Here is a 56,479-nt window from a genome sequence, read left to right on the forward strand (position 1 = left end):
CCTTTTCTTTGCCTTCTTTCTTTTGGCGACGCAAAAGAAAGAAGGTGCGCCGCCGGGCGCACATCCCGGCCTCCGCCTTCAACCCAAGCATGCAGCCAGCAAAGCCAACGCCAAAGCCCATCCAACAACCACATCATTTCAACGCCCCCAACCACTGCACCAACGCATCCATCTCCCCCTGCGACAACCTCGCATAGGAAGGCATCCGCGCCCCCGGCTTGACCTCATGCACCTGCGCAAGCCACTGCTTCATCTCCACAGGCCCGTTCCTCAAAGTCCCCGAAGCAATGAACAACCGCCCCCCCACATGCGTGAGATCCGGCCCCAACCGAGAACCCTCAGCCACACCCCGCACGGTATGGCAGACAAAACACTTCTGCCCCTCAAACACCGCCCTCCCCGCCTGCAGCGCGGCCGGTGCATCCGCCGGCCGCGCCTGCCCCGCCAGCCAGGCATCGAAATCCGCCTGAGACATCGCCACCGCATGCAAGGCCATCCGCGCATGCGCCTCGCCACAGAACTCCGCACACTGCCCCCGGTACACCCCCGCCCGCGACGCCTGCAGCAGCAAATGGTTCACCCGCCCCGGCACCATGTCCATCTTGCCCCCGAGCTCCGGGATCCACAGGCTGTGGATCACCTCCACGCTCGACAGGCCCAGGTACACCGGCCGCCCCACGGGCAGGCGCAGCTCGTTGGCGGTCACGATGTCGGCGCCGCTCACCGGGTCGCGGTAGCGGATCTCCCACCACCACATGCGCCCCGTGACCGAGACCACCAGCGCATCGGCCGGCGGCACGGCCTTCCAGGGCGGGGCGCGGTGCAGGCTGTAGAAGAACAGCGCCGTGAGCACCAGCACGGGCAGCACCAGGCCGCCACCGGCCAGCCACCACAGGGGGCGTAGCAGCACCTCACCATCACGCCGTCGGCGCACCAACGCCCAGGCCAGCAGCGCCATGGTGCCCACGAAGAGCACCGTGGCCCCGATGACCAGCACCCAGCTGATCTCGGCAATGGCCTGCGCGGCCGGGCCCGCGGGCGACAGCACGGGGACCAGGGTGGGTGACGCGGTCATGCCATGCCTTCCTCAGCGCTGCTCGCCCAACCAGGCCGCCATGTCGCGTGCGTCCTGCTCGGGCACGCCCATGTCGGGCATGGTGGTCGATGGCACCAGGGCCGAGGGCTGCGCGATCCAGCGCGCCAGCAGGTCGGGCCGGTTGGGCACGCGGCCGGCGATGTAGCTGCGCAGGCCATAGGCCGCGAGCGCCGGACCCTCCCTGCCGCGCGCGCTGGCGATGCCGGGGATGGCATGGCAGGCGCCGCACTGGTACTGCGCGATGAGCAGGGCGCCGCGCCGCGCATTGCCCAGGGCCTCGCCGGCGGGCGGCGCATCACCAGCGCCCCAGGCCGCCACGGGCCATGCCATCGCACAGGCCAGGGATCCGATCAAGCGCTTCATGGAGTGCTGCATCCCCGCGTCCTACATCCCGCCGCACGGCAGGCCCACATAATGAACCGATGCCCCACAGAAGGACCGTCTACGCCACCATATTCGCCACCCTGCTCGCCGTGGCCGTGCTGGCGGCAGCGGCCGGCTTCGCCACGGTCTACCTGGGCCTGTACAACGTGGCCGCGAGCGAGCAGCACTTCAAGCCCGTGTACCAGTTGCTCGAAACTGCCATGCACCAGTCGGTGAAGCTGCGCGCGCGCACCGGCGTGGACGAGCCGCCGCCCTTCGACGAGGCCATGGTGCTGCGCGGCGCGGGCTGCTACCGCGACCAGTGTCTGCAATGCCACGGCGGCCCGGGCGTGCCGCAAGGCGACATCGGCAAGAGCATGCAGCCCCTGCCCGGCCCGCTGGTTGATGCGGCGCGGCGATGGAGCGCTAGGGAGATGTACTGGCTGACCCGCCACGGCATCCGCATGAGCGGCATGCCCGCCTGGGAGCACCGGATGGACGAGGAAGAGCTGTGGTCCACCGTGGCCTTTTTGCAGCGCCTGCCCGACCTGGACGTGGCGGCCTTCCAGGCCATCACGCTGGAGCAGGTGGATGGCGCGCGCCGCGCGGGCACCATCGCCACCTGCGGCGCGGCGCGCATGGCCGCTGCAGCGCCCGCCATGGGCAACGCCGTGCTGGGCCGCCAGGCCCTGTACCAGCATGCCTGCAATGCCTGCCACATGATCCCCGGCGTGACGGGGCCCGACGTGCATGTAGGCCCCTCGCTCGCGGGCTTTGCGGCGCGCACCAACATTGCCGGCGTGCTGCCCCACACCACCGAGAACCTGGAGCGCTGGCTGCGCGAGCCTCAGGCCGTGAAGCCCGGCACGGCCATGCCGGCCATGGGCATGAGCCCGGCCGACGCGCGGCACATCGCCGCCTACCTGGCGGAGTTGAAATAGCGCCTGCGCTGTCATGGCGACGGCGCCACGGGCGCTACGCCGAACTTGTGGGCCGATTCGGGGTCGGCCGCCGCCGCGTTGTAGGTGTGGCGGAACTGCGATGCCATGGCATACGCGCGGCGGCGCACACGCATGATGGAGCCCAGGGGCCGGTGTTCGGCCAGGCCGCGCCAGGGGCTGAAGGCGAGCTGGTTGTCCTCGTCGGGCGACGTTGCATCGTCCCACGCGGCCTGGGCCGGCACCGTGATGCGCGCCACGGTGACAAAGGGCGACAGATCCTCGGGCCACTGCACCGAGGCGTCCTCGATGGGCATTGCCTCCAGGTCCGTGCACAGCTGGGCGCGCAATTCCCACACGCCCCCGGCCTGCGCGAAGTGGCCGGACACGGCATCGCGCAGCGCGTGCGGCCTGTCCGCCAGGTCCACGGACGCGCCGTGCAGGGCCACCAGTTCGGGCGACACGGGCACCAGCGATAGCTTGGCCATGTACGGCCCGAACAGCACCGGCACCTGGGTGAAGTAGCTCTCGCCCAGCGGGTTCGTCGCCGGGTGCCCGCCCAGGGCCTTGAGTGTGGCGCTTTCACCGCCGGCTTTCTCCACCACCGCTTCCAACCCACGCAGCGCGGCCGACAGCAGGGCCTTGGCGGCGGGCGCCTTGTCGGTGGTGGCGGCCAAGAGCTTCAGGCTTTTGAGGAACTTGCGCGCCGTGGGCGCGCTGAACACCGGGCCATTGACCATCAGGAAGTCCTGGCTGCGCGCGCCGTCGGCCGGGTCCAGCGGCAAGCCGTCGACCTCCAGCACCTTGAGGGCCAGGCCGCGCGGGGTCGATACCGCATCGTCGAGCAGGTCCCCGGGCGTGCTCGACAGGCGCATCACCACCGGGTGGCTGCCCGGTGTGGCGAACAGGCCCTGGGCCAGCACGGGCGGCAGCGCCGGGATGTCGATGCTGCCGTGCAGGATGCCGTGGCTCTTGGCATGCACGCTGCGAAAAGCGCGGCCTTCGTCGGCCGCCACCTTCTCGCTGATGCCGCGCAGCGTCTCCACCAGCTCGGCGGTGGTCTGCGCTTCGTCCTCCTCCTGGAACTCGCAGTCGGGCGTGTAGGCCAGGGGCGTGGGAAGCGTGGGGGTGGACATGGGTGGGTGCTTTCGTGGGCGGTCGGTCATGTGGGAGCAACGGTGGCCGCTTCGGCCAGCGTGACCCGGATGGGGATGCACTTGCCGGCGGGCACGTGGCTCTTCTTCGCGTGGTGCGACAAGGGCAGCAGCGGGTTGCATTCGGGAAAGTAGCCGGCCACCGAGCCACGCGGCAGGTCGTAGGGCAGCGCGCGCAGGCCCGCCACCTGGCGGGCATGGCCATCGTCCTCGCCCGCGCCCAATGCGGTGGTGGCGAGCACCGGTGCGCCTTCGGCCAGGCCGCGCTCGGCCATGTCCTCGGGGTGCATGAGCAGCACCATGCGGCTGCCCCACACGTTGCGAAAGCGGTCGTCCAGGCTGTAGACGGTGGTGTTGAACTGGTCGTCGCTGCGCACCGTCATCAGGCGCAGCACCGAGGCGTCAGGGCCTGCCGCGGCGATGGGCGGCGGCAGCATGAAGCAGGCCTTTCCGCTTGGGGTCTTCCACACCCGCTCGCGCGCGGGGTTGGGCCGGGGCATGCCGCCGGGGGCGTGCAGGCCACGGTTGAAGCCCGCGAACACCTCGGGCCAGGTGGCCTCTATGGCGTCGCGCACCAGCTCGTAGTCGCCCACCCAGCGCTCCCAGGGCACATGCGGGTTGGGCGCCAGCGTGGCCTGGGCGATGCCGGCAACGATGGCCGCTTCTGACCGCAGGCTGCTGGCCGCGGGGTCGGCCACGCCCTGGGAGGCGTGAAAGCACCCGGTCGAATCCTCCACCGACACGGTCTGCGGGCCCGTGGCCTGCGCGTCCACCTCGATGCGGCCCAGGCAGGGCAGCAGCCAGGCCTCGTGGCCGGGCAGCACATGCGTGTAGTTGAGCCGCGTGGCCACGTGCACCGTGAGCGGCATGCGGCGCCAGGCCTCTTCGAGCCGGCGCGTATCGGGCGCGGCGCGCACGAAGTTGCCGCCCAGGCCGATGAAGGCCCGCACCGAGCCGTCGAGCACGCCCTCGCAGGTGGCCACGGTGTTGCGGCCCTTCTCGCGCGGCGGCTCGAAGTGGTAGAGCTCTGCCAGCTTGTCGAGCGGCGCCAACCCGGGCTTCTCGGTGATGCCCACGGTGCGCTGGCCCTGCACGTTGGAATGCCCGCGCACCGGGCAGATGCCGGCCCCGGGCTTGCCGATGTTGCCGCGCAGCAGCAACAGGTTGCTCACCATCTGCACGTTGGCCACGCCCTCGCGGTGCTGGGTCAGGCCCATGCCGTAGATGCCGATCACGGCGTTGGCAGAGGCGTAGGTGCGGGCCGCCTGTTCCAGCGCGGCACGCGGCAGCCCGCTTTCGCGCTCGATGTCGTCCCACGACAGACTGCGCATGGCCGGGGCGAAGGCCTCCAGGCCCTGGGTGTGGCGGGCGATGAAATCCACGTCCAGCACGCGCGGCGCGCCGGCCATGCGGGCAGCATCGTCGGCTTCGATCAGCCACTTGCACATGCCGCCGATGGCCGCGATGTCGCCGCCGTTGCGCACCTGCAGGTACTGGGTGCTGATCACCGTCTCGGCGGTGCTCAGCATCTCGCGCGGGGACTGGGGGTTGGCGAAATGCACCAGCCCCACCTCCTTCATGGGGTTGAAGGTGACTATGGGCACGCCGCGCTCGCGCACGGCCTGCAGCTGGTGCAGCATGCGCGGGCTGTTCACGCCCACGTTCTGGCCAAAGAAGAAGATCGCGTCGGCCTGCTCGAAGTCGTCGAGACGCACCGTGCCCACGGGCACGCCGATGGTCTCGGGCAGCGCCACCGAGGTGCTCTCGTGGCACATGTTGGAGCTGTCGGGCAGGTTGTTGTTGCCGTACAGCCGCGCCAGCAGCTGGTACATGTAACTCGTCTCCAGCGATGCGCGGCCCGAGGCGTAGAACACCGCCGATTGCGGGTCCTGGGCCCGCAGCGCCTGCAGGCTGCTGCCGATGGCGGCGAAGGCCTCCTCCCAGGTGGTGGGTACGTAGCGGTCGCTGGCGGCGTCGTAGCGCAGCGGGTCCACCAAGCGGCCCTGGCCTTCCAGCGCATGGTCGCTCCAACCGCGCAGTTCGGTCACCGTGTGCGAGGCAAAGAAGTCCGCGCCCGCGCGCTTGTCGGTCAGCTCCCAGGCAGTGGCCTTGGCGCCGTTCTCGCAGAACTCGGCCAGGTGCGGCTTGGCGGGCTTGGCCCAGGCACAGCTCACGCAGGCAAAGCCGCCCGGCTTGTTCTGCTGGCGCAGTGCATTGGCGGTGCGCAGCACGGCGCCCTCGCGCACCAGGCTTACGGTGACGGCCTTGAGCGAACCCCAGCCGCCCGCAGGCTGGCCATAGGGAGGGATGGGCTCAGGAAGGTCGTGGTCTGGCTTGCCGGGCGGGCTGGCGGGAGGGGCGTCCATGCACCCCACTGTCCGTGCCGGGCCCAGGCCACCAGGTCAGCCGCGCACTGACCCGCCTGTAGGAGAAGGCCCGGTTCCCCAGGAGCCTATGCCACCGCCGTGCCGTACGCCACCCCGTCGCGCCCCGGGTCGGCGCCGCCGTGCAGCGCGCCGTCGGCGCCGATCTGCACGCCGTGCACCCAGCCGATGGTGTAGTTGTACGGGTTGCGCAGCACCTCGTAGCCCTGGGCCTGCAGCTCGCGCGCCACGTAGCGCGGGATGCGGTTGCACACGTCGATGGAGTTGCTGGTGGACGAAAAGCGCGGGGCCGACACGGCCTCCTGCATGCCCATGCGGTGGTCGATGAGGTTGAGCAGCACCTGCAGCACACCCATGGCGATCTGCGTGCCGCCGGGCGCGCCGAGCACGATCTCGGGCTTGCCGCCCTTGAACACAATGCTCGGGCACGACGAGGTGAAGCGGCTCTTGCCCGGTTGGATGCTGCCCGCGCGCCCTGGCCGCGGGTCGAACACGCCCATGCAGCCGTTGTAGAAGAAGCCCATGCCCGGCGTGATCACGCCCGAGGGCATGGCCAGCGAATGCGTCATGGAGACGCAGCCACCCTCGCCGTCGACCACGCTGATGTGGGTGGTGTCCTTGGGCACCGGCGCGCCCAGGTTCACGCGCTCCACACTGTGGCGCTTGCCGGCGCGGATGTCGGCGGCCACGCGGGCGGCGTTCTCCCTGGACAGCAGCTGGTCCAGCGGCACCTCGACGAAGGCCGGGTCGCCGATGTGGCGGTCCTTGTCGGTGGTGGCTTTCTTCATCACCTCGCTCAGGGTGCGCAGGTACTCGGGGCCGTTGTGCTCCATGCCGGCCAGGTCGAACTCTTCGAGGATGGTGAGCATCTGCAGCAGCATGGCGCCGCCGCCCGGGGGCTGGTTGGTCGTCACCACGCGGTCGCGGTAGCGGCCCACCAGGGGTTTTGCGCGGCGCACCTGGTAGCTCTTCAGGTCGTCCATGGACAGCAGGCCGCCCAGCGACTGCACATGCTCCACCATGCGCCGGGCCAGCTCGCCTTCGTAGAACGGGGCAACCCCCTCTGCGGCCACCTGGTCCAGCACGCGCGCGAAGTTCTCGTTCACGATGGGCGTGCCGATGGGCTTGGCGCTGCCGTCGGGGCGGCAGTACAGGGCGCGGCCCTCTTCGCTGTAGTGCAGGCGGTCCATGTTGCTGGCGCGGCCGGCCAGGGTCTGGTCGATCCAGAACGAGTACATGCCGGGCCGCACGAAGTAGCCATCGTGCGCCCAGGCGATGGCGGGCGCCACCACCTCCTTCCACGGCAGGCGGCCGTGGGCGGCATGCATGGCGGCCAGGCCCTTGAGCGTGGCCGGCGTGGCGATGGACTGCGCGCCGATGTCGTTGACCCGGCCCTGGAGGATGAAGCCGAAGCCGTCCTTGGTCTCGCCTTCGAGCAGCGCGGCCCACATGTCCTCGCGCGCGGCCTGCGGCGCGGGCGCGTGGAAGTCGAAATACTCGTGTGCCCCTTTGCCGGGCAGGAAGACGGCCGCCGTGCCGAAGCCCGCGATGCCGCACATCAGCGGGTCTACCACGGTCTGCGACAGCGCCACGGCCACGGCCGCGTCCACCGCGTTGCCGCCCGCGCGCAGGACCTCGATGCCGGACTCCGCCGCCTCAGGCTGCGGGCAGGACACCATTGCTTGTTTTTTCATGGAGAAACTCAAAAAGAATGGAAGAGATGCGCCGGCCGCCAGTGCAGCGGGCGCATGCAGGGGATCAGCAGGCCAGCCCCGTCACGTCACTTGGGATTGAGGTTCAGGGCTTCGAGCGTGGGCCCCCAGGCCTTGGTGTCGCGGCGCGTCACCTCCATCAGCTGGCTGGATGGGCCGGGCATGGCGATGGCGTTCATGCCCTTGAGCTTGGCCTGCACCTCGGCACTGGCGTGGAAGGCGCGCGTGCCCTCGTGCAGCTTGGCAATGATGGCCGCAGGCGTGCCGGCCTTGGCGACGATGCCGCTCCAGCCCATGGTGTCGAAGTCCTTCACGCCCAGCTCGTTGGCGGCCGGCACGTCGGGCAGCTCGGCCAGGCGCGAAGGGGCCAGCACCACCAGGGGCACGATCTTGCCGTTCTTGATGTGCGGCAGCGCCGAGCCGCCCACGGGCGCCATCACCTGCGTCTGGCCGCCGATGGTTGCCATGAGCCCGTCGGGCTCGCCCTTGAAGGGCACGTGCACCATGCTGATGTCGAGCTTCTTTTGCAGCAGCTCCACCGCCAGCTGGGTGGAATTGCCCAGGCCCGAGGACGAGAAGTTGAGCTTGCCGGGGTTGGCCTTGGCGTACTTGACCAGGTCGTCGAGCGACTTGAGGCCCGTAGCCGGATTGGCCACCAGGATGAAGGGCACGGTGCTGAGCATGCCCACGCCCACGAAGTCCTTCTCGGGGTCGTAGGGCAGCGGTTTGTAGACGAACTTGTTAAGCACCATCTGCGAGACGCCGCCGAACATCAGCGTGTAGCCGTCGGCCGGCTGGCCCAGCACCTGCTGCGCGGCGATGATGCCGCCGGCGCCGGGCTTGTTCTCCACCGTGATGGTGGCATTGATGGCCTTGCCCGCATGCTCGGCCCACAGGCGCGCCACGGTGTCGGAGCTGCCGCCCGCCTGCTGCGAGACCACCAGGCGGATCGGGCGCATGGGGTAGTTGTTGGCGTCCTGCGCCTGCACGGCGGGCAGCGCGGCCAGCGACGACAGCGCGAGCGCCACGGCCTTGGCGGCCAGGCAGAAAGGTTTCTTCATACGGCAAATCTCCGGGGGGTAGGCGGCGGGAAGATGGCAGCGTTGTGAAAAGTGCTGCCTGCATGCGGGCCATTATTCGGCGCAGCCGCCCCAAGGACCAGTGAATTAGCACGATGGATGCATTAGCATTTGCTCATGAATGCATACGACCAAGTGGCCTGGGCGCGCCGGCTCAAGGTCAAACATCTGGAATCCTTCATGGTGCTGGACGAAGCCGGCACCCTGACCGAGGCCGCCGCCCGCCTGCACATGACGCAGTCGGCCATGTCGCACTGGCTGGCCGACCTGGAGGAGCTGGTGGGCACGCCCCTGGTCACGCGCGGGAGGCGCGTTCAGCTCACGCCGGCCGGCATCATCATGAAGCGCCTGGCCATCAGCGTGCTGGGCGACATCACCCGCACCCAGGCCGAGCTGGGCGCCCTGGCCCAGGGGCGCACGGCGCGCCTGCACATCGGCAGCGTGTGGGCCGGGGTGGCGCGCGGCATACCGCAGGCGCTGGTGGAGTTCCAGGCGCTGTACCCGTACATCTCGGTCACGGTGTCCGAAAGCCCGCTCACCCAGCTGCTCGAAGGCATCGACAACAAGCAGCTCGACCTGGTGGTGTGCTCGCTCGACTCACGCGCCTACAAGGACGGGCTGGAACACCGCGAGCTGTTCGACGACAACGTCTGCCTGGTGGTGGGCCGCGCCAGCCGCCACTGGGACGCCAAGGGCCCCATCCGCCTGATCGACCTGGTGCAGGACAACTGGATCATGCCGCCCCCGGGCACCCTCACCCGCTCACAGCTCGACGCCGCCCTGCTGGACGCCGGCGCCTCGTGGCTGCGCCCCAAGGTGGAAACCCCCGCCATCACCACCCTGCAGGCCCTGGTGCACCAGGGCGACTACATCGGCGTGTGCTCCGAAGCCATGGCCCAGTACCAGGTGGCCCTGGGCAACATGCGCATCCTGCCGCTGGACCGCACCATCCGCTTCGGGCCCGTGGGGGTGATCTGGGCGAAGGACAACACGGCGGAGGCGGTGAAGCTGTTTGTGGAGCATATTGCGGCGGTGGTGGGGCGGTCGGATTGAATCACCGCAGCGAAAGCAGGCCGCAGAACAAGGTGACGAACCTGAAGGAAAACACGAAGCAATCCATACCGTTTTGGCCATCTGGCGGAGCTGAAGATCAAGGGGGTGAGCCCAAGAAGGCTGACCTGTGAGCCGTGAAAGAAGCCGGCCAGGGACCGGCCTTGCCGCAATCGAACGCCCTGCAGCGGGTTTCGGGTGCCACCGGTTTTGACCCACGGCAATCCCGGCACGCGGCTTGCGTGGTCCAATCCAGGCCGCCCAATCACCGCTTCGCTCTTGCCATGACCAGTCCCTCCCCCTTGGCCGCCGAGCCCCCCGCTGCCCCCTCCCCGACCCAGGCCACCGCCGTCCCGCCCGCCCCCCACACCCCCACCGAAGACGCCGTCGCCATCTTCACCGGCGTGCTGCTGATCTCCGTGGGCGTGGCCTTCTTCACCAGTGCCGGGCTGCTCACGGGCGGCACGGCGGGGCTGGCCTTCTTGGCGCACTACGCCACGGGCATCGGCTTCGGCAAGCTGTTCTTCGTGGTCAACCTGCCCTTTTACTGGCTGGCGTTGCGCAAGCTGGGTCGGGCGTTCACGGTGAAGACCTTCATCGCGGTGCTGCTGCTGTCGGCGCTGACGGAGCTGCAGTCGCACTTGCTGCAGTTCGCGCAGCTGCAACCGCTGTATGCGGCGATTGCGGGCGGCACCATCACGGGCACGGGGTTCCTCGTTCTGTTTCGCCACCGCTGCAGCCTGGGCGGCGTGGGCGTTGCCGCGCTGTATTTGCAGGACCGCTATGGCTGGCGCGCGGGCAAGATCCAGATGGCGGTGGACTGCGCCATCGTGCTGCTGGCACTGTTCACGGTGGAACCGCTGCGCGTGCTGTGGTCGATTGCCGGCGCGGTGGCGCTCAACCTGGTACTGGCCATGAACCACCGACCGGGGCGGTACATGGGGACGTGACCCTCAGGGTGGGGCTGCGGGCTTGTTGATCGGCTTTTCGATGACCACGTACTTCACACGCAAATCGCGAGCCTGGGCCAGGCGCTCCAACTCGGCATCCGGCAGCACCACGGTGGTCCTGCCGAACGCCTCCTCCCACCGCGGCGTTCCGCTCACCGCATAGGGCGCGAGCACATCCTCCAGTGCGCGCCGGTAGATGGCATTGCGGGTTGCCAACGCGACGCCCCATTCTTCCGCCGGGGTTTTCAGGAATACGACCGCCCGCGACTGCCCGGCACCGGGCTCGGGCTGGGTCGTGTAGCCCTGCGGGATCACCAGCGGCGCGAGCATGGGCCTGTACCCGGGGGCCTTCAGCGCGATGGCCCAGTTGTTCCAGGCCAGCTCTGCCAGCCCGCGCTCGTTGGTGCGCAGCAGCACGGTGCCATTGCGGGTCACGCCCGAGACGTCGAGCACGGTGATGACACCGCCTGCCGTGCTGGCCGGCAGGCCGGACGAGGTGGGCACGCCCAGGCGCCTGAACAGCAGCATCGCGGCGTCCACCGCCGCGCTGTGCTGCGCGGGCGATTTCAGCACGACAGAACCCTCTCCGGTATGGCGATCGATGTCGAACTCGGCCCCCGGCACGGCGAGCGTTGCTTCCACGTCCACCCCCCCGCTGGCACTGGTCTTCAGCCGGCGGTCCAGTTCGTCGAGGTGGCCATCCGACTGCGGCAGCAGGGTCGAATGGCGCCACTCATTGAAGAAAAGCACGCGCAGGGCAAGGGGGCTGTTGACTACGATCTCCAGGCCCGCCTCCGTCACCCACAGCATGATGCCGCCCCCGCTGTTCACATGCCGGCCACCAGGCAGTGCCTCACTCCCCAATTCGACCAGCAGCCGGTCGATCCGTGCCTGCAATTCAACCGCCCTGGCGTCGGCGTCCGGAATGCTGAAGAGGCGCAGCAGCCACACCGCGACCGGTGCCGACCCGCGCTGCTTGATCCGGTCGCGCAACTGCTCGTATTCGAGAGGATGGATCTCTGCCGCCTGGGCAAAGGGCAGAAACACCCCCGCCGACAACAACGACAAGGCCAGGGTGGCAACAACTCTGCGAAACAGCATGGAACTCCAGTGGCTCGAAATTGACACGGTGGCAATGCCGCCCCTTGGCGCGGCGCGGGTGCCATCACTACAGTCCATCGTGACGCAGGGGCGCCGGTCCGGCAAGGCCTGGATTGCCCGTTGCGGCCCATCTGCCACAGCGCAGCGGCCCGGCGTCAGAAAAACAAAACATTACTTCTGGAGGGATTTCACATGCGTTGGCTTGCGCTCATTGCAGGACTGGTCTTTACCGCTTCGGGCCTCAAGGCCCTGTTGGCCTACGATGCCGCCACCGCCGTGCTGTCACGGCCCGTGCTGCTCGGGATCTCGGTGCTGTGTGCACTGGTCTTCTTCTTTCTCTTTGCGCGGGCCGGCCAGTCTGCGCGCGAGGTCTCGCATTTCGAGCAGTGGCTGCAGGCCAATGCGCCGAAGATCATGGCCGGGGGCGCGACGTACAACGGCCGCAAGGTCACGCCCGACACCGAGGTCAAGCGCTTTTTGCTGACCGTGAGCGTGGTCATCATGACCTTCAAGATCCCCTCGCGCTACTACTTCGCCACGCGGGACAACTTCCAGCTCACGCAGGCGCTGTACACGCTGGCATCGCTGCTGCTGGGCCAGGGCCTGTTAACACCAATTTCGGGGTCGCGTTGCCCGGTCTGGGGACTGGATGCAAGGCGCCAGCGTGCAGCAAGGTAGGCACCTTGCAAGCGCGGGCAACGCCGCAGACGGCCCCCAGGCCGGGCAACCCGAAGGGAAGGCCCTTGCCGGCGCGCCACTCGTCGTTGCGCTCCTTGCGTGTGCAAGAGCACACACCGCGTCGCACGCCTAGACTGGCACGCCGGCAAGGGCCTTCGCGACCCCGAAATTGGTGTTAACAGGCCCTAGTGCGGCATTCCATGGGGGCCGATCTACACCGTTCAGGCGATTGCCAAAAACCTCTCGGGCGGCTACCGCATCACCGTGGGCGAGTACCTGGCCACGCCCGCCGCGCAGCGCGCCGGCTGACGGCCAACGGCCAAGGCGCGGCCACCCGGGCCGCGCCCCGGGATCGGCGTGCTACCCGTGGTCCGCGTACCGCTGCGCCATCAGTTGCTCGAAGTTCTCCAGCGGCACCGGCCGGCTGAACAAATAGCCCTGCCACAGGTTGCAGCCGTGCAGCGCCAGGAACTCGCGCTGCGCCGTGGTCTCCACGCCCTCGGCGATCACGTCGATGCCCAGGCTCTGCGCCATGCCGATGATGGTCTGCACGATGAGCGCATCGGCCTCCTGGATGCCGATGTTGCGCACGAAACTCTGGTCGATCTTGAGCTGGTCCAGCGGCAGCCGCGTGAGGTAGGACAACGAGGACTGCCCGGTGCCGAAGTCGTCCATCGAGAAGCCCACGCCCAACGCCCGCAGCGCGTTCATCCGGGCGATGGTGTGCTGCACGTTGTCCAGCGCCATGCTTTCGGTCAGCTCCAGCTTGAGGCGGTCGGCGCGGGCGCCGGTTTCGCTGAGCACGGCAAACACCTGGTCGACGAAGTCGCCCTGGCGGAACTGGCGCGCGCTCACATTCACGGCCAGTTGCAGGTGGCTGCGCGCGGGGTCGTCCTCCCAGTGGCGCAGCTGCAGGCAGGCGGTGCGCAGCACCCACAGGCCGATGGCGAGGATCTGGCCGGTCTCTTCGGCCAGGGGGATGAACTCGCCGGGCATGACCAGGCCGCGCTCGGGGTGCTGCCAGCGGATCAGCACCTCGGCACCGATGGCCCGCCCGCCCTGCCCCACCTGCACCTGGTAGTACAGGCGGAACTGGTCCTCGGCCAGGGCGGTGCGCAGGTCGTTCTCCATCGCGGCGCGGGCCGTCACGGCGGCCTGCATGCGCGGATCGAAAAAGCGCACGGCGTTGCGCCCGGCCGTCTTGGCGGCGTACATGGCCAGGTCGGCACGCTTCATGAGCTCGTCCACCGACTGGCTCTGGCCGCTGAACAGCACGGCGCCGATGCTGGGCGTGCTGTGCACATGGTGCAGGGCCAGCTGGTAGGGCTGGTTGAGCGCGGCCAGCACCTTGGTGCCCACCGTCTGGGTGTGCTCGGCCGCCTCGGTGGGTTCGCTGCTCATGCCCTTGAGCAGCAGCAGGAACTCATCGCCGCCCAGGCGCGCCACGGTGTCGCCGTCGCGCACGCAGGCTTTCAGACGCTGGGCCACCTGCTGCAGCAGCACGTCGCCCATGTCGTGGCCCAGGGTGTCGTTGAGGTTCTTGAAGTGGTCCAGGTCCAGGCACAGCAGCGCGCCGTACTGGCCCGAGCGGGCGCTGCTGGCAAAGGCCTGCTGCAGCCGGTCCATCATCAGCCGGCGGTTGGGCAGCAGGGTGAGCGGGTCGTAGAAGGCCAGGTGCTCGATCTCCCTGGCGGCGGCGGCCTTCTGCGTGATGTCGCTCAGCGAGGCCACGTAGTGCGTGAGCCGCCCCTGGGTGTCCTTGACCGCGGTGATGCCCATCTGGTGCAGGCTCACCTGCCCATCCTTGCAGCGGTTCCAGATCTCGCCGCTCCACTCGCCCCCGCTGTCCAGGGTCCGGCGCAGGCCGGTGAAGAAGGCCGTGTCGTGCTGCCCCGACGCGAGAAAACTGGCGCGCCGGCCCACGGCGTCGGCACTCTCGTAGCCGGTGATCTTGGTGAAGGCGCGGTTGGTGCGCAGGATCACGGTGTCGGCATCGGTGACCAGCATGCCCTCCTGCGACTCGAAGGCAATGGCGGCGATGCGCAGCTCCCGCTCGGCGTTCTTGCGCGCGGTGATGTTGTTGCCGATGCCCCGGTAGCCCAGGAAGGCGCCGTCCGCATCGAACATCGGTGACCCGCTGACGGAAACCCACTCCACCGCGCCGGTCGTGGACAGGCGGGGGTACTCGAAGTCGCGGAACTCGCGGTGCTCGCGCAGGGTGTGCTCGTGCAGGTCCCAGTCCACCGCTTCACCGCCGGGCACCGCCACCACCTCGCCCCCGTCTGCGGTCGCCACCTCGCGGCGGGTCTTGCCGACATGCCATTGCGGGCCCGGCAGCGTGCGCTTGGCGGCCTCGCCCTCCAGCATCACGAAGCGCAGCTGCGCGTCCTGCTCCCAGTACCAGTCCGAGGACAGCATGGTGAGCGTGCGAAAGCGCGCCTCGTTGTCCTCCAGCTGGCGGCGCACGCGGTACGACTCGGTGACATCGCTGAACACCAGCACCACCCCGGTGATCCCGCCTGCGGGATTGCGGATCGGGGCGGCGCTGTCGGCAATCTGGTATTCGGCGCCGCCGCGGGCGATCAGCGTGGTGTGGTTGGAGAGTTCCACCACCCGGCCGCTGGCCATGACCAGTTGCACCGGGTCCTTCGATGGCTCGCGGGTGCGCGCGTTGACGATGCGAAACACATCCGTCAGCGGGCGGTCCTGCGCCTCGCGCAGCGGCCAGCCGGTCATCTGCTCGGCCACGCCGTTCATGCGCACCACATGCCCTCGGGCATCGGTGACCACCACCGCATCGCCGATGGAATGCAGGGTGATGGCCAGGTTCTCCTCGCTCTGGCGCAGCTCGCTCTCGGCCTGCTGGCGCGCCTGGGCCATGTGGTTGAAGCGCTGCGCCAGCTGGGCCAGCTCGCGGAACCCCGTCTCGGGCACCGGGGCCACCTGCTGGCCCCGGGCGAGCTGGTCGGTGGCGCGCAGCAGCCGGGCCAGCGGCTTGCCCACCCCGCGGCGCACCCCTTCGTGCGCCAGCACGAACGAGGCCAGCAGCCCCAGCAGCAAAAAGCCGATGTCGCGCCACATCTGCCGCGCAATGCGGGCATACAGCGCATCGAGCGGCACCGACAGGCGCATGCTGGCCACCGGCCGGCCCTGGGATTCGAGCAGGGGCCGCGCCACCTCGATGTAGCGGGCGCCATCCTCGGTCTCCAGCAGGTGGGCGCCGCCCTGCAGGGCCTGGGCGCCGGCCCCGGGCTGGGGCAGCTCGGACAGGGTGCCCAACTCCCGCGCATCGGGTGGAAAGCGCGCGATCACCCGTCCGTCGGGGCCGAGCACACGGGCCACGGCCCCGTCGGGCAGGCCCAGCTCGTGCAGGCGGCGGCTCCACCAGTCAAGCGACACCACGGCCACCGCCGCGCCCAGCACTGCGCGGGTCTCGGGGTCGACCAGCGGCTGCGCAAAACTCACGCTGGCCAGGCCGACCGCCGGGTCCACCTGGAAGCTGCCCACCGAGAACTCGCGCGCCACGATGGCCCGCAGGAAGTGGGGCCGGTCGGTCATGTTCACCGGCGCACTGGGCGGCACGGCGCTGCAGCGCAAATCGCCATCGGCCCGGGGCAGGCCGATGTTGATGTAGGTGGCGTTGAGCGCCAGCACCTCGGCCAGGTACTGCGAGCAATCGGGGGCATCGAGCTGCTGCGCCCGGCGGGTCGAGGCCAGCTGCTGCAGAAAGGCCCGGGTGGAGTCGATCAGGCGTTGCTGGCTGTAGGCCATGCTGCGGGTGAGCAGCAGCGCATTCTCGCGCGCTGCGGCCACCGACTCCTCGCGGTTGGCCTGCGCCTGGTAGGCCACCAGCGCCAAGGCAGGCAGCGTGGCCACCAGGATCAGCAGGCGGATCCTGGCGGACAGGGAGCCCGTAGCCAACTGCGGCAAAGCACGCATGGGGCCTTTCGCGAAGAGGAGGGACGGGTTTCTGAACCGGCGTGGCCCTGCGGTCCCGGCGCCGGTCCGCCAGCGCCCGCCAAGCCCAGGCAGCCCCAAAAACATCTGGATACATCGTACCCCCGGATCGGGTGCCCGCGGCGGGTTTGCGGGTAAACCATGCGACAAGCCGGCGCTTGCGCGACGCCTGGCCCAAAAGTCTTATCATTGCGCCCATGCGTCGCGGCCCCCTGTTCTATCTGCTGATGGTGGTGCTGGTCCTTCGGGGCCTGGTAGGCAGCGCCATGGCCGCGGGCATGGTGCCCATGCAGCACCCTGCGCCGGCGGCCGTGGCACAGGCCGCTGCTGCGGACCACCACGGCCAGCACGACCATGCCGCCGCGGGCGAGGCGGCCCACGCGGGGGACCATGGCAGCAGCATGCAGGGTGGCCACCACGCGGCCACCGAAGCCGCCCCCCTGGCCTGCGATGGCAGCACTCCCGGCAGCACCGGCTGCGCCACGCACCACCAGCACGCCAACTGCACCGCCTGCGAGATCTGCCACACGGCCCTGATGGAGCCACCGGCCATGCCGGCCGCGCCCCTGCCGCTGGTCGCCGGTGCCGCCCCTGCGGCAGCCACCCCGTTCGACAGCGCCACCGCCGCGCTGGCCATCAAGCCCCCCATCGCCTGAGGCTCGAGCATCCCCAGGGCCTGTTCGGGCCTGTGCGGGAGCGCCTGGCAATCCCCTGCCGCCCAGACCGGCGCCGCTGGCGCGCCGTTGCCCTGGCGCATGGGCTTGCACTTCGCCCCCCGCGCACCTGAACCGCGCCCGCCCCGAGCCCGCCCACCCCTGCCAGCGCCAGCTGAGCGCACACCGCAGGCCACGGCGCCGTTCCATTCCCGTTTTTCTGGAGACCGCACCATGCGCGACCTCTTCTTGTTTGTTCTTCACCGGCCCGTGCTGCGCCCCCTGGCGTGGCTGGCCTTGCTCCTGCCCGCCGTGGCAGGGGCACAGCCGCAAGCCGCCGCCGGCCCGGCCCCGGCGGCCGTGCCCCCGGCAACCCACAGCCCACCGGCCTACACCCCCATGCAGCCGCAAGCATTGCCGCAAGGCGCCGAAGTACCGCTGGCCGACTGGCGCGCCGCCCACCAGGCCGTGGCTGCCTTCCCGCGTGGCCATGCCGACATCGTGCGCTGGGAGGCCAGCCAGGGCAGTGCACCGGCAGCGCCTGCCGCCCCCCACCAGCACGGGGAGCACAAGCCATGAGCCGCAGCATTCCCCATCTGACAGGTCTCGCCCTGGCCGCCCTGCTTGCAGGCTGCGCCAGCGTTTCGCCCGACGGCCTGCGCGGTGACGTGCAGGCCCTGGCACAGCCACGCACCGGCGTGGCCGGTACCGCCCTGCCCGCCGCCGACCCGGCCGCGCGCGACCAGGCGCGCCAGGCCACCGCCGGCTGGCTGGCCCAGCCGCTCACGCAGGACGCGGCCGTGCGCATCGCCCTGCTCAACCACCCCGGCCTGCAGGCCCGCCTGGCTGCGCTGGGCGTGGCCGATGCCGAGCGCGTGCAGGCCATCACCCTGCCCAACCCACAGTTCTCGATCGCGCGGCTGACCAACAGCCATGAGCGCGAGATCGAGCGCACGCTGGCCTTCAGCCTGCTGGACCTGGTGACCCTGCCCTGGCGCATGGAGCGCCAGGCCGAGCGCATGCAGGTGGCCACGCTGCAGGCCGCGCAGGAGGTGGTGGCCCAGGCCGCCGACACACGCCGCGCCTGGCTGCGCGCCGTGGCCGCCGAGCAGGTGGCCGCCACGCACGAGCGCATGGTCGAGGCCGCCGAGGCCGGTGCCGAGCTGGCCCGGCGCATGGCCCGCGTGGGCAATTTCAGCCGCCTGCAGCATGCGCGCGAACAGGCCGTGCTGCAGGAGGCGAATGCCCAGCGCGCCCGCGCCCGCCTGGCCGCCGCCACGGCGCGCGAGCAGCTCAGCCGCAGCATGGGCCTGTGGGGCGTGCAGACGGGCTACACCCTGGCCGACCAATTGCCGGCCCTGCCCGCGACTGTACTGCCTGCCGATGGCATCGAGGCCACCGCGCTGCGCGAGCGCCTGGACGTGCAGGCCGCGCGCCGCCAGCTCGACACCGAGGCGCGCCAGCAGGGCTGGGCGCGTGCGGGCGCGGTGTTCGGCGACCTGGGCTTGGCCTACAGCCGCAACACCGCCACCGAGCGCGACAGCGGCCACCGCGAGACCACGCGCGGCTGGGAGCTCGATGTACCGCTGCCCCTGTTCGACTGGGGCGGCGCCGCGCGCACCCGCGCCCAGTTGCGGGTGGAGCAAAGCGCCGCCACGCTGCAGGACACCGCCGTGCGCGCCCGCAGCGAGGTGCGCAGCGCCTGGCTCACCTACCGCACCGCGCTCGACCTGGCGCGCCAGCAGCGCGATGAGGTGGTGCCGCTGCGCCAGCTCATCAGCGACGAGACCACGCTGCGCTACAACGGCATGCTCGCCAGCATGTGGGAACTGCTGGCCGAGGCACGCGCCAGCACGCAATCGGTGGCCAGTGCCATCGAGGCGCAGCGCGACTTCTGGCTGGCCGAGACCGACCTGCAACTGGCCCTCACCGGCACCTCGCCGGGCGCCCTGCAAGGCCTTGCCTCCGGCGCCGCCACCCCCTCCATCCCACAAGGCCACTGACCTACCATGCAAAGACGCCATTTCTTCACGGCAGGCGCGGCCACGGCCGTGGCTGCCACCACCGTCAGCCGCGTGGCCCTGGCCGCGCTACCCGAGCCCGTGCTGCAGCCCAGCGCCGACACCGCCCCCCCGCTGCACCCGCCCACCGGGCGGCCCTACCACCCCGTGGTCACCCTCAACGGCTGGACCGCGCCCTGGCGCATGAACGCCGGGGTCAAGGAGTTCCACCTGGTGGCCGAGCCCGTGGTGCGCGAGGTCGCGCCGGGCTTTCTGGTCAACATGTGGGGCTACAACGGGCAGAGCCCCGGCCCCACCATCGAGGTGGTGGAGGGCGACCGCGTGCGCATCTTCGTCACCAACCGGCTGCCCGAGCACACGTCGGTGCACTGGCATGGCCAGCGCCTGCCCAACGGCATGGACGGCATTGCGGGGCTGAACCAGCCGGCCATACCGCCGGGCAAGACCTTCGTCTATGAGTTCGTGGCGCGCCGGCCGGGCACCTTCATGTACCACCCGCATGCCGACGAGATGGTGCAGATGGCCATGGGCATGATGGGCCTGTGGATCACCCACCCGAAGGCCGCGCACCCGCACATCGCAACGGTGCAGCGCGACTACGCCTTTCTGCTCAACGCTTTCGACGTGGAGCCCGGGGCGCGCACGCCCAAGGTCAACACCATGCTGGACCACAACATCTGGTGCTGGAACAGCCGCGTGTTCCCGGCCATCAGCCCGCTGGTGGCACGCCTGGGCGAACGCGTGCGCATTCGCGTGGGCAACCTCACCATGACCAACCACCCCATCCACATCCATGGCCACGAGTTCGAGGTGACCGGCACCGATGGCGGGCCCGTGCCCAAAAGCGCGCGCTGGCCCGAGGTGACCGCTGACGTGGCCGTGGGCCAGATGCGCCAGGTGGAGCTGGTCGCCGACGAGCCCGGGGACTGGGCCTTCCACTGCCACAAGAGCCACCACACCATGGGCGCCATGGGGCACGACGTGCCCACCATGATCGGCGTGGACCACAAGGGCCTGGTCGGCAAGATCCAGAAGATCGTGCCCGATTACATGGTGATGGGCGAGCGCGGCATGTCCGACATGGGCGCCATGGAGATGCCGCTGCCCGACAACACCTTCCCCATGATGACCGGCACCGGCCCCTACGGCCCGCTGGAGATGGGCGGCATGTTCACCACCTTCAAGGTGCGCGCCCACCAGGCCGCGGGCGACTACCGCGACCCAGGCCACTACGCCCAGCCGCCCGGCACCCAGGCCTATGAATGGCAGGGTGCGCCGGCCGCCATGCCCGCCCCGCCACGGGCCACCACGCCGGGCACCGCGCCCAGTGCCGCCCGCGCACGCAAGCCCGCCGCCCACAGCGGCGGCCACCAGCATTGATCCCCATCCAAGGACACACCATGAACCACCTCCGACCACTGAACCGCCTGGCCCTGCACCTTGCAACCGCCACTGCCCTGCTGGCCAGCACCGGCGCCTCCTGGGCCCATGGCGATGCCCCCCACGCCACAGCACCCAAGGCCGCCCTGCCCGCCCAGCAGCAGGACTGGGGCATTGCCGGCAGCGCCCAGGCCGTGCAACGCACCATCACCCTGCGCATGGGCGACGACATGCGCTTTGCCCCCGCCCACATCGAGGTGCGCGAGGGCGAGACCGTGCGCCTGGTGGTGCACAACCAGGGCCAGCTGCTGCACGAGATCGTGCTCGGCACCCAGGCCACGCTGGCCCAGCACGCCGAGATGATGGCCAAACACCCCGGCATGGAGCACGACGAGCCCTACATGGCCCACGTGGCCGCCGGCAAGCGCGGCCAGATCGTCTGGCAGTTCAACCGCGCGGGCCGCTTCGACTTTGCCTGCCTGATCCCCGGCCACTACCAGGCCGGCATGGTGGGCACCATCCACGTCGTCCCCCGCAAGGGCTGACCCCCCGCCAGAAAGGAAATCCGATGACCGATCTAACCCCCACCACCCGCCGTGACTGGCTGGCCATGCTCGCCGCAACCGCGCTGCCGATGGCAGCAGGTGCAGCGGCCCCCACGCCGGTCGAGGTCTGGAAAGACCCCCACTGCGGCTGCTGCCAGGACTGGGTGGACCACATGCAGGCCAACGGCTTTGCCGTGAAGGTCCACGACACCGGCAACAACGCCGTGCGCGCCCGCCTGGGCCTGCCGCGAAAGCTGGGCTCGTGCCACACCGCCCTGGTGGGCGGCTACCTGGTCGAAGGCCATGTGCCCGCCAGCGACGTGCACGCCCTGCTGCGGCAAAAGCCCGACGCCCTGGGCCTGGCCGTGCCCGGCATGCCCATTGGGTCGCCCGGCATGGATGGCCCCGCCTACGGCGGCCGCAGGGACAGCTACGCCGTGCTGCTGGTCGCACGCAACGGCAGCACCCGCGTTTTCACGAACTACCCTGGCAACAAGAAGGAATCGACATGACCCGCTCCACCCCCTCCCGCCATCTGCGCACCGCCCTGCTTGCCCTGGCTGCCGGCCTCTGCACCGTGCCCGCCCTGGCGGGCGACGACCATGACCATGGCGAGGACCACGGCAGCCATGCCGCCCCTGCCGCTGCCACTTCGGACCTGAGCGAGGGCGAGGTCGTGCGCTGGGATGCCGCCAGCGCCAAGGTCACGCTGCGCCACGGCCCCATCCGCAACCTGGACATGCCAGCCATGACCATGGTGTTCCGCGTCACCGACCCGGCCCAGGCCGCGCAGGTCAGGCCCGGTGCCAAGGTGCGTTTTCGCGCCGAGCAGCAGGCCGGCGCCTATGTGGTGACACGCATCGAGCCGGCCACGCCCTGAGCAGGTTCGACCGCTTGCACCGCCGTGCCTACAATCCCGGCGTCGCAAACTCCCGTGGTCCGCCCCATGCCAGAGCCCCTCGTCCCGCCCCCTGCAGCCGCCGCAGGCATCCACCCCTGCCTGCAGGTGGGCGACCGCGTGGCAGCCGAGGTGGTGGTGGATGGCAGGGTCGTCGCGCAACTCGACCATGAGGCCACGCGGCCCGGGCTGCAAAGGCAGCCCGTGGTGCTTGTCCCCATGCGGCCCGGGCTGCAGCAACTGCAGCTGCGGGGCACGGTGTCCCTCGCCGGCAAGGCCCCCGCGGCCCTGGACAGGACCTGGATGGTGCGCGACATGGCCCCCGCCTCCGCCCCGCTGTACGACCCATGCCTGCCCTGGGCCGAGCGCATCCATGCGCTGGCACGGCAGACCCCGCGCATCCAGATCGAACCGGCACTGCCGCAGCCAGGCCAGGCGGCGCTGCAGGCCCTGGAACAGCGCCTGGGCACCCCCGTGCCCGCCCTGCTGCAACTGCTCGCGGACTGGGACATCGGCATCAGCGACTCGTACTTCGTGGGCGCCCGCGGCCTGGGCACCGTGGCCGAGATGCTGGTGAACCAGTGGGACTACGCGCGCACCGGCGAAGATGGGCTGCAGGAACTGATCTCCCCCGACGTACTCGCCCGCTACGACCGCAGCCTGGCCGTGTACGTGGACGTGGGTGACGGCCTGGGTGCCCTGGCCTGGGACCCCGAGGGTGCGCCTGGAGAAGAAGGCCTGTGGTACTGGCTGCACCAGGACTCGCTGGACGAACCCGCCTTGCTGCAGGACCACGCCACCGGCCAGCCGCACACCGCCGAGGCCGCCTTCACGCAGGTCTTCCAGCGTTTCGCGTTGTCTCGCCTGGCCTCGGCGCAGGCCGACGATGAACTCGTCGTGGACACGGCCCTGCCGCGCCCCAACCTGCTGCAACTGCAGTTCGACAAGCGGAGGCACCCCAGGCTATGGCTGTGCAGCTACGGGCATCCCTACGGGTTGTATTGACCCGTGCGAATTTTCCTTGAGTGCAGCCCCGGCTGAGGCACATCGCGCCGGCCATCTGTCGAGCGCCCGCCGCCGCCTGCCTACAATCGCGCCCCATCTGCAAAACATAAGAGGGATTCGATGACAGGGACCACACGGCGCAACACGCTGGCCACGCTGGGCGCCTTGCCCGTGGCGCTGCTGGCGCAAACACCTGCGGCGGCCGGCATGCAGGTCGGCCTGCACCCCTGGCTGGAAGCCCGGGACAGCGTGGCGGCCGAACTGCTGGCCGATGGCCAGGTGGTGGGGCAGCTGGACCACCGCTCCACCAAGGCCGGCAAGCCCCGGCTGCCGGCTGCCACCGTGGCTTTGCCTGCGGGCGTGAAGCGCCTGCAGCTGCGCGGCACGGTGACCGTGGCGGGCAAGGCCAGCCACTTCACGCGGACCTGGGCGGTGCGCGACCTGGCCAGCATGTCGACACCGCTGTACGACCAGGGCCGGCCCTGGCCCGAACGCGTGCGCGCACTGGTGCAGGCGATCCCGGTCCACGAGGGCGAAGACGCTCCACTCACCGTAGCCCCCGCGAGGCCGGTGGCTGGTGCCGCCCTGGAGGCCCAGGAAAAGCGCCTGGGCACCCCGCTGCCGCCAGCAGTGGCGCAGTTGCTGTCGGCCTGCGACATCCGCCTGGGCCGTTCGCACTTTGTGCGCCCGGCCTCCGTGACCACCCTGCTCGACCTGATGCACGGCGATTTCGGCTACCCACGCAGCGGCAAGGATGCCCCGGGCAACTTTCTCTCGCCCGGCGTGCACGAGCGCTATGCCCGCAGCCTGGCGGTGTTCGTCACGGTCGGCGACGGCATGGGCGCCCTGGCCTGGGACCCCCAAGGCCTCACGCCCGAGGACCACGCCCGGCTGGGCAGCGGCCCCAGCCCTGCCATGGGCGGCGATGGCCTGTGGTACTGGATGCACCAGGAGATGGCCGTCAAGCCCTCGCTGCTGCTGGACAAGGACGGCCGCCCCCTCAGCGCCGACCTGGCCCTGGCCAGCGTGTTCGAGCGCCATGCGCTGGCGGACCAGTACCAGCCCATGACCGACGATGAACTGGTGCTGGACAGCGCCACCCCGCTGGGCAACCTGCTGCTGTTGCACTTCAACGGGGCGCGTGCCCCGCAGCTGCTTTTGAACAGCTACAACGGCCACTACGGGCACCACACCCAGTATTGATCCGCGCCCGGCATCGCCTCTCTACAATCCCGCCTCCGACACGGCGGACCATTCTGGCCACCCTGGGGACGCTGCCCTGCAGCCTGCTGCAGGCACAACCCCAAGGTTCCGTACAAGGCCCCCGGGCCGGCATCCACCCCTGGCTGGAGGTGGGCGACTCCGTCGTGGCCGATGTGCTGGCCAATGGCAAGGTGGTGGCCCAGCTCAACAACTAGTCCGCTGAAACCGAGAAATCGGCTGTGCGCCGGGGTGGCAGTGGGATGCAGCGCAAGGCGCGGGCTGCGGCCAAGGCTGGCCGCCTTGGCAAGGCCCGCAACGCTGCGAAGCGCCCGCTGCCACCCCGGCCCAAAGGGTGAGGGTCTGGCAGGGCCGCACTCGTCGTTGCCGTGCTCGCCGGGTGTGCAACCCGGCTGCGCCCGCCGTCTAGATTGCGGCCCTGCCAGACCCTCACGCACAGCCGATTTCTCGGTTTCAGTGGACTGGGCCACGCAGCCCGGCCTGCACCGGCGGCCAGCGCTGGTGTGGGCCCTGCCCCAGGGCCTGCAGCGCGTGCAGCTGCGCGGCACGGTGACCCTGGCAGGCAAGGCCACGCCCTTCAACGGGACCTGGACGGTGCGCGACATGTCCCGCGTATCAGCCCCACTCTACGACCAGGGCAAGCCCTGGATCGAAAGTGTGCGCGGCCTGTCCAAGCGCCTGGAGGAAGGCACGGTCACGGTCGAACGGGCCAAGCCCCCCACCGGCAAGAAGCCTGCCGCCGCTGCATTGCAGGACCTGGAAAAGCGCCTGGGCGCCCCGCTGCCCGCCATGGTCAGGCTGCTGGCCGATTGGCGCGTCGAGGTGGGCGACTCATCCTTTGTCCACCCGTCTTCCATGACCACGGTGACCGACATGCTGCTGCGCCAATGGGACTACCCGTCCGGCGGCAAGGACGGGCTCGACACGATTCTGCCCGCCCCCGTCCGCGCACGCTACGACCGCAGCCTGGCGGTGTTCGTGCATGTGGGCGACGGCCTTGGCGCGCTGGCCTGGGACCCTGCCGGGGTGACCGCGGGCGAGCCCACCCACACCTGGGGCGACCAGGGCAACCCCGGCGCTCAGCCAGGCACGACCAGCGAGGGCGTGTGGTACTGGCTGCACCAGGAATACCTGCGCAAGCCCTCGCTGCTGCTCGACGAGGACTACCGCCCGCGCAATGCCGAGGCCGCCTTCACCCATGTGCTGCAGCGCCTGGCCTTCAGCGAGGTGGAGGAAGCCGCCAACGACAAAGAGCTGGTGGTCGACAGCGCCCTGCCGCGCGCCAACCTGCTGCAGCTCCATTTCGACCAAGAATCGCGGCAACCCAAGCTCTGGCTGCGCAGCTACGACAGCTACTACACGCTGTTCTGACAGGCGCAGCCGGCGCCCGCGCACCAGGCCGGCTCAGTTCAATCCCCCAATCGCCTGCGCCTCGGCCACGTCCTCGGGCGCCAGCTCCAGCACCTCGCGCCAGCGCCGCGCGGCCCGCATTTCCTGCACGTCGCGCCCGTAGCCCAGGTACAGGCGCATGCCCGCCGGCGCGGGGCCGTCTTCGCCGCGCAGCAGGCGCAGGTGCACGGACTGGCGCTCGCCCGGCGGCGCCCCTTGCCCGTCGGCAGAGGGCACGGGCCAGCGGTATTCCTCCCCGGGGCCCCAGCGGCCCTCGCCGTCCAGCGCCACCCAGGTGCCCTGCTGTGCCGGGTCGCCCGGCCCCGGCGCGGTGCCGCTGGCCAGCATGGCATACAGCCGGCATGGGCGGCCGCAGGCGGGCCCAGCCCCGGGCGTGCTGCCGAAAACCCGCACCCCGAGTGAAACGGCGCGCGGGTTGCCGTGCAACGAAGCCTGCATCCGGAACGGCGGGCGCACAGGCACGCGTGCATTGGCGCCCTGGGGTTGCAGGTCCAACTCGCCCGTGCCGGCCTCATTGGCCACCGGGGTGGGCACCGGGCTGCTGGCGTAGCCGCCATTGCCCAGTTGGCCCTGGCGGCCGCGCCCCCAGGCCCATACCGTGCCATCGGCCAGCCGAAAGTGCACGGTGCCGAAATGCTCCACGCCGCGCTGGTCCATGTACTCGGGGTCGTCCATGCCATCCACGCCGAAGGACAGCTCGCGGATCGGCGCGTGCAGCGCAAAGCGCACGCCCTCGTGCTCCTTGAAGATCTTGCCCAGGCACTGGGCCGACCCGTCCTGCAGGATGGCGCACAGGCTGTAGTCGTTGGCATGGATGGAGACGGCCTTGCCCGGCAGGGACAGCACGGTGGGCTCCTTGATGGGACCGCCCCAGAAGCCCTGGGGCCGGGGGCCCGTGGTGCCATAGCGCTGCCGCATGCCCCAGTACCAGACGGTGCCCTGCGCGTCGAGCGCGTAGGTGGCGCGCGCGCTGCCGTCACCCATGGCGGCAATCTGCTGCACTGGCCCGGGCAGGCCCTGCACCTTGACCGGCACGCCCGGCTCGCCGCTGAGATCCCAGACCGACCCATTCACCGCCAGCAGTGCCGCATGGTCGTGCCCGCCCATGGCCACGTCGCGCATGGCGGGCATGCCGCCATGGCTGTAGACCAGCGCCGGGCGGCCGGACTCGGTGCGCGGGCGCGCTGCGGCGCCCCAGCCATCCGATGTCCAGACCCGACCCTCGTCGTCCACCGCCAGCCAGCGGTGGTGCGAGGTGGCCAGCCGCAGCAGCCGGGCCGGCACGGCCTCGTGTACCGGGTCCTGCGGAAACACGCCGCCTTCGAAATGGGCGTAAGGGTCCGAGGTCCACGCCCCCAGCCCCCAGCGGAACAGGCGCCCGTCGCGCAGCAGTGCATAGCTGCCGTAGGGCCGGGTGTGCACGCTGGCCGCGGGCCCCGGCAGGGGCACGGTGCGCGGGCTGGGGGACGAGTCGAGCTCCCCGTCCCCGCTGGCCAGGTGCAGGCTGGTGTTCGCGCCCTGGCCGTAGAGCCGGCCATCGCGCGTGGCGTACAGCAGCCCTGCGCGGCGCGGGTTGCCCTGGCTGGCATAGGCGCTGGCGTCGGCCACGCCACTGGCCACTTGGCGCAGCGTGGTGCGCCCGTCACGCGGGTGGCCCTCGATCAGATGGCTCCACTGCCACAGCCCACCCTCGGCCGTGAGACCCAGGTAGGGCATAGCGCCATCCAGCATGCGCGTGATCTGCACGCCCTGCGCCGCCATGTCGGGGTGGCGGTAATCCAGCAGGCGCAGGACGCTGTAGGTGCCGTCCATGCGCCCGGGCGGGCAGTGGCGCACGCGGTCCCCGGGCATGCGGCGCCGGCTGGGGTCCACGGGCGATTCGCCCCACTGCCAATGCGCGCCATCGCGGTCCACGGCCTGCACCAGGGAGGCCGGCCCATACTGGCGCGGCGGCGGCTGGGGGTCATGCAGCGGCTTGTCACGCGAAGGGGCGTAGCCCTGCATCACCAGGTCTGCGATGGGCGGCAGGCCGGCCACGGCTTCAGGCCCGCGCGGGCCGGCGTCCGCAGCACAGGCCACGCCCTCGCCCCAGGACCAGACCGTGCCCTGGTCGTCGAGCGCCACCGTGGTGCTGGCAGCCTGCTGGACGCGGGTGAGCCGTGCGGGCAACCGGGCGGCGCGCTCGGGCAGCAGCGCCAGGGAGCCCGAGGGCAATGGCCCCCACCACCAGGGCTGGCCTTCGGCATCGATGGCGAACGAGGGCCCGCGCTCGTCGCCGTTGACGATGGCCGTCGCCCCACGAAAAACGGTGCGCGGCGTGCCCCGGTCCGCGCGCGTGCCGTCGCCCAGTTGCCCCTGGCGGTTGGTGCCCCAGCTCCACACGCTGCCCTGTTCGTCCAGCGCCAGCACGCTGTGCAGGCCGGCGCGCACGGCCACCATGCGGGCGGGCATGGCGATCTCGCGCGCGCTGGCGGCATAGGCCGTCTTGCCCTGGCCCAGCTGTGCCAGCCGGTTGTCGCCCCAGGCCAGCACGCGCCCGTCGTGCGTGAGGGCCAGCGCATGGCGCGCGCCGCTGGCCAGGGTCTGGGCCTGGGCCTGGGCATTGGCAACGCACAAGCCAAGCAGCAGCGCCGTGCCGGTGGCGCCCAGTGCAAAACGGTGGATCGGCAAGCACATGGCCTGGGCTCCCGGCGGGAAAGGTGGAGGCGGTCAATCCTCTCGGAAACGCCTGGCAAGGAGCATCTCCTGTGCCCCCCGCCCTTGTCCAACAAAAATTGGCACGACGACCCGGTCAATAGTCCGACGTCAGGACCATGCCGGTCGCGTCGGGCCCCAGCTCCAGCACCTCGCGAAAGCGCCGGGCGGCCAGCATCTCGTCGACATCACGCCCGTAGCCGATGTACAGGCGCAGGCCCGTGAGACCGGAGCCTTGTTGCAGTTGCTGCGGCCGCAGATCCAGCGGCACGGCCTGGGCATCGCTGCCCAGCTGGACGTTGCTGGCAACTGCCGGCACCGGCCAGCGCAGCGGGCTCCAGGCGCCCTGGGCATCGAGCTGCATCCAGACACCCTGGCCCAGGGGCCCGGCGGAGGCCAGGGCATACACATGGGCGCCTGGCGGCGTGCCGGCGCTGCCGAACACATCGCCCGTGAACGACAGGCTGCGCAGGTTGCCCGCCAGCACCGTCTTCACCCGGAACGGTGGGCGGTTGGCAGCCGTCGCCACATTTGGCGCCGCGGGGTCCAGGTCCAGGTCACCGGTGCCGGCTTCATTGGACACGGGGATGGGCTCTGCCGCACTGGCGTAGGCACCGGACCCCAGTTGCCCCTGGCGGCCCTGGCCCAGGGCCCATACCGTTCCGTCCGCCAGGCGCAGATGGACCGTGCCGCCCCGCCGGGCGGTCACCACGGTGTCGGCGCGGTCCTCGTCCACCCCCATGGATATTTCTCGGATGGGTGCATGCAACTGCAGGCGCCGCCCCCGGTGCTCGTTGAACAGCTTGCCGTAGCACTGCGCAGACCCATCCTGCAGCACGGCACAGACATTGAAATCGCCGGCGTGGATGGAAACCGCCTTGTGCGGCAGCGGCAGCACGATCGGGGTCCGCACGAGCCACTGTCCCCGGTTGAGGCCCGCACTGTCCTGCCCGGAAATCCCGTACAGGTGCTGCGCACCCCAGAACCATACGGTGCCGGACGCGTCCAGCGCGTACGCTGCACCATAGCTGCCATCGGCCGTCGCCACCTGGGTGATGGAACTGGGCAGCCCCTCCACCTTGCGAGGTACCGACGACGCGACCAGGGACGCATGGACATCGGAGCCCTGGAAGGGAGGGAAGATTTCGCGGCTGCCGCCAATGGTCCATACCGACCCGTCCACACCGAGGATGGCGCCATGTCCGTTGCCCCCCACGGACACGCTGCGCGCTAGCGGCAGGCCCGTGGAGCCCCCCACCACCGCAGGGCGGCTGTGCGGCACCGGATCGATACCCCAGCCCCCGGAACTCCAGACCTTGCCATCGGCATCCACCGCCAGCCACTGGCCCTGCGCCGCCGCGATCTGGGTGACCGGCGCCCCCAGCGGAATGTGCGTGGGCGTCTGCACAAAGCTGCGCCCCAGCAAGCTGGCCTGCCCGTCGTACTGCACGGCGCCCAGGCCCCAGCGGAAGATCCGGCCGTCCGCCAGCAGCGCGTGGCTGCCCGCCTCGCTCGCGTGCACGCTGAGCGCAGCAGACGGCAGGGCGACCTTGCGCGGGCTGGCGATCGATTCGGACCCTCCGGCCGCATCGGCGGCAACCGCCAGGTGCAGGCTGGTGTTGGAACCCATGGCATGGAGCTTGCCGTCGCGCGTGATGTACATCAGCACCGGCAGCACGCCCCTCAAAGAGGTGTTGTGGCCGCTGGCATCGACCACGCCAGAGGCGACGCGCTCCACCGCCATGAGCGGGCCCCCGGGAATCTCGCCCGTGGGGACATACCGCCAGCGCCACAGGTCGCCCTCGGCCGTCCACCCCAGGGAGCCACCGCCGCCATGCAGCACCTTTTGCAGCTTCACACCGGCCGTCTCCATGTCCGGGTGGATGCGGTCGCGGCCCACGAAGGGATCGTAGGCCAGTGCCCAGCGCTCGGCCGGGCAATGGGTGAGCCCCTGGGATGGCAGCCCGTCCGGAATGCGGTGGGGATCGGTGCCCCACACCCACAGCCGGCCACCGGCATCCTTGGCGGTCACGCGCGAGACCGGGCCCAGGGCGGGCCAGCCGGGGCCCAGGTTGGTGATCGGCCCCTGGGCCTCGAAGATGAAATCCACGATGGGCGGCACGCCGCGCATGGCCACCGGCGCCGAGGCCGCAGTGCCACTGCCAGAGCAGGCCGCGCCCTCGCCCCAGGACCAGACCACGCCCTGCTCGTCGAGCGCCACGGTGGCGCGCAACTGGTGCTCGATGCGCACCAGCCGCGCGGGCAGTTGCGCGGCGCGCTCGGGCACGGCTGCGTCCACGCCAGACGGCAGCGGCCCCCACCACCAGGGCTGGCCGTCCTTGTCGATCAGGGAGGAGGGAGCGGCGTCGCCGCCGTTGGCGATGTACACCGCGCCCCGAAAGACCACCTGGGGCGTGGCCCGGTCGGCCCGCGTTCCGTCGCCCAGCTGCCCCCTGGCATTGGTCCCCCAGCTCCACACATGGCCCTCTTCGTCGAGCACCAGGGCGGTGGTCCTGCTGGTGCGCACGGCCGTCGCCTTGGCCGGCAGGGGAATCTCGCGCGCCGTGCTCGCATAGATCGTCTTGCCCTGGCCCAGCTGGGCCAGGCGGTTGTCGCCCCAGGCGAGCACACTGCCGTCGGCCTGCAGCGCCAGGCCATGGCGCGCGCCGGTGGCAATGGTCTGGGCCCCTGCGGTACACGGCAGGCCCAGGCCCGCCAGCAGCGCGGACAACAGCAGGCAGCGCGAAGCCCGACGCCATGGTGGTGGAGTCTTCATGGTGATCTTCCCTTCCTCTCTTTTGGTCGGTCGCAAGGCGCGTCAGCGACAAGTGCCACGCGCCACGGTGCCGCCACGGTGTGTGACGGCACCGTGGCGGCATGCGCGGAAAGAAATCATCCTAGGCCGCCAAGCCCGGCAGCGCCCCACCCTACCGGGATGGGGCATGCACCGCATGTCAGTCCTCGGGTGCCAGCTCGAGCACCTCGCGAAAGCGCCGCGCGGCCAGCATCTCGTCCACATCGCGGCCGTAGCCGACATAGACGCGCAGGCCCGCCAGGCCCGAGCCCGGGAACTGCTGCAGGATGTGGTCGAGCGGCACCGACTGGGTTTCGCTGGCCAACTGCACACCGCTGGCCACGGCCGGCACCGGCCAGCCCAGCGGGCCCCACCGGCCCTGCGCATCGCGCTGCAGCCAGGTACTGCCCCCGGCGAGCAGGTAGACATTGCTGCCCGCTGGCGTACCCGCGCTGCCAAACACGTCCCCGCCGAACGACAGGCTGCGCAGGTTGCCCTCGAGCCGCGTCTTCACACGGAACGGCGGGCGCTTTGGCGTTGCCACATTGGGCGTCGCAGGGGCCAGATCCAGGTCGGCCGTGCCGGCCTCATCGACCACCGGCACGGGCTCGGCAGCATTGGTGTAGGTGCCCGAGCCCAGTTGTCCGCCCAGCCCCTTGCCCCAGGCCCAGACCGTGCCGTCGACCAACCGCAAGTGCACCGTGCCTTCGCGCTCGCCATCGACGCTGATGGACACTTCGCGCACGGGCGCATGCAGGCGGAACAGCTGGCCCAGGTGCCCGTTGAACATCCGGCCGCGACAGAAGGCGGCACCATCGTCCAGCACGGCGCAGAAGTTGTAGTCACTGGTATGGATGGAGACCGCCTTGTCCGGCAGGGGCAGCACGAAGGGCGCCTTCACCGCGGGACTGAGCAAATGCTCCTGGGCGGTGTCGCGCCCTCCCAGCCCGAAGCCGTGAGAGCCCCAGTACCAGACGGAGCCCGAGGCATCGAGCGCAAAGAAACCGCCGACCCGGGTGACCGCTACCTGGGCGATGGTCGATGGCAGGCCGCTGACCTGGGTGGGAACGAATGCCTTGGGAACACCGGCCGAGGCGCTGGTCCATATGCCCCGCGTCCACACCGTTCCATCCACGCCCACCAGCAGGCCGCCCCGCGCGGCGATATCCCGCACGGCGGGCAGCCCCGTGGAGCGCGGGACCATGGCCGGGCGCAGGTCCTGCGCCGTGGCGCCCTGCTCCACCGGGGTCGTGCTCCAGACGTTGCCGCTGGCATCCAGCCCCATCCACAACTCGTTGTCCACGGCCAGCTTCACGAAGGCAACGGGCGCATCCACCAGCGAGGGCAGCGGCAGCATCGCGGGCCACCGAACCCTGTCCTGGCTGCCGTAGCGCGGGTCCCCCGAGCCCCAGCGGAACACCCTGCCGTCCTTGAGCAGCGTATAGCTGCCGTTGGATTGCGTATGGACGCTGGCCGCCGGGCCGGGCAGCGCCACCTTGTGCGGGCTGGAGGACGAGTCCAGATCGCCATCGGCCACGCCGTGGTGCAGCCGGGCATTGGTGCCGCGCACATGGAGCCGGCCATCGCGGGTGATGTACATCAGCCCGGGCAGGTAGGCATCGGGCCCGGAAGAATAGGCGCCCGCCTCGACCACGCCGGAGGCCACCTGCGCCACGGTGTAGGTGGTATGGCTGCTGTCCCGGTAAGTCCACAGCCAAAGGTCCCCGCCTTGCGTCCATCCGTAGTAGAACGCCTGCTTGCTCACATCGATGGTCTTGGACCGTGCCTGGTCCACATAGCTGAGCACGACGCCCAGGTTGCGTAGTTCGTCGGGCCCGGTGTAGGCGGCATCCATCACGCGCTGCGCGTCGGCGGACTGGGCCGGGGGGCAGAAATCCTTCCACATCGGCCAAAGTCCTTCGAAGCCGCCCGTGATGAACTCCGAACCCCATGCCCAGTACCGGCCATCGCGATCCTGCGCGTAGACCAGGGAATGGGGAGGGTTGCGGCCGTACATGTTGCCGTAGGTCTGGTCCGTGAGACTGAAGCGGCGGATCGGCGGCACGCCACGCATCGCCACCGGCCCGCTCAGCGCTGGCGAGCCGGTGCAGGGCACGCCCTCGCCCCAGGCCCACACCACTCCCTGGTCATCCAGCCCGGCCGAGGTGGAGCCCTCCTGCATCAGCGCGGTGAGCCGCGCGGGAATGGCGGCAGACTGCACGGGCTGCGCCTGCACCGCACCGGACGGCAATGGCCCCCACCACCAGGGCTGACCGTTGCGGTCGATCAGGGTCGACGGGTACAGATCACCGCCGTTGTAGGTGATCTGCGCTGCATTGCGGAAAATGACCTGCGGCGTGGCGCGGTCGGTCAGCGAGCCATCGCCCAGTTGCCCCTTGCGATTGGTGCCCCAGCTCCAGACATTGCTCTCGTCATCCAGCACCAGGGCATGGGTAGCGCTGGTCTTGAGGGACACTGCCTTGGCGGGCAGCGGGATCACCCGATCCGCATCGCTGTACGCGGTACGCCCCTGCCCCAGCTGCCCCTGGCGGTTGTCCCCCCAGGCCAGCACGCTGCCGTCGGCCGTGAGGGCTAAGCTGTGGCGTGCGCCGGTGGCGATGGTCTGGGCCGGTGCGGAGCTGGCGGCCAGGGCCAACAGCAGGCCGGCGATGGATGGCAGGATACGGAGTTGCATGCGGTGGTCCTGGCGAAGGGCGGGTAGCGGTTGTGGCGTATGCGTGCGTGCGCTGCGTTCAGTCTTCGGGCGCCAGCTCCAGCACCTCGCGAAAGCGCCGGGCGGACAGCATTTCCTGCGCATCACGCCCCTGGCCCACGAACACCCGCACGCCGGCCAGGCCCGTGCCTGAGAACTGCGGCAGGATGGCCAGGGGAGTCGACTGGGCTTCGCTGCCCAGCGGCACGTTGCTGGCTGCGGCGGGCACCGTTGCGCGCAACGGGCCCCACTGGCCCTGCCCATCGAGCTGCACCCAGGTGCGCAGGTCTGCGGTAGCGAAGGCGTAGAGGTTGCCGGCACCCAGGCCCGCGCTGCCGAACACATCGGCGTCGAAAGACAGCGTGCGCAGGTTGCCCGCCAGGCGGGTCTTCATGCGGAACGGCGGGCGGCTGGCCGTGGGCACATTGGGCGTGGCAGGGGCCAGGTCCAGGTCGCCGGTGCCCGCCTCGTTGTTCACGGGCGTGGGCTCTGCGGCATTGGCAAAGGTGCCGTTGCCCAACTGCCCGTAGCGCCCCCGACCCCAGGCCCAGACGGTGCCGTCCGCCAGGCGGAAATGCACGCTTCCCTCCCGCTCGTCGGCGATGAGCCCCTGGCCCCTTTCCGCCAAGCCGATCGACAGCTCCTGGATGGGGGCATGCAGGCGAAAGGCCCTTCCCACATGCTCGTTGAACATCCGGCCATAGCACTGGGCCGAGCCGTCCACCAGGACTGCGCAGAACCCCTCGTCATTGGCGTTGGTGTGGATGGACACCGCCTTGTGCGGCAGCGGTAGCAGGTAGGGCTCGTTCACGACCAGGTCAATGCCCAGCTGCGCTGCCGAGCGCCCGCCAAGGCCGTAGGCATGCTGTCCCCAGAACCAGACGCCTCCCGAGGCATCGAGCGCATACGACGACCGGCCCACCGAGGCCACCTGCACAATGGAGAGCGGTAAGCCCAGAACCTTTCTGGGCACGCGCATCTGGGAGAAATATTCGTCCAGACCAGGCCGGGGCGCAGGCGGCGGCGGGAACACGCCGGCCGAGGAGCCCATGGTCCAGACCGATCCATCCACGCCCAGGATGCTGGCCAGGCTCCCGCCGTTGGCGGTCCCGCCCAAGGATATGGCCCGTGCAACGGGCAGGCCATTGGCGCGGCTGACCATGGTCGGTCGCAGCACACCGGAGGCTTGCGGGCCGGAGCCCCATTCATCTGAACTCCAGACACCGCCATCGGTGTCCAAAGCCAGCCACCGGCCTTGCGCCACTGCGATCCTGGCGATGGCAAAGGGCAGCGCCACCGGCGATGGCCGCTCGGGAACGGCATACCAGCCGATGTCGCTGAACCGGTCCAGTTGCCCGGCACCGGCGCCCCAGGCGAGCAGGGTCCCGTCCTTGAGCAGGGCATAGCTGCCGGTTCCATTGGCATGCACGCTCACTGCTGCGAAAGGAAGTTGGACTTTCTGCGGGCTGGAGACCGCATCCGCCCCGTCTGCCTCCGCACGGGCAATACCCAGGTGCAGGTTGTAGTTGGTGCCCTTGGCGTAGACCTTTCCGTCCCGGGTGACGTAGATCAGGCCCAGCGCGCCTTCGCGCTCCCGGGTCGAATAGCGGCTGGCGTCCGCCACGTTGGAGGCCTCGCGGCGCAGCGTCATGCCCGGCGGGGCGTTGTACTCGTCACGCCACTGCCACAGCTCGCCATCCGCCGTGATGCCCAGCGTGGTCCAGGCGTGGGACGCTTGCGCCTGCGCAGAGTCCGAGGTGATGAAACGCTCAATGACCGTGCCCGCGCGCACCAGTTCGGAATGGGCCTTCGGTGTGTAGGGCTCCCTGGGATCGTCCTGCGGGCTCCGGACAGGGGGACACAGGGTGTTGAGGTACCAAGGCATTCCGATGCCGAAGGTGGGCCCCGGTCCAGGCCCGAAGCCGGCTTCTCCGCCCCACTTCCACGCACGGCCGCTGGTGTCGACCGCCTCCGCGCGCGAAAAGAGTGTCCGCACTCCTTCCGGCCATACGGCGCTCAGCTGGATGTAAAAGCGCTCGATGGGCGGCAAGCCCGCCATGGCGACCGGCCCGCTGGGCCCTGTCGAGGCGGCGCACGGCACGTATTCCCCCCAGGCCCAGATCACGCCCTTGTCGTCGAGGCCCGCGGTGGTGGGCCCGTACTGCCCCACCGAGACCAGGCGCGCTGGCACCTGCGCGGCCCGGGTGGGCACCAGCACCTCGCCCCCTGCGTACATCGGCCCCCACCACCAGGGCTGCCCGTCCTTGTCGATCACGAAGCTGGGGGAGGACGACCCGCCGTTGATGGTGATCCTGGCCGCATTGCGGAACACGATGCGCGGCGTGGGCCGGTCGGTGCGCGTGCCGTCGCCCAGCTCGCCGCGGCGGTTGGTGCCCCAGCTCCAGACGTTGCCCTGGTCGTCCAGCACCAGGGCGCTGGTGGAACTGGCCTGCACGGCCACGGCCTTGGCGGGCAAGGCGATCTCGCGCGCGGTGGGCACATACAGGGTTGTGCCGGCCCCGCGCTGCGCCAGCCGGTTGTCGCCCCAGGCCAGCACGCTGCCGTCGGCCTGGAGTGCCAGGCCGTGGCGCGCGCCGGTGGCGATGGTCTGCGCGTGCACCGCGCTGGTGGATGAGGCCCAGCCCGCCAGCAGTGCAGGCAGCAGACAGGCCAAACCCCGACGCCAGGGTGGTGTCGCCATGGTGATCCTTCCTCTCTCTTGTGTTATCGGGCCATTGTGGTGCGGCGGCCCCGGGGCACAGGTGATACCCGTCACGTTCAAAAGCCCATAAAACACACCGTTACAACGCGGCCGGAAACAGGTCGATCCCTTGCCGCAGCAGTGCCTCCCGCATGCCACCGCCCATAATCACAGGCCATGACGACCACAACGACAACGACCACCTCCCCCTCCCCTGTCCCCCACAGCGCATCACACGACGCCGGCAGCATCACCCGCGTGCCCGGTATCGAGGTCGGCCACTTCACCGACCCGCGCCGGCCCACGGGCTGCACCATGGTCATGGCGCGCGAAGGCGCGGTGGGCGGCGTGGATGTGCGCGGCGCTGCGCCCGGCACGCGCGAGACGGACCTGCTGGACCCCTCGAACCTGGTGGAAAAGGTGCACGGCATCATGCTGGCGGGCGGCAGCTCGTGGGGGCTGGACGCGGCCAGCGGCGCGGTGCGCTGGCTGGAGGAGCGCGGCATCGGCTTCGACGTGGTGGTGGGCCGCCTGCCCCTGGTGCCCAGCGCCGTGCTGTTCGACCTGCTGGTGGGCGACATGCGCATCCGCCCCGATGCAGCGGCGGGCTACGCCGCGTGCGAGGCCGCCTCGCGCGCCGACCCGGCCGAGGGCAATGTGGGCGCGGGCACGGGCGCGGCCGTGGGCAAGATCTTCGGCATCCAGAACGCGATGAAGGGCGGCATCGGCACGGCATCGGTCACCGTGGATGGTGTCACCGTGGGCGCGCTGATCGCCTGCAACGCCCTGGGCGATGTGATCGACCCCGACACCGCCCAGGTGATCGCCGGCGCCCGCACCGACGATGGCCGCCAGCTGCGCGACACGCGCCGCGCCCTGCTGCGCGGGGAGCCGCCCAGGCCGCTGCTGGCCGGCACCAACACCACCATCGGCGTCATCGCTACCGATGCCACCATCACCAAGGCCCAGGCCCACCGCCTGGCCGTGGCCGCGCACGACGGCCTGGCGCGTAGCATCAACCCGGTGCACACCATGTCCGACGGCGACACGCTGTTCACCCTGGGCACAGGCGTGGCGGGCAAGAACCCGGGGATGATGGTGCTCTCGACCATGGCAGCCGAGGCGACGGCGATCGCCACGGCGCGGGCCGTGCGCGCGGCGCGCTCGGTCACGACGGCGGAGGGGTTGCACCTGCCCTGTGCGGCCGATCTGGTCTGAACAGCCGGTTACGCTGGGGTCAGCGGGCAGAAGCCCGGAATGCCTTGCGGTAGCGCCGCAGGTTTCTGGCCTTAGGCCCTGTTGGATACTGGCTCAACGCTATGGAGCAGCCCACCTTGGCCACGGCTGCAATCAGCTCAGCGGGAAACGTGTCAGACTGGACAATGACACTGCGCATTGCAATGCCGAAGTCCACGCGAGCCGACTCCACGCCTTCGACCCGGCGCATGGCCTGCAACGCCTGGCAATGGTCGTTGAGAAACTGGATTGCGTCCGCCTGCTGCGCCTCCAGCTCCTCGAACTCCGCATCGCTGATCCGCAGCGTGACGCCGGAAGTGGTTGCCAATCGGCTGCTCGGCCGCGAGCTCAAAGGCTCTCCACGCCGCCAGGCACTGACAGGCTCCACCGGGCACAGCGCAAGCAACTGCTCGACATTCGCGTCAGGTCCGATGAAAGCAAGCATGCAGCCCATGTGTCTTAAGTCCGATCACTCTGGCAGACCACACTGCCACTGTCGCTACCGCTGGGCTCCTTCACGTCTGACCTGCCCATGGTCTTTTGCTCCCTGTCGATTCCTCGCACGGGCTCAGCTTACCGCGACCGGGCGGCTGTGCACGGTCGCAATTGCATTCCAGTACCAGTAGAAAAAGCCGCCCTTCGTCTGCAGCAGCGTGTGCGTGGTAATGCTGTTCTGGTGGATATCACCCCAGCAAGCGCGCGCCGAGTTGCGGTTGTTGTGCAGGTCAACCACGGCCGCCGGGTCGCTGCTGGCCGGCTTGGGCGGCACATACAGCGCGCTGCCGCGCGGCACCCACAGGTCGGCCAGGCGTATCTTGCCCAGCGCAGGCCAGTAGCGGCCCACCGAGATCACCAGCGGCTGGGTGGGGTCGGTGGAGGCGAACACATGCGGAAAATCATGGTGCTCCAGGTCGGTGCAGACCACGCTGAGCAAGGCGTCGCTCGTGCCCTGGTAGGGCGACCAGTGGCCGGCGAACACACCGTATTCGTACTCCACCTGCTGCAGTTCGGTGACCGGGCTTTCGATCCGCACGGCCTGCCCGGGCTCCACCAGGGTGATGCCAAAGGCCGCCGCGATGCTGCGCGTGGCCCACAGGGGTGCAAACACCACCTCCTCGGCCGCAAAGCCCAGCTGCGTCTCCACCCCATAGGGCGGATTGGATGCCACGCCCAGCACGTCGGCCACCAGGTACTCGTTGCCCACGGCCAGGGCCGGGTCGGTGGCGGCCGGCACGAGCGGCGTGACATCCGCAGGCGCCTCGCTCAGGTAGACCGGCATGCCGCCATCGTTGAAGAAGAACGGGGTCTTGGCGGTATCGACCTGGGTTTCGTAGATGTCCTTGATGAACAGCGGGGCGTCGAGGTGGGATCCGGGCATCGGTGGGACGTTCCTTCTGGGCGGGGCTTGGGTGTAGGGTCGTTTTGGCTGCAAAAACCATGCCCCTCTCCAGGCATGGCCCTACTCCTTGCACTATAGCGGCCCCGGATGACGGCCCTGGGGCATCGGGCCCCTGTGTTGGCCATCAGTGCGGGTCGCGCCAGTACCAGAACAGGGCCACCTCCCGGGTCTCAGGCGCAAGCGCCCGGTACAGGCCGCCGTCGAAGCCCTCCAGCCGGAACCCGCAGGCCGCGTACAAGCGGCACGCCGCCACGTTGTTGTTCTGCGTTTCCAGCGTGACACCCACCAACTGCTGCGCACGCGACCAGGCGATCGCATGCTCCACCAAGGCCCGGGCCACGCCCTTGCGGCGAAAGGCCTGGCCGACCACCAGGTCGTCGATGCTGGCGTAGCCGTTCCAGTGGCGCGACAGGACGATCTCGCCTGCCGGCTGCCCGCCCCAGTACGCAACGACGCAGTGGCAGGCCTCGCCCTCGCCCTGCCCTGCGGCGCCCTCCTCGTTCGCATAGGTCTTCACATACGGCGCGACGCGGGCCGCGTCGTAGCCGATCCGGCCGTCCGCGAGGCGCAGCACCAACTCACCTTCGACCACAAAGCTACGGTCGCGTGCAGTCCATGCGGGTGCCTGGCCTGGCGGGCACTGTGCAATGTGCAGCCCGTCGACGCGGCCCCCAAGGGGGCTCTCTTCCTTCGCGACCATGGTTTTCCTTCAACAACGCAAACGCAACATACTTGCATTAAAAATACAGACGCGACAGAATATCCGACGCGAATGTGCCAACCTTCAAATCCCTTTCGGGCCCAGGCATTCGCTCCACGGAACACAGGCACCGTCATGCTCTTCGACCCTCTCACCTACGCCACCTTTGTCGCCGCCAGCGCGGCGCTGATTCTGGTGCCGGGCCCGGCCCAGGCGCTGGTGCTGGCCAACACCCTGACGGGCGGGCGCCGCGCGGGCGCACTCACGGCGGTGGGCCTCAATGTGGGCACACTGGCCCATGCGGCCGCTGCGGCACTGGGCCTATCGGCGCTGCTGGCCACCTCGGCGCTGGCGTTCGCGGTGGTGAAGTACGTCGGTGCGGCCTACCTGATCTACCTGGGCATCCAGGCGCTGCGCTCGCGATCTCGCAAGGAGCCATCCACAGCGAAAGCAACCTCCAGCCCCGCCAACAAGGCGCCGCTCACGCAGGCCATCCTGGCCGGCACGCTCAACCCCAAGGTGGCGCTGTTCTTCCTGGCGTTCCTGCCCCAGTTCGTGGATCCGGCACGCGGCCCGGTGGTGGTGCAGATGCTGGTCCTGGGTGCCACCATGGCGGTGATGGACACGCTGTACGAGCTGGCTCTTGTCTCGGTGCTCTACCGCATGCGCGACCGACTGGTGGGCAACCGGGGCTTCATGGCCTGGCAGTCGCGCATCTCGGGCGTGATTCTGATCGGGCTGGGGTTGCGGTTGGCGGCGCAGCAGCGATAGCCACGGCCGCAGTCACGGCTCCGTGCCTTCACTCACCCGGCGGTAGGTAACCTCGCGGCCCTCGCGGTTGTCCTTGCCGGTGAAATCGGTGCGGGTCAGCGATGTGAGTTGGTAGGTGGCGTAGCGGATGCCCCCGCCCGAGAACTGGCGGCCGCCCTGCTGCAGATAGCGGCGCTTGAAATTGGTGCCGTCGTAGCTCCATTCCCCACCGAAATGCTCGCTTTCCGTACGACCGCCCGGTGCCACGAATTTCGCACGTTCGGTGAATTTCCCGTCCTGGCCCAGCGCAACGACCACGCGCACCCTGGCCCCCTCGGACTCGACTTCGCGCAGCCAGGTGCCGACCAGCCGGCCCCGGGTGTCCTCGATGCGGGCACTCTGCGCGTCGTCGCAAGCGCACAGGGGCAACAAGGAGACCAAGGCCAGGGCGAGCACAGGTGTCTTCATAGGCTCGGCATCATAGACAGGTGGGCACTGTCGGCCGAACGCAGGCAGCGCCGGCCCAGGTTGGCACCTAGTGGGGGTGCTCCGCGAACTGCCGGGCCTCGTCACAGATGCCCACCCAGTGCGGCTTTTCTTTGACGAATTCATGGAACTGGTTGGCCAGCTCCAATTCGCTGTCGAAGCAATTGGCAGCGACAGGGAAGGCATTGCCGGCCGACGTGACCTCGCCCAGCGAGGTGCCGCAACGCGTGCAGAAGCAGCGCTTGTACTGGTAGGGTGCCGGCGGCTCGTAGGTGGTGATGCAATCGGCCCCCGAGACCAGCGTGAACGCCTCGCGCTCGACGAACACGAAGGTGCTGGCGCCGAGCTTGCGGCAGCGCGTGCAATGGCAGGTGCCCATCATGGTGGGCGGACGGGACAGCGTGAACCGGACGGACCCGCAGCAGCAGCTACCTTGGAGCATGGTTGGCCTTTCGTTGAAAACCAATACTGTATTTAAATACAGTATTGATGGCAAGAGGCCTGCTACTGCGCCGTGCCCCGGCTCAACGCCCGAGTTTCGCCCGGAGCCTGTCCAGCCCCTGGCGCGCCAAGGCGCCCGTGCGCTGCGCGCCCTGCTGGACTTGTTCGGCGGTGGGCAGCGCGTCCTGCGCTGCACGGGTGGCGCTGCGCAAGGTCTCGGCCGCCTGGCCCGTCAGCTCGCCGCCGCGCTTCTTCAATTCGTCCACCTGCTGGGCAGTAGGCATCTGGTCCTTGGTCCAGCTGGCAGCCTTGCCTACAACGCCCGCAATCTGCCCTGGCAATTCGGTACCACGCATTCTGAGTTCCTCCATCTGCTGCACGGTTGGCAGCTGTTCCTTGGTCCATGTGGCGGCCTTGCCGGCCGCGCCAGCCACCTGGCCGCCATAGTGGCCCGCATGCTCCCGGGCCCGGGTCCAGGCCTTGGCCACCTCGCCCGGCGGCGGGGTCTGCAGGGTCTGCTGCACCTGGGCCAGCAACTGCTGCTCGGGCTCGGCCAGCGCCGCCCCGCCGGCCTGCAGCATCTGCGCCAGAAAGGTCCCCATCTCGGCCGCAATGACCTGGTGGTTGCAGTCCGGGTTGGCATGCAGAAAGGCGGCCAGTTCACGCGCCAGCTCCTGGGGCGAGGCATCGGCCAGGCCGGGCTCGATCGCGGCCATGGCCTGCGCGACAAAACGATCATCCAGCCCCCACTCGTCCACCAGGTGTGCGGCCAGGAAGGCGTGCCGCGGCGGCGGCACCACGCCATCGGCCGCCGCAGCCAGCCGCAGCGATAGCGGCGCGATCAGGTCGAACAGCGCCAGACCCAGGGTGTCCAGCGGCGTGTTGAGACAGCGCGGAATCTCGATGACCCGGCTGCCCTTGGAATGGCCGAGCCAGCGGTACATACCATAGCAGGCGCCGCCCGAGGCCAGCGCCGCCAGCGCCACCCAGCCCACCGGCGTGGCCGCCGCGCCCACGCCCAGCGCCCCCACCAAGCCCGATGGCGCAAAGAATGCCGATGCCACCAGGCTGGACTTGGCGACGGCCGCCCCGGCGCCGGCTGCGCCCAGCACGTCCCAGAGCTCGCGGCCCCGGTTCACCATGCGCAGCGAGGCATACGCGTTCTCGCCGATGGCCAGCTTGGCCTTGAAGCGCAGCGGCTCGGCTACGACGCACTCGACACCGTCCAGGCCCGAAGCGGCCTGCGGCACGGCCTGGGGTTCCACCTTGGCGATCTCGCTCACTCTGCAACTCCTGTTGTGGTCATCGCCTGGAATGATCGCATGGGCCTGCCCAAAGAGCCAAGCCAGGTTCCACGGAAAGCCGCAGGGACACTGCCGCTTCGCTCAGCTGCCGGTGGAGGCGTAGTGCCGCACGCCCACCCGCCAGGCGCCGAAGGCCGCCGCCAGGAACACGAAGCCCGCCAGTGGCGACACCAGCCCCACCCACGCGGGTGCACCCAGCGGGTCGGCCTTGCCCAGGATGGCCAGCACCGGGTAGTAGGCGACGCAGGCCAGCGGCACGGCAAACGTCAGCACGCGGCGGAACCACTGCGCGTACAGGGCCAGCGGGTACTGCGCCGCCTGCACGCCGCCGTAGGTCAGCACATTGGCGATCTCCAGGCTCTCCACCGTCCAGAACGAGAGCGTGCCCTGCAGCACCAGGATGCCCAGGAACAGCGCCACACCGCCCGCCAGCGCCCACAGCGCAATGGCCACGGTGGCAGGCGTCCAGGCGATGCCGGCCTGCACCGTGGCAAAGCCCAGCACCAGCAGCCCCTGCGCCAGCCGGCCCAGGCGGCTGATGCGACAGTCGTGCCCCATCAGCTGCAGCGCCAGGGGCCGGGGGCGCAGCAGCAGGCGGTCGAAGTTGCCGGTGCGCAAAAACTCCGTGCCCAGTACGTCGAAGCCGCGCCCCAGCGCATCGGCCACGGCGAACATGCAGTTCACCAACCCATAGAACAGCGCCACCTCGCCAATGCCCCAGCCCTGCACCTCGCCGAAGCGGTGGAACAGCGCCCACACCCCGACCACCTCGATGCCCGTGGCCAGGAACTGGCCCAGCGTGAGCATCAGCGCCGAGGCCGGGTAGCGCGCCTGCCCGGCCAGCGAGGAGCGCACAAGGCGGGCGAATAGTGCCAGCGATCCCATGTCAGCTTCCCTGGACTTCGAGGCGGCGCATGGTGAGCCCCATGGCAGCGCGGCCCAGCACCACCAGCAGCACGATCCAGGCGCCCTGCAGCGCCAGGCCGCCCAGCGCCTGCATACCCGCGAACTGCCCGAAGTAGATGCGCGCCGGGATGTCCATCACCCCCGCCAGCGGCTGCAGCAGCAGCGCCGTCTGCCAGGCATCGGGCAGCAGCACCAGCGGCAGCAGGTTGCCCGAGAACACGATGACCACCGGGCCTGCCAGCGCGTTGATACCGCGTTCGTTGAGCGCTGCCACGGCGGCGATGTTGAGCAGCGTGACCAGCGCGGTGGACAGCAGCAGCGCGAGCAGTGCCGACGCGGCAAACGCCAGGCTGGCCGCCACGCCGGCCGGCGGTTGCCAGGCCCAGGCGCCCAGCCCCAGCAGGGGCAGCGCCACGCCGGCAAAGGCCAGCATCAGCGCCAGGCGCGGCAGCACGCGCGCGGCGATCCACCCGGCCGAGCGCACGAACCACAGCGTGTACGCATCCACCGGCCGCATGCGGTCGTAGGCGATGGAGCCGCTGCGCACGGCCTGCGCCACCTCGGGGTCGCCCAGCCAGGGCAGCAGCGCCAGCAGCCCCTGGGCCAGCCAGGTGTAGGTGATGGCCTGGGCCAGCGACATGGGTGCCCCGGCCGCGCCCCCGGCACTGCCGGCATAGAAGGCGGCCAGCACCATCACCTTGATGCCGCCCCACCAGCACTGCGTGGCAAAGCCCGCGTACGCCGCCGTGCGGTACTGCAGCATCTGCAGAAAGCGCGAAGCGAACGCAGCCCTATACGGACGCAGCCGTTCGTGCAGGGGCATGGCGGCATCCATCTTCTGCATGCGGATCACGCTTCGGTGGCGCTGTGCATCGCGTAAAAGCGCGCGATGACGGCCTCGATGGCCATGTCCTCGGCATCCGCATCGGCGTCGATGTCCTGGGCCAGGCCCTCGGCCACACGGCGCGCGGCCATGACCTGGGCGCGCAGCGCGTCCACCGGCCCGTCGGCCAGCACGCGCCCGTGGCCGATCACGATCACGCGCTGGGCCAGCGCCTCGATGTCGTGCATGTCGTGCGTGGTGAGCAGCACCGTGGTGCCGCGCTCGCGGTTGGCGCGCAGCACGAAATCGCGCACGGCCAGTTTGGAGGGTGCATCGAGCCCGATGGTGGGCTCGTCCAGGAACAGGATGTCCGGCTCGTGCAGCAGCGCTGCCGCGATCTCGGCGCGCATGCGCTGGCCCAGTGAGAGCTGGCGCACGGGCTGGTCGAGCAGGCGCTCCAGGTGCAGCAGCGCCACCAGCTCGTCGCGCGTGCGCGCCAGGCGCACCGGGTCCACCCGGTAGATATCGCCCAGCAGACGGAAACCGTCGCCCACCGGCAGGTCCCACCACAGCTGGGTGCGCTGGCCGAACACCACGCCGATGTGCGCCACGTGGCGCTCGCGGTCGGCAAACGGGTCGCGGCCATTGACCTCCACCCGCCCGCCATCGGGCCGAAGGATGCCCGCCAGGATCTTGATGGTGGTGGACTTGCCCGCCCCGTTGGGCCCGATGAAGCCCAGCAGCTCGCCGCGCTCCAGCGCGAAGGACACGCCCGCCAGCGCCTCCACCGTGCGATGGCGCGGCCGCACCAGCGCGCGCAAGGCCCCGCGCACGCCCGGGTCGCGCTCGTGGATGCGGTAGGTCTTGCGCAACTGGTCGACGAGGATCTGCGGCATGGCGGGTGGGGGCTGCGCGGTGGAAGGGGGGCGGATTCTACGGGATGCCGGCGCGGCCCCCGCCCCGTCACCCCCCGAAATCGAGCTGCAGGTACTTTGGCGCCAGCGCCTGCAAAAATGACCGCGCATCGCCCAACTGGCCCGCCGACAGGGCCCCGGTCAGCCCCCCACCCGCGGCCAGGATGCGCCCCACCGCCTGCGCGGCCAAGGGCCCAGTGATGGCGTAGATGTCCTGCCCGCTGGCGCTGGCGCGGCGCGCTTCGCCGCCGCGGCGCGCCACCACCTCGACCAGGAAGCGCTGGGCCGAGCGGCCCGATGCGTCCACCGCCACGGGTGGAGGCGTATCGGCGGCGCGCAGCTCGGTAAGCGGGGTCTCGTTCATCCAGGCCGGCACGTCGGGCACGCGGATGTGGTGGGCGATGGTGACGGCATCGGCGCTGGAAAAGCCCACCACGCCCTGCTCGCCGAACGGCGCGGCAAAGGCCCAGGTCTTGCGCGGTGCCACGGCGGGCGGCGCCTGGAACTGGCCATGGGCATACACCAAGTGCCGGCCCGCATTGCGCACGCCGGTCTTGCGCGTGCCCTCGGTGGGGTGCCAGCTGTCCAGGGCGATGTGCACCTCGATGGCATCGGCATCGGGCCAGTCACCGAGGACGCTGGTGGCCAGCAGGTCGCCCACGGCGCCGTAGAAGGCCACGGCCGGTGCAGCGCACAGACCGGAGGCGCTGAAGCGCTCGCCCCACTGCCCGAAGACCTCGCGCGCCGTGGGCTGCTCGGCCGACACGTCCACATAGTGCACGCCAGCCTGCAGCGCGGCCTGCAGCAGCTGGGGCGCACTGTCGGCAAAGGGGCCGGCGCAATTCACCACCAGCGCACTTTCGGCCAGCAGGGCCGCGAGGGCAGCGGCATCGCCGTCGAGCCCCTGCACGCGCAGCTGGTCCGCCGGCGCATCGGGGAAGGCGGCCTGCAGCTTGCCCAGATCGCGCCCGGCCAGCAGCGCGGCATGGCCTTGTTCGCGCAGCGCCTGCACCACGAAGCGCCCGGTGTGCCCGGCGGCGCCGTAGACCAGCACAGGGCGGGCAGACGCGTGTGAAGAAGAAGAGGAAGGGAGGGAGGTGTTTGCAGCCACGATACAGACCTGTACGTTTTGTTGAAGGTAGCGCGATGCTACATACAGGTCTGTATCGTGTCAACACGGAATATGGGACAATGCCGGCATGAGCCCTACCGCCGCCCGCAAGACCACCGCAGCCAGTACGCCAGCCGCCGCCCCCGCCGCGGCACCGCCAGCGCCGGCGGGCGACGTGCAGCAGCGCATCCTCGACACGGCCTGCCAGCTGTTCTATGCCGAGGGCGTGCGCGCCGTGGGGATCGACCTGATCATCGAGCGCGCACAGATCGCCAAGACCAGCCTGTACCGCTACTACCGCACCAAGGACGACCTCGTAGCCGCCTTCCTGGAACGCGAGGACAGGGAGTTCTGGCAGCAATGGGACGAGGCCGCCAATACGCATGCCCCGGATGCGGCGGCCGAGCTCGACGCCCTGCTCGCCTGGGTGGGCGAGCGTGTGGCCCGCCCCGGCTACCGCGGCTGCCCGCAGCTCAACGTGGCGGCGGAGTTTGCCGACCCGGCCCACCCGGCGCGCGCCATATCGGCCGCGCACCGGCTGGAGCAAAAGCGGCGCCTGGCCGCCCTGTGCAAGCGCATGGGGCTGAAGAAGCCCGAGGTCACGGCCTCGCAGCTCTCCCTGCTGGTCGATGGCGCGTTCAGCAGCGGCTCGCTGCTGCTGGGCGATAGTGCGGGCAAGGTGCTGCGGGCTGCAGGGCGCGCGCTGGTCGAAGCGGCAGGCTGAGTCCCCATTGCACCATATCGGGCACGCCGCATGGAGCGCGGCAGGGCCAGCGCACCGGCTGCCTGGGGTCGCTGCATGGGAGTTTTGCCACAGTGGCAATCGCCCGCTTGTTGCCAGCCCGCCGATGGACAAGAATGGACTGGCGACAGCCTCGGCCCCGGTTGCCGCTCCCAGGCACTTGGCCGCCACAGGACACACCCATGCTCAAGCGCATCAGCATCCAGCACCTTACCTTGGGCATGTATGTGCATGATTTCTGCGGCTCCTGGATGGACCACCCATTCTGGCGGGCGAAGTTCGTCTTGAAAGAGCCCAAGGACCTTGCGCGCATCAAGGCCGCGTCCATCAAAGAGGTCTGGATCGATACCACCAAGGGCCTGGACGTGGCGGCCGGTGTGCGCTCCGTATCGCGCGAGGAGGCCGACTTCCAGGTGGAGACCGACTTCGGCATGCTTGACAAGCTGCCGCCCCTGCAGGTGGATCCCCCCTCTCCGCCCTCGCCTCCCCCTGCTCCACGGCGCGCGCGTGGCCGGGTTGCCGCCAGCATGCACAGCGAACTGCAGGCAGCCGCCTCGATCTGCGGCGAGGCCAAGCAGGCCATGGTCTCCATGTTCAGCGAGGCGCGCATGGGCAAGGCGGTCAACGCGGAGAGCGCCCGCAGCCTGGTCGAAGAAATTTCGGATTCGGTCACCCGCAACCCGGGCGCCCTGATCAGCCTGGCCCGCCTGAAGACAGCGGACGACTACACCTACATGCACTCGGTGGCGGTTTGCGCGTTGATGGTGGCACTGGCCAGGCAGATCAACCTCAACGAGGAGCACAGGCGCGTGGCCGGCATGGCCGGGCTGCTGCACGACCTGGGCAAGGCGGCCATACCGCTGACCGTGCTCAACAAGCCGGGCAAGCTCACGGATGAGGAGTTTGCCGTGGTGCAGAGCCACCCCGTGCGGGGCTACCTCATGCTGCAGGAAGGCGGCAGCGTGGAAGATGCGGTGCTTGATGCCTGCCGCCACCACCACGAGAAGGTGGATGGCTCGGGCTACCCCGATAAACTCAAGGGCGAGCAGATCACCCTGATCGCGCGCATGACGGCCATCTGCGATGTGTACGACGCCATCACTTCCGACCGCCCCTACAAGCGCGGCTGGGACCCGGCGGAGTCGCTGCGCCGCATGGCCGAGTGGACCAAGGGGCATTTTGACCCACGCCTCTTCCAGGCGTTCGTCAAGAGCATCGGCATCTACCCTGTGGGCTCGCTGGTGCGGCTGACCTCCGGGCGCATCGGCGTGGTAACCGAGCAGGGCCAGCAGTCGCTGACTTCGCCCAAGGTGAAGGTCTTCTTTTCGACCAAGTCGGACATGCGCATTCCGCCAGCGGTCATCGATCTGGCCGACCCGCAATGCACAGAGAAGATCGTGGCCCGCGAGGACCCGGACCAATGGAAGTTTCCGGACCTCCATGAGCTCTGGTCGGGCCTCCCCTTGCCCGCTCGCTGAAACGGACGAAGACCGTGGCCCGCCGCGCCGCCCATCCAGCACCCAGAGGATCTGAAATATTGGCATGCCCGTGGGGCTGCATCCGATCTTGACCAGTCAAAGCTCGAACGACTGCCGGTACTCGGGTACGGTGCAATTCCAGCCGTAGGTCTCCTCGATGGCCAAGCGCATCGCATCAGCAGCCACAGGCTCTCCGTGGGTCACAAAGACGCGGCGCGGTGAATGCTGCACACCAAGCCAGTCGAGCAGTTGGCGGCGGTCCGCGTGCGCAGAAAACTGTTGCAGGTTGGCCACCCCCGCCCGTACCTTCACGTACGCACCATGGATCTTGATGGCGTCTGCGCCGTCTACCAGGGCCTGGCCCCGGGTCCCCGCGGCCTGGAAACCCGCAAAAAGGATCGAGTTCTTTCGGTCTGGTGCATAGGCTTTCAGGTGGTGCAGCACCCTGCCGCCGGTGGCCATGCCGCTGGCGGAAACGATGATGGAGGGATAGCTCAGGCTGTTGAGCCGGCGTGACTCCTCTACCGTGTTGACGATGGTCGTCTGCACGCTCATCGCCTCGCACTCGATTGCCCCCAACCGATGTTCGTCCGAATGGTTCTTGTACAGGCCGGTGACGTCCGCTGCCATCGGGCTGTTGAGGTAGACCGGAAGGTCCGGAATGCGCCGCGCTGCCTTGAGCAACTGGATGGCATGGATCAAGGTCTGCGCCCGACCCACGGCAAATGCGGGTGCGACAACGATGCCGCCCCGGGCTGCCGTGCGGTTGATGACGCAGGCGAGCTCGACGAGCCCATCCTCGTCGGGATGCTGGCGGTTGCCGTAGGTGGACTCGACCACCAAGTAGTCTGCCTTTTCGACGGTTTGCGGCGGCCGCATGAGGAGGTCATCGCTTCGCCCCACATCGCCCGAAAACAGCAGACTCCCTCCTTCCCAGGCGATGCGCGCGCTGGCGGCCCCGAGGATGTGACCCGCACGCTGCAGCCGCCAAGACCAGCCGTTCCAGGGCGAGCATTCGTTACCGAAGGGGATCTCCTCAAACGCCTCGAGTGCAGCACGGGCGTCCTCCTGGGTATACAGCGGCAGCGAAGGCTTGTGTCTGGAGTGACCATGGCGATTGGCATACTCTGCGTCCTCTTCCTGCAGCCAACCCGAATCGGGCAGCAGCAATCGGCAAAGCTCGCGCGTGGCCGCTGTGCAATACACCTTTCCGCGAAATCCTGATTTCACCAACCGCGGCACATAGCCACTGTGGTCCAGGTGCGCATGGGTGAGCAAAACGGCATCGATGCTGGCAGCGTCCACCGGCAACGGATCCCAGTTGTGAAGCCTCAGTTGCTTGAGCCCCTGGAAAAGGCCGCAGTCGACCAACAGCCGGCGCCCATGGTGGGTCAGCAGGTATTTCGAACCGGTGACGGTTCCGGTTCCGCCCAGAAAGTCGATGCGCATGCTTGTCTCCGCTCTGCGTGGTGGTCCGCGGCTTTGGACGACGCACGCCCAAGCCCTGCCGTGCCCACACCTTAGGCCCGTTGGCCCTCGACACCATTGACCTGGGTCAATGGAAGACGGGCCCTGGATTGCTCCCGTGATTGATCTGCCTCAATGGGAACGGGGCCAGGACGCGCACCATGGGCCATGTCCATCAAGGAGTTGCCATGCCATTTCTTCAAAGCAATGTCGGGGTTTGGGACCGGGCCACGAGGCTGGCTGCGGGTGTGCTGCTGATCAGCCTGGCGGCCATGGGAGCCATTGGCCCCTGGGGTTACATCGGTTTCGTGCTGCTTGTCACAGGCGTCATGGGAACCTGCCCGATCTACTCCCTGATCGACTTCAGCACCTTCAAGCGCCAAAAGCCATAATGGGCCACACCATGACTCCCCGTCTATGGATCATTGGCGCACTGGGCCTGGTGTGCGCGGCGGCCGCACTATGGCTGGTGGTACGGATGTTCGTGGCGTGGATCACCTTCGATTGACCAGGCGCCATCGAGGGACTGGCAGGTTGAACATTGAATCACCCCAACACGGTCCACCACGCCGTGAGCGATGCGAGGGCCAGGCTGCACGCCAGGGCCCCCGCGATGCGTGCGGCGAACCATTTGCCACCCGCTACGGCGGCCACCACGCAACGCGTCAACGTGTTGGCAGCGATGGCCACCAGCACGCCTGCGATCCAGTGATCGGCTGACACACGGCCGGCGGCATGCAGCGCGGCCAGCGCGGCGATGGAGGCGTGGGGATCGAGCAGCGCCGCCAGCGCCACGCCGATGCTGCCGGCCGTGTCGCCCAGATGGCGCTGGGCGTTTCCCACCAGCAAGGTCACCCCGGCAAGTACCAGCGCGACCAGAATGGCCTCGCGGGGGCGCAAGGCCGAGCCCTTGCGGTCCGGCAGCGCCTCGGGAGGGGTCACCGCGGCATGGCGGACAAGCGCTGCGCCGAAGGCAGCCGCCCCCACCGCCCCGGCAAACGCGCTGGGCAGCAGCGCCCACGCGGCACCGGGCGAGAGCGCCGCCGACAGCATCAACGCCTGCAGCCAGGTGGCGGACGCCGAGACCGCGCCGCTCCCTGCCAGGACCGACAACTGCTGTGGCTGGGTACGGGCCCGGCTGCCCAGCGACGCAATGCACGCCGTGCTGGAGACAAAGCCCGACACGAGGCCTGCCAGCAGCGGCCCGCCGCGCGGCCCCAGCCTGCGCAGCGCGACCTGGCCGCCAGCCTGCATCGCCAGGATCAGCAGCACCATTGCGGCCAGCGGGCGGGGATTGATGCCGCCCAGGATGTCCATCGGACGAGTTGGAACCAGCGGCAAGAGGATCAGCGCCAGGGCAACCAGGAGCAATCCGTCATGCAACTCCTGCTCGCTGAGCAGCTCGGTCGCGAACCGGTGCAGGTGGCTGCGCGCCGCCAGCAGCGCAGCCAGACCCGCCCCACAGGCGGCGCCCAGCGCCGGCGCGATGGCAGCTTGCACACCGATAAGATAGGTCGCGAACAGGGCCATCTCCGTGGTCACACCCGGGTCTTTGGTACGGCTTTTGAAGTAGGCAATCGCCACCAACACGGCGACAAGCAGCGCGCCCACCACCACCAGGCCCGGCACCGGCAGGCTTTGCGCCAACGCCCCGCAGACCGCCGCAACGGCAAAGCTGCGCACACCCGCCACGTCGCGGTCGTCGCCTTGCCCCTTGCGCCGTTCGCGCTCGGTGCCGATGAGCAGGCCGACACCCAGCGCCACGGCCAGACCAAGGGCCGGGAGCACCGCTGCCTGGCTGCTGGCACTGGAATCCATCGGACACCTTTCTTGATTGCCATGAAACGCGCAACAGCACACATCCTTCAAGGCCAGGGGCCGCGCGTGCAGGATATCAATCATCTTCGCGAGCCACGCGCCGGAGGAACTTGATAAGGATCAAGAAACAGCGCATCGCCGCCGCGCGGCTCCCCTGCCCCAGCGACACCGAGCACCCCGATGGAAAAACAACCAGCTGTATCCCCCAAGGATGACCGAGGTCAATGGATGCGCGCACTGGTCCATCCATGATGGGGCTCTCACCCCAAGGAGGACCCCATGTTCAAGCGCATACTCGTTCCCGTCGATGGAAGCCAGACCTCCAACAAGGCACTCGTCACCGCACTTGGGTTGGCGCGGGAATGCGGTGCTGTAGTGCGACTCATGCACGCAATCGATGACCTCGCATTGATATCCGGCTATGACTACAGCATCGACCTGATTCCGATTGCGCGGGCCCACGCGCACAAGCTACTGGCGGATGCGATGGCCATCGCCGGTTCTGCCGGGATAGACGCAGACTCCATCTTGGCCGAGATTCCCGGGGTCCGGCTCGGCGAGACAGTAGCCATCCAGGCCCGTGAATGGAGGGCAGACCTGATTGTTTTGGGGACCCACGGCCGCAAGGGCCTGGGAAGGGTTCTGCTGGGAAGCGGTGCCGAGCAGATTATGCGGACGGCCCCGGTCCCTGTCCTCGTCGTTCGCGGCGACGAATAGAGCGTCCGCACCAGGCGATTCTCCTCATGCGGCAGACGCCCGCTGACAAGCAGGCCATTGCGCATGCGGCCCTTCAACCATCAATGAAAGAGCTGTGAGCCGGCAGGCTGACACGGTCCAAGCAAATTCGCTTCTTGGGGCACTCCATCGCTTGGAAGGCCGGCGACCCAACTGTGGTGCCGACAAGGTATCAGTGGGCCATCAATACGGGCAATGTCATCGCGTTCAATACGGATCTGGTGGCGCCCCCCATGATCCATTCGCGAGATCGACTATGTCCATAACACCCCATGACGAGAAGGTCTGCACCCACGTCAGCACACGAAGAGAGAATGCTTTCACCAACTTCGCCATCGCCACCTTGGATGTCACGGTAATTCGCTTTGATGCCATGGGCTTGAAGATAGCCGGCCAAGAACGGATTCCTGGTTTGCTCCGATGCGCTGCCGGTAACGACCAGCACGTGCTTGGCGTGCTGTAACCAAGGCAGGGAGGCGGCAAGTGCGCGAGAGGCTTGCGGCGTTTCCTTCCAGGCAACCACCACGGAATCTCCCACAGAGTCGACGCGTCCCACCCGAGGCAAGATCAATGCAGGCCGTCCCGACTCAACCAGGACACTTGGCAGAAAATCCGAGGGCAGCAGGCCAGCCGCAGGATCATCTTCTTCACGCTGCCCCATGACCAAAAGGTCGACATAGAGTGCCCTCCTGGCAAAACCCCATGGTCCTTCGGGCAAAGGTTCCGCCCAGCGCATTCTGGCTGAATTTTGACCAAACTCATCGAATAGCCTGCGCGCTTTACGCAAGCAGTCATCGTCGGATTCATGTGCATGCTTGAGGACTGCAGTAGCGCCCCCGAGAGCGTACGGATACAGCATCACGGCGGAAAGCATGCATGGCTGTGCGATCACAGATGCATCGAACTTTTCGGCCAGATGTCTCGCCACTCCGATGCGCTCGCCGGCCTTTGCGGAGCTATCAACGTGCAGCAGAATTGACTTCATGTTTTGCATGGCTACCCTTCAGGAATTGACCAGGTACAGCCACGGTATACGGCCTCGCTCAATCACCCTTGATCTGCATCAGCTCCGGATCATGCCCCGCATTCCAAACAAGGCTGGCGGCCGCCCTTTTCCGAGGGCACGATACTGGAGGCCATCCCATCAAAGCCGGCTGCAGCATCGGCATCTCGATCTACAAGGCATTGAGCGGTATGCGCAGGTAAGCCACGCCGTTGTCGTCCTTGGGCGGCAGGTCGCCAGCGCGGATGTTGACCTGCACCGAGGGCAGGATCAGCACCGGCATCTCCAGCGTGGCGTCGCGGCGCATGCGCATGGCGGCGAATTCATCCTCGCCCACGCCGTCGTGCACGTGGATGTTGTGCGCGCGCTGCGCGGCCACCGTGGTCTGCCAGGCGGGCTCGCGGCCGGCGGGCGGGTAGTCGTGGCACATGAACAGGCGCGTCTCGGGCGGCAGGGCCAGCAGCCGGCGGATGGACTGGTACAGCGTGTGCGCGTTGCCGCCCGGAAAGTCGCAACGCGCCGTGCCCACATCGGGCATGAACAGGGTGTCGCCCACGAACACGGCGTCGCCCACCTGGTAGGCCATGCAGGCCGGGGTGTGGCCCGGCACCGCCAGGGCCTGCGCGTGCAGGCTGCCGATGCGGAACGCCTCGCCATCGGCGAACAGGTGGTCGAACTGCGCACCGTCGGCATGAAAGCCCGGCTCCAGGTGGAAGATGCCCTTGAACACCTCCTGCACCTGGGTGATGGCGGCGCCAATGGCGATCTGCCCGCCCAGCACCTCGCGCAGGTGGTGCGCGGCCGTGAGGTGGTCGGCATGGGCATGGGTTTCCAGAATCCACTGCACCGTGAGGCGCTGCGCGCGCACGAAGTCGACCACCTTGCCGGCCGATGCGGTGCGGGTGCGGCCGGCCTTGGGGTCGTAGTCGAGCACCGGGTCGACGATGGCGCAATGCCCGCCCGGGTGGTCGAAGACCACGTAGGTCACGGTCCAGGTGGCGGGGTCGAAGAAGGCCTGAACCTGGGGTTGTGCGGGGTCTTGCGGTTGCATGGGGGTATCCTTGCGCCATCAATTAAGATATTTATAGTTTATTGACAGATATTTTGTTTGTCAATAAACTATCGGCCAGGACATTGATCCAATGACCCGCAACCCGCAACCAATGGAGCCCCCATGCAGGCCCAAACCATCCCCCCCATGGACCTGGAAAGCCTGCGCCGCTCGGCCGACAGCGCTTGCCGGCTGATGAAGGCGCTGTCCAACCCCGACCGGCTGCTGCTGCTATGCCAGCTCACAGAGGGAGAAAAGCGCGTGGGCGAGCTGGAGGCGTTGGTAGGCATCGCCCAGCCCACGCTGTCGCAGCAACTGGGTGTGCTGCGCGACGAAGGTCTGGTGACCACCCGCCGCGACGGCAAGCACATCCATTACCAGATCGCCAGCCCCCAGGCGCTGGCCGTCATGCAGACCCTGTTCGAACAATTCTGCGCACCCAAGGAGGCACCCCATGCAGATTGACTGGAACCATTTCACCCCCTGGGCGGCCCTTGCGGGCGGCCTGGTCCTGGGCCTGGCGGCTGCGGCCTTCGTGCTGCTGCATGGCCGCATCCTGGGCATCAGCGGCATCCTGGGCGGGCTGCTGCACCCACGCAGCAAGGATGCTGCGTGGCGCGTGGCCTTTGTGCTGGGCCTGCTGGCCGCGCCCCTGCTCTACCGGCTGGCAGTGGGCATGACGGAGGTGCGCATCGACGCCAGCTGGGGCATGGTGGTGCTGGCCGGGCTGCTGGTGGGCGTGGGCACGCGCTATGGCTCGGGCTGCACCAGCGGCCACGGCGTGTGCGGCATCTCGCGCCTGTCGCCGCGCTCACTGGTGGCCACGCTGGCCTTCATGGGCGCGGGCTTTGCCACCGTCTACCTCATCCGCCACGCACTGGCCTGATCACAGAAGGACCGATCCATGAAGCTCCAACGCATTTCCGAATTCGGCATCGGCCTGGTCTTTGGACTGGGCCTCATCATCTCGGGCATGACCGACCCGGGCAAGGTACTCGGCTTTCTCGACCTGGCCGGCCTGTGGGACCCTTCGCTCGCCTTCGTGATGGGTGGCGCCATCATGGTGGGCCTGCTGGCTTTCGCCGTGGCCCGCAGGCGCAGCACCAGCGTGCTGGGCGGCGCCATGCAGTTGCCCACCGCACGGCACATCGACCGGCGCCTGGTGCTGGGCAGCCTGCTGTTCGGTGCGGGTTGGGGCATCGCGGGCTTTTGCCCCGGGCCGGCCATCGTGTCGCTGGGCGCAGGCGAGCCCAAGGCCGTGGTGTTCGTGCTGGCCATGTTGGCGGGCATGGGCGTCTTCGAATGGCTGGAGGGGCGCAAACGGGCGCGCAACGCACCCCAGGCGGCTTGAGCGGGCGTGAACGCCATGACCACCAGCCCCTGGCTTGCCGCCATCGCCACCCTGGGCACCATTGCAGCGTACGAGGCCTGGCTGGCCGTGGCGCAGCGGCGCACCCCCGGGCGGCTGGCACGCACGGCCCATGCCTCGTTGCGCGAAGACTGGTTTGCCGCCATTTCGGCGCAGCCAGGCTCCGAGATCCTGGCCGTGCAGACGCTGCGCAACTCGCTGATGTCGGCCACCATGACAGCGTCCTCCGCGGTGCTGGGCCTCATGGGC

Annotated in this window: 51 protein-coding genes (1 of these 51 cut by a window edge); 25 read left to right on the plus strand and 26 right to left on the minus strand. The window is 69.2% G+C overall.

What is annotated here, in order from left to right:
• Positions 1-133: 133 nt before the first annotated feature.
• Both coxB and AC07PA_RS26210 read right to left on the minus strand, forming a co-directional pair.
• The gene (gene coxB, locus AC07PA_RS26205) at positions 134-1,075 is read right to left on the minus strand and encodes a cytochrome c oxidase subunit II (protein ID WP_494607909.1); all 942 of its coding nucleotides are present in this window, start codon (positions 1,073-1,075) and stop codon (positions 134-136) included.
• Positions 1,076-1,087: 12 nt separating this feature from the next.
• Positions 1,088-1,459 (minus strand): c-type cytochrome, encoded by a 372-nt coding sequence (locus AC07PA_RS26210; RefSeq protein WP_494607907.1) that lies wholly within the window; start codon positions 1,457-1,459, stop codon positions 1,088-1,090.
• Between the two features lie 59 nt (positions 1,460-1,518).
• Here AC07PA_RS26210 and AC07PA_RS26215 point away from each other — a divergent pair, with 59 nt between their 5' ends.
• Positions 1,519-2,400, plus strand: coding sequence for a c-type cytochrome (locus AC07PA_RS26215; protein WP_494607905.1), 882 nt, complete (start codon positions 1,519-1,521; stop codon positions 2,398-2,400).
• A gap of 11 nt (positions 2,401-2,411) precedes the next feature.
• Here AC07PA_RS26215 and AC07PA_RS26220 read toward each other — a convergent pair whose 3' ends face one another.
• The 4 genes from AC07PA_RS26220 to AC07PA_RS26235 all read right to left on the minus strand — a co-directional run bounded on the left by AC07PA_RS26220 (position 2,412) and on the right by AC07PA_RS26235 (position 8,708).
• Complete coding sequence (locus AC07PA_RS26220) at positions 2,412-3,533, minus strand: catalase family protein (protein WP_494607903.1); 1,122 nt, start codon at positions 3,531-3,533, stop codon at positions 2,412-2,414.
• A 26-nt stretch (positions 3,534-3,559) separates the two neighbouring features.
• A complete protein-coding gene (locus AC07PA_RS26225; protein WP_494607901.1) occupies positions 3,560-5,917 on the minus strand; it encodes an FdhF/YdeP family oxidoreductase in 2,358 nt (785 codons plus the stop codon).
• A gap of 86 nt (positions 5,918-6,003) precedes the next feature.
• Positions 6,004-7,629 carry a gamma-glutamyltransferase gene (gene ggt, locus AC07PA_RS26230; RefSeq protein ID WP_494607899.1) on the minus strand — a complete coding sequence of 542 codons (1,626 nt, stop codon included), beginning with the start codon at positions 7,627-7,629 and terminating at the stop codon, positions 6,004-6,006.
• 86 nt (positions 7,630-7,715) lie between these two features.
• A complete protein-coding gene (locus AC07PA_RS26235) occupies positions 7,716-8,708 on the minus strand; it encodes a Bug family tripartite tricarboxylate transporter substrate binding protein (RefSeq protein ID WP_494607897.1) in 993 nt (330 codons plus the stop codon).
• 135 nt (positions 8,709-8,843) lie between these two features.
• Here AC07PA_RS26235 and AC07PA_RS26240 point away from each other — a divergent pair, with 135 nt between their 5' ends.
• Together AC07PA_RS26240 and AC07PA_RS26245 are read left to right on the plus strand one after the other, a co-directional pair.
• Positions 8,844-9,779, plus strand: a complete 936-nt coding sequence (locus tag AC07PA_RS26240; RefSeq protein WP_494607895.1) for a LysR family transcriptional regulator — start codon at positions 8,844-8,846, stop codon at positions 9,777-9,779.
• 281 nt (positions 9,780-10,060) lie between these two features.
• The gene (locus tag AC07PA_RS26245; RefSeq protein WP_494607893.1) at positions 10,061-10,726 is read left to right on the plus strand and encodes a YitT family protein; all 666 of its coding nucleotides are present in this window, start codon (positions 10,061-10,063) and stop codon (positions 10,724-10,726) included.
• A gap of 3 nt (positions 10,727-10,729) precedes the next feature.
• Here the strand turns inward: AC07PA_RS26245 and AC07PA_RS26250 are convergent, their stop codons facing one another.
• Positions 10,730-11,827, minus strand: coding sequence for a hypothetical protein (locus AC07PA_RS26250; protein ID WP_494607891.1), 1,098 nt, complete (start codon positions 11,825-11,827; stop codon positions 10,730-10,732).
• A 192-nt stretch (positions 11,828-12,019) separates the two neighbouring features.
• Here AC07PA_RS26250 and AC07PA_RS26255 point away from each other — a divergent pair, with 192 nt between their 5' ends.
• A complete protein-coding gene (locus AC07PA_RS26255) occupies positions 12,020-12,505 on the plus strand; it encodes a hypothetical protein (protein ID WP_494607889.1) in 486 nt (161 codons plus the stop codon).
• Between the two features lie 360 nt (positions 12,506-12,865).
• Here AC07PA_RS26255 and AC07PA_RS26260 read toward each other — a convergent pair whose 3' ends face one another.
• A complete protein-coding gene (locus AC07PA_RS26260) occupies positions 12,866-16,444 on the minus strand; it encodes a bifunctional diguanylate cyclase/phosphodiesterase (RefSeq protein WP_494607887.1) in 3,579 nt (1,192 codons plus the stop codon).
• Between the two features lie 215 nt (positions 16,445-16,659).
• Between AC07PA_RS26260 and AC07PA_RS26265 the strand changes: the two genes are divergently transcribed.
• The 11 genes from AC07PA_RS26265 (at position 16,660) to AC07PA_RS26315 (ending at position 25,556) form a co-directional block, all read left to right on the plus strand.
• Positions 16,660-17,118 carry a hypothetical protein gene (locus tag AC07PA_RS26265; RefSeq protein WP_494607885.1) on the plus strand — a complete coding sequence of 153 codons (459 nt, stop codon included), beginning with the start codon at positions 16,660-16,662 and terminating at the stop codon, positions 17,116-17,118.
• A gap of 231 nt (positions 17,119-17,349) precedes the next feature.
• Positions 17,350-17,694: a hypothetical protein gene (locus tag AC07PA_RS26270; protein WP_494607883.1), complete on the plus strand. Its 345-nt coding sequence runs from the start codon at positions 17,350-17,352 to the stop codon at positions 17,692-17,694.
• The gene (locus tag AC07PA_RS26275; protein ID WP_494607881.1) at positions 17,691-19,118 is read left to right on the plus strand and encodes a TolC family protein; all 1,428 of its coding nucleotides are present in this window, start codon (positions 17,691-17,693) and stop codon (positions 19,116-19,118) included. The genes AC07PA_RS26270 and AC07PA_RS26275 overlap by 4 nt, the downstream gene beginning before the upstream one ends.
• A gap of 6 nt (positions 19,119-19,124) precedes the next feature.
• On the plus strand, positions 19,125-20,516 hold the full coding sequence (locus AC07PA_RS26280; RefSeq protein ID WP_494607879.1) for a multicopper oxidase family protein: 1,392 nt from the start codon (positions 19,125-19,127) through the stop codon (positions 20,514-20,516).
• 20 nt (positions 20,517-20,536) lie between these two features.
• The gene (locus AC07PA_RS26285) at positions 20,537-21,061 is read left to right on the plus strand and encodes a cupredoxin domain-containing protein (RefSeq protein ID WP_494607877.1); all 525 of its coding nucleotides are present in this window, start codon (positions 20,537-20,539) and stop codon (positions 21,059-21,061) included.
• A gap of 23 nt (positions 21,062-21,084) precedes the next feature.
• Positions 21,085-21,573 (plus strand): DUF411 domain-containing protein, encoded by a 489-nt coding sequence (locus AC07PA_RS26290; RefSeq protein ID WP_494607875.1) that lies wholly within the window; start codon positions 21,085-21,087, stop codon positions 21,571-21,573.
• Positions 21,570-21,941, plus strand: a complete 372-nt coding sequence (locus tag AC07PA_RS26295) for a copper-binding protein (RefSeq protein ID WP_007856276.1) — start codon at positions 21,570-21,572, stop codon at positions 21,939-21,941. Before AC07PA_RS26290 ends, AC07PA_RS26295 begins: the two co-directional genes overlap by 4 nt.
• A gap of 66 nt (positions 21,942-22,007) precedes the next feature.
• Positions 22,008-22,964, plus strand: a complete 957-nt coding sequence (locus AC07PA_RS26300) for a hypothetical protein (RefSeq protein WP_494607873.1) — start codon at positions 22,008-22,010, stop codon at positions 22,962-22,964.
• 120 nt (positions 22,965-23,084) lie between these two features.
• A complete protein-coding gene (locus AC07PA_RS26305) occupies positions 23,085-24,167 on the plus strand; it encodes a hypothetical protein (protein WP_494607871.1) in 1,083 nt (360 codons plus the stop codon).
• Positions 24,164-24,382, plus strand: coding sequence for a hypothetical protein (locus tag AC07PA_RS26310; RefSeq protein ID WP_145697943.1), 219 nt, complete (start codon positions 24,164-24,166; stop codon positions 24,380-24,382). Before AC07PA_RS26305 ends, AC07PA_RS26310 begins: the two co-directional genes overlap by 4 nt.
• 259 nt (positions 24,383-24,641) lie before the next feature.
• Positions 24,642-25,556: a hypothetical protein gene (locus tag AC07PA_RS26315; RefSeq protein ID WP_494607869.1), complete on the plus strand. Its 915-nt coding sequence runs from the start codon at positions 24,642-24,644 to the stop codon at positions 25,554-25,556.
• 33 nt (positions 25,557-25,589) lie between these two features.
• Here AC07PA_RS26315 and AC07PA_RS26320 read toward each other — a convergent pair whose 3' ends face one another.
• The 4 genes from AC07PA_RS26320 to AC07PA_RS26335 all read right to left on the minus strand — a co-directional run bounded on the left by AC07PA_RS26320 (position 25,590) and on the right by AC07PA_RS26335 (position 36,497).
• A complete protein-coding gene (locus AC07PA_RS26320) occupies positions 25,590-28,271 on the minus strand; it encodes an RCC1 domain-containing protein (protein WP_494607867.1) in 2,682 nt (893 codons plus the stop codon).
• A 115-nt stretch (positions 28,272-28,386) separates the two neighbouring features.
• Positions 28,387-31,065, minus strand: a complete 2,679-nt coding sequence (locus AC07PA_RS26325; protein ID WP_494607865.1) for an RCC1 domain-containing protein — start codon at positions 31,063-31,065, stop codon at positions 28,387-28,389.
• Between the two features lie 178 nt (positions 31,066-31,243).
• On the minus strand, positions 31,244-33,778 hold the full coding sequence (locus tag AC07PA_RS26330) for an RCC1 domain-containing protein (protein ID WP_494607863.1): 2,535 nt from the start codon (positions 33,776-33,778) through the stop codon (positions 31,244-31,246).
• A gap of 58 nt (positions 33,779-33,836) precedes the next feature.
• Complete coding sequence (locus AC07PA_RS26335; protein ID WP_494607861.1) at positions 33,837-36,497, minus strand: RCC1 domain-containing protein; 2,661 nt, start codon at positions 36,495-36,497, stop codon at positions 33,837-33,839.
• Positions 36,498-36,674: 177 nt separating this feature from the next.
• On the opposite strand from AC07PA_RS26335, the gene AC07PA_RS26340 reads away from it, so the two are divergent.
• Positions 36,675-37,715 carry a P1 family peptidase gene (locus AC07PA_RS26340; RefSeq protein ID WP_494607859.1) on the plus strand — a complete coding sequence of 347 codons (1,041 nt, stop codon included), beginning with the start codon at positions 36,675-36,677 and terminating at the stop codon, positions 37,713-37,715.
• Positions 37,716-37,734: 19 nt separating this feature from the next.
• Here AC07PA_RS26340 and AC07PA_RS26345 read toward each other — a convergent pair whose 3' ends face one another.
• The 3 genes from AC07PA_RS26345 to AC07PA_RS26355 all read right to left on the minus strand — a co-directional run bounded on the left by AC07PA_RS26345 (position 37,735) and on the right by AC07PA_RS26355 (position 39,706).
• Positions 37,735-38,178 carry a hypothetical protein gene (locus tag AC07PA_RS26345; protein ID WP_494607857.1) on the minus strand — a complete coding sequence of 148 codons (444 nt, stop codon included), beginning with the start codon at positions 38,176-38,178 and terminating at the stop codon, positions 37,735-37,737.
• A gap of 123 nt (positions 38,179-38,301) precedes the next feature.
• Positions 38,302-39,111, minus strand: coding sequence for a hypothetical protein (locus tag AC07PA_RS26350; RefSeq protein WP_494607855.1), 810 nt, complete (start codon positions 39,109-39,111; stop codon positions 38,302-38,304).
• Positions 39,112-39,256: 145 nt separating this feature from the next.
• A complete protein-coding gene (locus AC07PA_RS26355) occupies positions 39,257-39,706 on the minus strand; it encodes a GNAT family N-acetyltransferase (RefSeq protein ID WP_494607853.1) in 450 nt (149 codons plus the stop codon).
• A gap of 261 nt (positions 39,707-39,967) precedes the next feature.
• Between AC07PA_RS26355 and AC07PA_RS26360 the strand changes: the two genes are divergently transcribed.
• Positions 39,968-40,603 (plus strand): LysE family translocator, encoded by a 636-nt coding sequence (locus AC07PA_RS26360; RefSeq protein WP_494607852.1) that lies wholly within the window; start codon positions 39,968-39,970, stop codon positions 40,601-40,603.
• 12 nt (positions 40,604-40,615) lie between these two features.
• On the opposite strand, the gene AC07PA_RS26365 is transcribed toward AC07PA_RS26360, so the two are convergent.
• From AC07PA_RS26365 to AC07PA_RS26395, 7 genes are all read right to left on the minus strand, one after another.
• The gene (locus AC07PA_RS26365) at positions 40,616-41,050 is read right to left on the minus strand and encodes a hypothetical protein (RefSeq protein WP_494607850.1); all 435 of its coding nucleotides are present in this window, start codon (positions 41,048-41,050) and stop codon (positions 40,616-40,618) included.
• A 67-nt stretch (positions 41,051-41,117) separates the two neighbouring features.
• The gene (locus AC07PA_RS26370) at positions 41,118-41,510 is read right to left on the minus strand and encodes a GFA family protein (protein ID WP_494607848.1); all 393 of its coding nucleotides are present in this window, start codon (positions 41,508-41,510) and stop codon (positions 41,118-41,120) included.
• An 82-nt stretch (positions 41,511-41,592) separates the two neighbouring features.
• Entirely contained in the window at positions 41,593-42,792 is a 1,200-nt protein-coding gene (locus tag AC07PA_RS26375; RefSeq protein WP_494607846.1) for a hypothetical protein, read from the minus strand.
• 102 nt (positions 42,793-42,894) lie between these two features.
• Positions 42,895-43,698 carry an ABC transporter permease gene (locus tag AC07PA_RS26380; protein ID WP_494607844.1) on the minus strand — a complete coding sequence of 268 codons (804 nt, stop codon included), beginning with the start codon at positions 43,696-43,698 and terminating at the stop codon, positions 42,895-42,897.
• Position 43,699: 1 nt separating this feature from the next.
• Complete coding sequence (locus AC07PA_RS26385; protein ID WP_494608069.1) at positions 43,700-44,542, minus strand: ABC transporter permease; 843 nt, start codon at positions 44,540-44,542, stop codon at positions 43,700-43,702.
• 26 nt (positions 44,543-44,568) lie between these two features.
• Positions 44,569-45,438 carry an ABC transporter ATP-binding protein gene (locus AC07PA_RS26390; protein WP_494607842.1) on the minus strand — a complete coding sequence of 290 codons (870 nt, stop codon included), beginning with the start codon at positions 45,436-45,438 and terminating at the stop codon, positions 44,569-44,571.
• 67 nt (positions 45,439-45,505) lie between these two features.
• On the minus strand, positions 45,506-46,567 hold the full coding sequence (locus AC07PA_RS26395) for a saccharopine dehydrogenase NADP-binding domain-containing protein (protein ID WP_494607840.1): 1,062 nt from the start codon (positions 46,565-46,567) through the stop codon (positions 45,506-45,508).
• 88 nt (positions 46,568-46,655) lie between these two features.
• On the opposite strand from AC07PA_RS26395, the gene AC07PA_RS26400 reads away from it, so the two are divergent.
• Together AC07PA_RS26400 and AC07PA_RS26405 are read left to right on the plus strand one after the other, a co-directional pair.
• Positions 46,656-47,291 (plus strand): TetR/AcrR family transcriptional regulator, encoded by a 636-nt coding sequence (locus tag AC07PA_RS26400; protein ID WP_145697925.1) that lies wholly within the window; start codon positions 46,656-46,658, stop codon positions 47,289-47,291.
• Between the two features lie 200 nt (positions 47,292-47,491).
• Complete coding sequence (locus tag AC07PA_RS26405) at positions 47,492-48,787, plus strand: HD-GYP domain-containing protein (RefSeq protein WP_145697924.1); 1,296 nt, start codon at positions 47,492-47,494, stop codon at positions 48,785-48,787.
• 96 nt (positions 48,788-48,883) lie between these two features.
• Here AC07PA_RS26405 and AC07PA_RS26410 read toward each other — a convergent pair whose 3' ends face one another.
• Complete coding sequence (locus AC07PA_RS26410) at positions 48,884-50,236, minus strand: MBL fold metallo-hydrolase RNA specificity domain-containing protein (protein WP_494607837.1); 1,353 nt, start codon at positions 50,234-50,236, stop codon at positions 48,884-48,886.
• Positions 50,237-50,442: 206 nt separating this feature from the next.
• Here AC07PA_RS26410 and AC07PA_RS26415 point away from each other — a divergent pair, with 206 nt between their 5' ends.
• Positions 50,443-50,646 (plus strand): YgaP family membrane protein, encoded by a 204-nt coding sequence (locus AC07PA_RS26415; protein WP_007848550.1) that lies wholly within the window; start codon positions 50,443-50,445, stop codon positions 50,644-50,646.
• A gap of 154 nt (positions 50,647-50,800) precedes the next feature.
• On the opposite strand, the gene AC07PA_RS26420 is transcribed toward AC07PA_RS26415, so the two are convergent.
• Positions 50,801-52,072: an MgtC/SapB family protein gene (locus tag AC07PA_RS26420; protein WP_007848557.1), complete on the minus strand. Its 1,272-nt coding sequence runs from the start codon at positions 52,070-52,072 to the stop codon at positions 50,801-50,803.
• Between the two features lie 279 nt (positions 52,073-52,351).
• Here AC07PA_RS26420 and AC07PA_RS26425 point away from each other — a divergent pair, with 279 nt between their 5' ends.
• On the plus strand, positions 52,352-52,789 hold the full coding sequence (locus AC07PA_RS26425) for a universal stress protein (protein WP_007848561.1): 438 nt from the start codon (positions 52,352-52,354) through the stop codon (positions 52,787-52,789).
• A gap of 190 nt (positions 52,790-52,979) precedes the next feature.
• Here AC07PA_RS26425 and AC07PA_RS26430 read toward each other — a convergent pair whose 3' ends face one another.
• Both AC07PA_RS26430 and AC07PA_RS26435 read right to left on the minus strand, forming a co-directional pair.
• The gene (locus tag AC07PA_RS26430) at positions 52,980-53,801 is read right to left on the minus strand and encodes a universal stress protein (RefSeq protein WP_494607833.1); all 822 of its coding nucleotides are present in this window, start codon (positions 53,799-53,801) and stop codon (positions 52,980-52,982) included.
• Positions 53,802-53,982: 181 nt separating this feature from the next.
• Positions 53,983-54,861 carry an MBL fold metallo-hydrolase gene (locus tag AC07PA_RS26435; protein ID WP_494607831.1) on the minus strand — a complete coding sequence of 293 codons (879 nt, stop codon included), beginning with the start codon at positions 54,859-54,861 and terminating at the stop codon, positions 53,983-53,985.
• 123 nt (positions 54,862-54,984) lie between these two features.
• Between AC07PA_RS26435 and AC07PA_RS26440 the strand changes: the two genes are divergently transcribed.
• The 4 genes in view from AC07PA_RS26440 to AC07PA_RS26455 are tightly spaced (at most 18 nt apart) and all read left to right on the plus strand, a layout consistent with a single transcriptional unit that may run on beyond the window.
• The gene (locus AC07PA_RS26440; RefSeq protein ID WP_007848567.1) at positions 54,985-55,326 is read left to right on the plus strand and encodes an ArsR/SmtB family transcription factor; all 342 of its coding nucleotides are present in this window, start codon (positions 54,985-54,987) and stop codon (positions 55,324-55,326) included.
• Complete coding sequence (locus tag AC07PA_RS26445; RefSeq protein ID WP_494607829.1) at positions 55,316-55,747, plus strand: YeeE/YedE family protein; 432 nt, start codon at positions 55,316-55,318, stop codon at positions 55,745-55,747. The genes AC07PA_RS26440 and AC07PA_RS26445 overlap by 11 nt, the downstream gene beginning before the upstream one ends.
• 18 nt (positions 55,748-55,765) lie before the next feature.
• Positions 55,766-56,212 carry a DUF6691 family protein gene (locus AC07PA_RS26450; RefSeq protein ID WP_494607827.1) on the plus strand — a complete coding sequence of 149 codons (447 nt, stop codon included), beginning with the start codon at positions 55,766-55,768 and terminating at the stop codon, positions 56,210-56,212.
• Positions 56,213-56,227: 15 nt separating this feature from the next.
• On the plus strand, positions 56,228-56,479 hold the start of the coding sequence (locus tag AC07PA_RS26455) for a DUF599 domain-containing protein (protein WP_494607825.1). It continues 393 nt past the right edge of the window; 252 of the gene's 645 nt are visible here — the first part of the coding sequence; the start codon lies at positions 56,228-56,230; the stop codon falls past the right edge of the window.

This window comes from Acidovorax sp. GW821-FHT09B03 (assembly GCF_059418305.1).

Coding starts and splice junctions, on each gene's coding strand:
- coxB (WP_494607909.1), bottom strand. CDS start 1,075: ATGACCGCGTCACCCACCCTGGTCCCCGTGCTGTCGCCCGCGGGCCCG.
- AC07PA_RS26210 (WP_494607907.1), bottom strand. CDS start 1,459: ATGAAGCGCTTGATCGGATCCCTGGCCTGTGCGATGGCATGGCCCGTG.
- AC07PA_RS26215 (WP_494607905.1), top strand. CDS start 1,519: ATGCCCCACAGAAGGACCGTCTACGCCACCATATTCGCCACCCTGCTC.
- AC07PA_RS26220 (WP_494607903.1), bottom strand. CDS start 3,533: ATGTCCACCCCCACGCTTCCCACGCCCCTGGCCTACACGCCCGACTGC.
- AC07PA_RS26225 (WP_494607901.1), bottom strand. CDS start 5,917: ATGGACGCCCCTCCCGCCAGCCCGCCCGGCAAGCCAGACCACGACCTT.
- ggt (WP_494607899.1), bottom strand. CDS start 7,629: ATGAAAAAACAAGCAATGGTGTCCTGCCCGCAGCCTGAGGCGGCGGAG.
- AC07PA_RS26235 (WP_494607897.1), bottom strand. CDS start 8,708: ATGAAGAAACCTTTCTGCCTGGCCGCCAAGGCCGTGGCGCTCGCGCTG.
- AC07PA_RS26240 (WP_494607895.1), top strand. CDS start 8,844: ATGAATGCATACGACCAAGTGGCCTGGGCGCGCCGGCTCAAGGTCAAA.
- AC07PA_RS26245 (WP_494607893.1), top strand. CDS start 10,061: ATGACCAGTCCCTCCCCCTTGGCCGCCGAGCCCCCCGCTGCCCCCTCC.
- AC07PA_RS26250 (WP_494607891.1), bottom strand. CDS start 11,827: ATGCTGTTTCGCAGAGTTGTTGCCACCCTGGCCTTGTCGTTGTTGTCG.
- AC07PA_RS26255 (WP_494607889.1), top strand. CDS start 12,020: ATGCGTTGGCTTGCGCTCATTGCAGGACTGGTCTTTACCGCTTCGGGC.
- AC07PA_RS26260 (WP_494607887.1), bottom strand. CDS start 16,444: ATGCGTGCTTTGCCGCAGTTGGCTACGGGCTCCCTGTCCGCCAGGATC.
- AC07PA_RS26265 (WP_494607885.1), top strand. CDS start 16,660: ATGCGTCGCGGCCCCCTGTTCTATCTGCTGATGGTGGTGCTGGTCCTT.
- AC07PA_RS26270 (WP_494607883.1), top strand. CDS start 17,350: ATGCGCGACCTCTTCTTGTTTGTTCTTCACCGGCCCGTGCTGCGCCCC.
- AC07PA_RS26275 (WP_494607881.1), top strand. CDS start 17,691: ATGAGCCGCAGCATTCCCCATCTGACAGGTCTCGCCCTGGCCGCCCTG.
- AC07PA_RS26280 (WP_494607879.1), top strand. CDS start 19,125: ATGCAAAGACGCCATTTCTTCACGGCAGGCGCGGCCACGGCCGTGGCT.
- AC07PA_RS26285 (WP_494607877.1), top strand. CDS start 20,537: ATGAACCACCTCCGACCACTGAACCGCCTGGCCCTGCACCTTGCAACC.
- AC07PA_RS26290 (WP_494607875.1), top strand. CDS start 21,085: ATGACCGATCTAACCCCCACCACCCGCCGTGACTGGCTGGCCATGCTC.
- AC07PA_RS26295 (WP_007856276.1), top strand. CDS start 21,570: ATGACCCGCTCCACCCCCTCCCGCCATCTGCGCACCGCCCTGCTTGCC.
- AC07PA_RS26300 (WP_494607873.1), top strand. CDS start 22,008: ATGCCAGAGCCCCTCGTCCCGCCCCCTGCAGCCGCCGCAGGCATCCAC.
- AC07PA_RS26305 (WP_494607871.1), top strand. CDS start 23,085: ATGACAGGGACCACACGGCGCAACACGCTGGCCACGCTGGGCGCCTTG.
- AC07PA_RS26320 (WP_494607867.1), bottom strand. CDS start 28,271: ATGTGCTTGCCGATCCACCGTTTTGCACTGGGCGCCACCGGCACGGCG.
- AC07PA_RS26325 (WP_494607865.1), bottom strand. CDS start 31,065: ATGAAGACTCCACCACCATGGCGTCGGGCTTCGCGCTGCCTGCTGTTG.
- AC07PA_RS26330 (WP_494607863.1), bottom strand. CDS start 33,778: ATGCAACTCCGTATCCTGCCATCCATCGCCGGCCTGCTGTTGGCCCTG.
- AC07PA_RS26335 (WP_494607861.1), bottom strand. CDS start 36,497: ATGGCGACACCACCCTGGCGTCGGGGTTTGGCCTGTCTGCTGCCTGCA.
- AC07PA_RS26340 (WP_494607859.1), top strand. CDS start 36,675: ATGACGACCACAACGACAACGACCACCTCCCCCTCCCCTGTCCCCCAC.
- AC07PA_RS26345 (WP_494607857.1), bottom strand. CDS start 38,178: ATGCTTGCTTTCATCGGACCTGACGCGAATGTCGAGCAGTTGCTTGCG.
- AC07PA_RS26350 (WP_494607855.1), bottom strand. CDS start 39,111: ATGCCCGGATCCCACCTCGACGCCCCGCTGTTCATCAAGGACATCTAC.
- AC07PA_RS26360 (WP_494607852.1), top strand. CDS start 39,968: ATGCTCTTCGACCCTCTCACCTACGCCACCTTTGTCGCCGCCAGCGCG.
- AC07PA_RS26365 (WP_494607850.1), bottom strand. CDS start 41,050: ATGAAGACACCTGTGCTCGCCCTGGCCTTGGTCTCCTTGTTGCCCCTG.
- AC07PA_RS26370 (WP_494607848.1), bottom strand. CDS start 41,510: ATGCTCCAAGGTAGCTGCTGCTGCGGGTCCGTCCGGTTCACGCTGTCC.
- AC07PA_RS26380 (WP_494607844.1), bottom strand. CDS start 43,698: ATGGGATCGCTGGCACTATTCGCCCGCCTTGTGCGCTCCTCGCTGGCC.
- AC07PA_RS26385 (WP_494608069.1), bottom strand. CDS start 44,542: ATGCCCCTGCACGAACGGCTGCGTCCGTATAGGGCTGCGTTCGCTTCG.
- AC07PA_RS26390 (WP_494607842.1), bottom strand. CDS start 45,438: ATGCCGCAGATCCTCGTCGACCAGTTGCGCAAGACCTACCGCATCCAC.
- AC07PA_RS26400 (WP_145697925.1), top strand. CDS start 46,656: ATGAGCCCTACCGCCGCCCGCAAGACCACCGCAGCCAGTACGCCAGCC.
- AC07PA_RS26405 (WP_145697924.1), top strand. CDS start 47,492: ATGCTCAAGCGCATCAGCATCCAGCACCTTACCTTGGGCATGTATGTG.
- AC07PA_RS26410 (WP_494607837.1), bottom strand. CDS start 50,236: ATGCGCATCGACTTTCTGGGCGGAACCGGAACCGTCACCGGTTCGAAA.
- AC07PA_RS26415 (WP_007848550.1), top strand. CDS start 50,443: ATGCCATTTCTTCAAAGCAATGTCGGGGTTTGGGACCGGGCCACGAGG.
- AC07PA_RS26420 (WP_007848557.1), bottom strand. CDS start 52,072: ATGGATTCCAGTGCCAGCAGCCAGGCAGCGGTGCTCCCGGCCCTTGGT.
- AC07PA_RS26425 (WP_007848561.1), top strand. CDS start 52,352: ATGTTCAAGCGCATACTCGTTCCCGTCGATGGAAGCCAGACCTCCAAC.
- AC07PA_RS26430 (WP_494607833.1), bottom strand. CDS start 53,801: ATGCAAAACATGAAGTCAATTCTGCTGCACGTTGATAGCTCCGCAAAG.
- AC07PA_RS26435 (WP_494607831.1), bottom strand. CDS start 54,861: ATGCAACCGCAAGACCCCGCACAACCCCAGGTTCAGGCCTTCTTCGAC.
- AC07PA_RS26440 (WP_007848567.1), top strand. CDS start 54,985: ATGCAGGCCCAAACCATCCCCCCCATGGACCTGGAAAGCCTGCGCCGC.
- AC07PA_RS26445 (WP_494607829.1), top strand. CDS start 55,316: ATGCAGATTGACTGGAACCATTTCACCCCCTGGGCGGCCCTTGCGGGC.
- AC07PA_RS26450 (WP_494607827.1), top strand. CDS start 55,766: ATGAAGCTCCAACGCATTTCCGAATTCGGCATCGGCCTGGTCTTTGGA.